Consider the following 57671-nt stretch of genomic DNA (forward strand, 5'->3'; position numbering starts at 1 on the left):
CTAACGCTCCTCGCAATGACGGGATTGGCCGATGTGTCATTGCGAGCGTAGCGAAGCAATCTCATTGCTACAATCGGAAAGATTGCTTCGTCGCTAGCACTTCTGGCAATGACGCTATGGACAATCATCATCATACAGAGCTGCCTTTTGGGACACCCCCTTTTCTTTCAATGCAGTTTGTAACGGGGCATTGCTCGCAGTTACATCCTTGCGGTTTTTTAAATAGAGCTGCAATATACTGTATACCATACAGCAACGCCAGTATAACCAGTATGCTTATAATGATCAATTCTCCCATACTAGTAAGTATATCACACTTTACTCATATATCTACGATTCTAATGCCCGCAATCCATCGGCAATCAGATTCTGGCAATAGGTAACGATAGAATCTTTGGCAATGATTATCTTTTCATCCTGATTTCGCAGTTTGACTTCTATAGAGGAACTATCGCCAAAAAATGCCTTACCTAACGTTATGCGGATGGGAATACCAATCAAATCAGCATCACCAAATTTAAATCCCGGGCTGGCTTTGCGGTCGTCATACAGCACATCTATTTTAGCTTTGAGTAACATCGAATACACCTCATCAGCCATAGCCTCTTCAGTTTCATTCTTTGCTAAACTCACACAATGCACATGAAACGGCGCAACACTCATTGGCCAAATTATACCATGCTCATCGTGATGTTGTTCAATAACTGCGGCCATGGTACGGTTTACACCAATCCCGTAACAGCCCATTATTGGTGTGATTGCCTTCCCATTTTGGTCAAGCACGGTAACATTCATTGACTTTGTATATTTATAGCCCAACTTGAAAATATGCCCCACCTCAATACCTTTCTTTTCTTTGAGTGGATAACCACAATGAGGACATCTATCACATGCTACAACAAGCGTAATATCAGCTTCCTCTTTGATAATAAAATCTCTGCCGGGGTTTACCCCTTTGTAGTGTTTGTCTTTTTCATTGGCTCCTGTAATGCCGTTAACAATATGTTTTACCTGTGTATCACATATAATACGTAACGTTTTTCCTTCACGAAGGATAGGCCCTGCAAAACCAACTGGTGCCCCTGTCACCTCTTCCACCACTGTGTCAGGTGCCAAAGCCACTTCAACTGCACCCAGTGCATTTTTTAATTTTACTTCATTTATATCACGATCACCAGGCACCACTGCCATAACAGGATTTCCATCAGCAACGTAAATCAGGCTCTTTAAAAATTTATGAGCACTGCATCCAAAAAATTGCACAAGCTCATCAATGGTGCGCACATTGGGAGTATCCACAATGCTCAGTGTTTCCGGATTTTCGTTCTGGGGCGATAGTTCATATTGATAGGCGGCTCGCTCCTGATTGGACTTATAGCCGCATGCATCGCATAGCAGCAATACCTCTTCACCAACCTCTGATGCAACCATAAATTCTTCAGAATCACTGCCCCCCATTGATCCAGTATCAGCCTCTACCGGAATTGTCTCCAAACCACACCGTTTAAAGATATTGCGATATGTTTGGCGCATTGTCTGGTATGAACGCTCCAGTCCCGCTTCATCAATGTCAAACGAATATGCATCCTTCATGATGAACTCTTTACTGCGCATAACTCCAAAGCGTGGACGAATTTCATCACGGAATTTTGTATTTATCTGGTATGCATTTATTGGCAAATCCCTGTATGAGGTTACTATCATGCGTATGGCATTGGTGAATGCTTCTTCATGCGTTGGTGCCAGTGCATATTCTAATCCATTGCGGTCTTTAATGCGTATCATCTCAGGGCCCATAGTGTGCCAGCGTCCCGATTCCTTCCACAAATCAGCATTGGTAAGCTCGGGCATTAAAAACTCAAGCGCCCCGGCTTTGTTCATCTCTTCGCGAATAATATTAATTATCTTTTGCAACACTCGCAAACCCAATGGCAAATAAATATACATACCAGCTGATTCTTTGCGGATAAGTCCTGCACGTATCATAAGCTTATGGCTGGTGATGACCGCATCAGCGGGATCTTCTTTAAGTGTTGGGATAAGATAGCGCGACATTCTCATGGTTTGTTTCCTTTTTTCAATAATTGTAATGATAAGTGTTACAATGGTGGTATCGTGTCAAGTGCAAATTTACCTGTCATATCTAACATTTTTGCCTACGAGGCAAAAAAATACTCTAATAATTTTTCCTCCTGGCAAAATTTTTTGACATCATATTAACCCATCTTTTAAAATTTATTCACTTTCTGTATGATAGTGATGGATATAAATACGAATTATGGTATCTAAGAAATGTTAATAAAAAAGAAGTGGACTTTTTGCTTACTGTTAACACGAAACCATGGATAACTGTTGAAACTAAATTATCAGATACATCAGTATCAAATAACCTGCTCTAGTATAAAGAAAGAATAGCTATCCCATACTGTTATCAGGTTGTGAAAAAACCATGTATTGATATCATCACTCACTCTGACATCCGTATTGTCTCTGCTGACAGATTTTTATAATATCTGGTATAATAACGCTGACAAACTCTATTACCACTTTAGAAGTAATGCAATTTTTTCAATACTGGCATATACATAAAAACTAACCAAATTATTATTGACATGCTGCAATTTTGTTTTTACTATACATATAACTATTACATATATTCTTTCCTGCTGGAATGAAGTATAAAACATTGTGCTCTATATGAATCACTCAATACAACCACATATCATAAAGAAACATATAAAAGATTGCAAGCCCACCGACAATTATAATTGGTGGATTACCAAAACCCCAGAAGAACGCATCAGTGCTGTTGAAATACTACGCAGGCAAATGTATGGAAATACATCAAGATTACAGAGAATTATTAGAATTATTAAACGCACATAACGTTAAATATGTTATAGTGGGAGCATATGCTCTGGCATTTCATGGACTTCCCAGATATACAGGTGATTTAGATATATTAATTGGTTGCGATGTGAATAATGCAGAAAAAGTAGTGAAAGTATTACAAGATTTTGGCTTTTCATCACTTACTATAACAAAAGAAGATCTTATGGAACCTGATACGGTAATACAATTAGGATATCCACCGTTAAGAATTGATTTAATCACCTCTCTTACTGGTGTTAGCTGGGATGAAGTCTATAATAATGCAGTTACAGGGAATTATGGTGATGTAAAAGTATTCTTTATAGGAAAACAACAGTTTATTAAAAACAAAAAAGCAACAGGTAGATATCAGGATTTGGCTGATTTAGAGGCAATTGGATATAAAAACGGGGATGCAGATATCACATAACTATCGCACCCCCGTTAGTATCATTACTCATTCATTTGATATGCATCAACCAGTGAATACACATATTTTTCAAGTACTCGGTTATACCTGTCATGGTCAACCACAGGCTTCTGAATCATCTTTAAGCAAAGCTCCTGCTGCTTGGCAGTGCTGCTTGTCTTGGAATAAATCTGTAATGCAAACTTTGAAAAATCCCTGATCATGAAATCAAAAACCTGATCAATCATATCATCTTCAACATTGTAGATCTTCTTATTTTCTAAAATAAGCTGACCATATGCCACCAGTGTAAAGAGCTCACCAATTGACAATAAAAAGTCAATGTCCTCAGCCTGTTTCTGGTCAGGTGTTGCACCCATCATGAAATCCTTGAATGCGTTGATCTGCTTTTTGAAGATCTCAACGTTGGGCAGGTTCACGCTGTTATACGCAATGTTGTAATCGTGGAACTGAATCTTGCCCAATCCTTTTGTTGGACCCTGATTGAAGAGGAAATCGTCGTTGGTAGCATCTAATCTCTGCGGTACTTCAGGGAATTCTTTTGGATTAAAGAAGTAATTGAACATGAACTTGATAATCAGCGCCATGTTAACATGAACTGTTCCCTCTAATTTTGGCAATGCCCTGATATCACGAGCAGCCATATGGAAGTAGGTATCCTTTTCAAAACCTTTTGCAGCTATGATATCCCACAGTAAGTTGATAACCTCTTCACCCTGTGTGGTGACTTTCATCTTAACCATTGGATTATACAGCAAATACCGCTTGTCATTTTCATTGGCGCTTCGCATATAGTCAGTTGCACGCAGAGCAAATAATTTCATTGCAACAAGCCGTGTGTATGCATCAACAAAGAACTGCTTGATGTGCGGAAATTCGGTAACGTACTTGCCGTACAGGTTACGGTGTGCAGCGTGATTCAACGCTTCATAAAAACAATGTGTTGCAATGCCAATTGAACCCCAACCTAAATTGAATTTACAGATATTAATAGTATTAAGCGATGCATCCCATGCATCTCTGCCTTTATCAAGGATATCGGCTTCGGTGATTGGATAATCATGCAGCGCATACTCAGCAACATATGACTGACTGTGAATAACGTTTTTAATACATTCAAATTTTGGATGCTGTGAATCCACCACAAAGAACACATAGTCACCAGTATCAGCAATTTTACCAAATGTTGACACCAGCGCAGCTTTGTTGGCATTGCCAATGTAGTACTTGTCGCCATTTGCGCGGTAGGTGCCATCACCATTGGGGTACAGCATCATATCGCTTGAATAGATGTCAGCGCCATGTTCCTTTTCGGACAGGCCAAATGCAAAGATTGCACCCTCTTTCAAAAGTTTGGCTGCCTTCTGTTTAACTTCCTCATTTTTGCCAATCCATATTGGCCCAAGACCCAATTGCGAAACCTGGAATGTATACCAGTATGCAAGCCCGTAAAATCCTAAAATTTCAGCAAAGTTGACAATGCGCCAGGTATTCCAGTGGCTGTCCTTATCGCCATACCCTTTTGGTGTAAAGAGTTTAGCAAAAATCTGATTTTCCTTCTGAAACTGCAAGAAATCATCGTACCACACACAGTTGTGATCATCATCCAGAACCTTTTTTAATCCTTTGTTTTCAAAAAACTGTATGGTTTTTTTCATAATGTCTTCCGACTCTTTGTCGGGAAATGTGACATTGTACTTTTTTGGATTTAAAAGAATCATATCCCACCCCTATTCAAATTATAGTAACAAATTTGAGTATATCATACACATACTGATTTGTAAAGAAAAAATTACAGTGTTATGTATTTTTTTAATCAACATATTTATTTTTTTGGGCGTGCACCCGCGGTAACTATCGCCTTATAACAACCCCACCCTGTCTTTAATTTTCCCGCTTTCCACCAATTCTGCAAATTCATCGGCCATCGCTTGTCCCACCTCAATTGCTTTTTCCCAGAATGATAGCCTTTCAGCGTCATTGCCTGCAAATGTATAAAAATCATGTCGGTCAGGGATCTTTTTATATGGCAGCAAATCAATGGCTTCTTTTGAAGGTGAAATGATGCACACATCATTAAGGCTGTGTTGCGGCTTTCGGTATGTAAGTGCCTTGTCAAACCACCCGGGCACCACACACTCAGAATAATGTGGATACAGCGCAATACCGCCATTAAGCGCAAGTGGCAGGTCCATCTGATAATCCACAAGCCCACCATCACGGAGTATTGTAACAGTGCCGTTATGGAAATATGGCACCCCTTTCATAACCAGCGGAATGGCACCTGAAGCCATGATGGCCTTTTTTACATTTGACGTATCAAGTGGAATATACTGCGTGCTGAAATTATTCCATTGTATGAATGACGGGAATGCTCTGCTATCATAAAACACATAGCGGTCAAAATGTAATGCTAAAAGCTTTCTATTAATAGCATTGGAAAGCGCAGCTGTTGCAAGCCCTGTCATGAGTGGAAGCTTATGTTCACTTATAAGCAGATGTTTTGATCGCGCCGTTATGATGCACAGGCGTATGGTAGGATGTTGTATGATTTCTATTACTCTGCTATCGGACAGGTAGGTTTCCATAATGGCAATTGTTTCGGCAGTTATCTCTTCCCTATCAGGATTGAGCGAATACTTCTGGGCCATGTAGCGCTCTTTAAATGTATCCAGTGCTTTTAGTCCATCCTTTTGCGCAAGTGCTGCAAAGCGCCATGTTGCAATGGATGAGCCAATTAAATGAACAGGCGTTTTTCTTTTTTGCAAAAAATGTGAATATACAAGTTTATCAAGCCCATATAGAATAAGCCACTTGGGACCACCAGCAGCACCAAGTACACACTGAATTCTTTCTTTTTTCAGGCCTTCGTCTTTAATGATACGGTAGGCCCGTTTCCCTGCTTGAATTGTACACAAACGTTTCATAGTAGCCTCATCGTATTACAGTTACTCAAATAACAGTGTTATGGTATATTGATAATTGCAAGGATTTTTTTATTTGATGGTATTGGCATTTTTGGTTATAGATTTGGAATGGCAGCATTCGTTTTAGAAAAACAAGGTTATCAAAAAGTTAAACAGATGATGTATACGTTTCTCTCTGGCACCTCCTTTTGTTGCCCATACAAAAGAAAGTGCCAGCAAACGGATATAGTTATTTAATAGGAATAAAACCTGCCTCTTTAACTATCGCCTGTCCTTCTAAAGAAAGCATAAAGTCTATAAATTCTTGAGCGGCAGGCTTTATTTTGACTTCATTGACATACATATAGAGTTTGCGTGCTATGGGGTATTTTCCGCTTTTCCCATTTTCTATGGTTGGCTCTACATTATTCACATATAGCGGCTTGACTCTATCATTAAGGTAGCCATATCCCACATATCCAATTGCCTTTGGATTTTGTGAAACCGTCTGCAAAATTGCCCCATTTGAAGCCTGCAGCAATGCATCTTTACGCACGTCAGCATGTTTCATTACTTTGGATTCCCACACCTCAAAGGTTCCAGAGCTTGAATCACGGGATATAACCACAATGGTTTCATCATTGCCACCAACATCCTTCCAGTTTTTTACCGACCCTTCATAAATTGCTTTAAGCTGATGCAAGGTAAGGTTGGACACCGGATTTGAAGGATGCACAATAGGCACTATCATATCAAATGCAATAGCAACTTCTTTGATGATTTCACCCTTACGCTTTGCAAGCGCTAACTCTTCTGCATGCATTTCGCGTGAAGAGTTTGCAATATCACAGCTACCATCAATGAGCGACTTTATGCCATCACCAGAGCCAGTGCCTGAAAGGGTTATCACAATTTTATTCTTTTCATAAAATGCTTCGGCAGCTTTTTGAGTAACGGGTAACACGGTGGTTGAACCTTTAACCACTACTTTTTCCTTAGCTTCTTTTGAACACGATACAATAAATACTGTTACAATAAATAGTATGCATAGCGTTATGTAGCTTTGTATTTTCATCCTTAAAACCTCCTTAAAAATATAATATAATTAATTTTAACTCATCATTATCAATATGTTCAACACTTTTTTGCAAAAATCAAGTTACCTCTGCTGTGTAATAAATATTTGTTGGAATAATAATAGCCAAACCCCCAGCGAGGGTGACATTATTATATGACTTAAAAAATAAAAAATGCCGCCCCATGCTTTCTTTTGAGACGGCCCATTCAATGAGTGTTATCTTCACATCAATCAGTTAGTGGTATAAAACCTGCTGCTTTTACAATCTGTTGTCCTTCTTTTGAAAGGATAAAATCAATAAATGCCTGCGCTTCAGGTTTTATTTTTACCTCATTGACATACATGTACAACTTTCGTGCTATTGGGTACGCACCCGATTTCCCGTTAGGTATAGTTGGTTCTACTCCATTTACAGTAAGTGCTTTTACTTTGTCATCTAAGTATCCGTATCCAACATATCCAATTGCACGTTTATTCTTTGATACAACGGATATAATTGCACCATTGGAAGCCTGCAATAACGCATCCTTGCGCACTTCAGATTTCTTCATAACCTTTGATTCCCACACTTCAAACGTTCCTGAACTTGAATCACGGGATATTACAACTATCCTTTCATTGTTGCCACCCACCTGGCTCCAGTTAGTTATAGCGCCTTCATAGATGGCTTTAAGCTGAGCCATTGACAAATTTTTTACAGGATTTGATTGATGAACAATAGGAACTATCATATCATACGCAATAGCAACTTCTTTAATCTTTTCACCTTTGGATTTTGCCATATCCCATTCTTCCTTCTTCATTTCCCGTGAAGAATTTGCTATATCACAGCTACCATCTATAAGCGACTTTATACCATCACCAGAACCTGTACCTGAAAGACTTATCACAATCTTTGTTTTTTCATAGAAAGCTTCCAGTGCTTTCTGGGCAATGGGTAATACGGTAGTTGAGCCTTTAATGACTACCTTTCCCCCTTTTGTTTGTGAAAAACCAATTGATAATGAGCTTACTATCGCTAGTACCATGAAAATTAAAAAACTCTTGACCTTCATTATGGCCTCCTGTTATAATTTTAGTAACTTTTGGTTAAAACGCTATATGCATTTTTACACCATACTACGTACACCGTTATTATAAAATTTTTATAAAGATTAGATTAATTTTCTATTTGATTTGAACTGAATTATTCTTTTCATCATAAACAGCAATGAGTCCTGTGGGGCAAAAAGCACTGCTATAGTACTAAAACTTTACATTTTCTTTACAATAGCATTATAAATCCTTAACATTTCAGTGGTTTGATAATTACAAGCAATAATGGAAATAACCAAACAGGTAAACAAATAACGGTGATATATGTCCGAAAGCACAGTAAAAGTTAAAGCCCAGAATCTTTCTTTTTTCTATGGGAATAATCAGGCATTATTCGATATCAATTTAACCGTACAGGCAAACACAGTTATGGCATTGATTGGCCCTTCTGGATGTGGTAAATCAACATTTCTTCGCTGCATCAACAGAATGAATGACATTATACCCTATACAAAAATTGAAGGCCAGTTAACCATAGATGGCGAATCCATATACCATACTAAATACGATGTCACACAACTTCGTAGACGCGTTGGTATGGTTTTTCAAAAATCAAACCCATTTCCAAAATCAATTTTTGACAATATAGCGTATGGTTTAAAAATAAATGGTATAAAAGATAGATATACCATTGAGCGTATCGTGGAAGACTCTCTGAAACGCACGGCACTGTGGGATGAAGTTAAAGATAGGCTGCATACTTCGGCCATGAGCCTGTCAGGTGGGCAGCAGCAGCGCCTGTGCATTGCTCGAACTATTGCAGTGCAACCCGAGATTATTTTAATGGATGAGCCAGCTTCAGCCCTTGACCCCATATCAACGCAAAAAATTGAAGAGCTTATTCAGGATTTGAAGAAGCAGTACACCATTATTATTGTAACCCACAACATGCAGCAGGCAGCGCGCGTGAGCGATTATACCGCTTTCTTTTACATGGGAAAACTTATTGAAGTCAATAAAACCGAAATCATGTTTACAAAACCAGAAAAACAGATGACTGAAAATTATATAACGGGAAAATTTGGATAATCACTGAAAGGAGATAACAATGCCAACCCATTTAGAACAGGAACTCAATGACTTACTGCGCAAAATACTTGAGATGGCAGACATTGCTATAGAAGCTGTTGCTGATGCTGTACAGTCACTAAAAACTATAGATGTGAAGTTAGCAGAAAAAGTGATACAAAAAGATTCAGTACTTGACCAATTGGAGATAGTTATTGATGAAGAATGTGGCAGGATTTTAGTAACCAAACAACCAGCAGCAGGTGATCTCAGGCTTATACTGGCAATCTTAAAATCAAACACTGACTTAGAGCGTATTGGTGATTTAGCAACCAACATTGCAAAAGAAACAATACGGCTTGAAGGAAAATCACTTTTAAAACCACTTATCGATATTCCCCGCATGACAGAAATTTGCATCAAGATGATAAAGTTAGCATTTCAGGCAATTACTGAAAAAAACATAGACTATGCAAAACAGTGTATAGCAACTGATAAAGAAGTGGATGAGCTCAATATGCAGATAAACCGTGAGCTATTTAGCTTTATGGTAGAAAATCCAGCAACCATTTCACCTGCATTTGGCCTTATCATGGTAGCAAAAGCATTGGAACGCATTGGCGATCATGCAACGAACATCGCTGAACGAGCCATATACTACATAGAAGGTGAAGACATTCGTCATCAGGAGTAGTACATGCCAAAAATATATGTAGTTGACGACGAAAAGGACATTCGTGAAATACTGAAAGTCAATCTTCAAAAAAATGGCTATGATGTTAGTACATTTGCTTCAGCTGAAGAGGTCCTTAAACAATTAACTATCGCCAAACCTGATCTTTTAATACTTGATATTATGATGAGTGGCATGGATGGATTGGATTTGTGCAAACACATCAGGGCATCCAATACACTAAAAGATATACCCATTTTATTTCTTTCAGCAAAATCAGCAGAACTTGACAAAGTGCTGGGACTTGAGTTAGGGGCTGATGATTACCTAACAAAGCCATTCAGTATTCATGAACTCATTGCCCGTGTTAAAGCAATACTGCGGCGTGTCCAGGGGAAGGAAGAAGTGCCTAAAGAAGTTTTAACCTATAAAGGCATTGTACTGCATCCTGAAAAATTTTCAGTAACTATCGACAAAAACCCCATAGACCTTACAAAGACTGAATTCCTTATCCTTAAACTTTTTATGCAATATCCTGGTAAAATTTTTTCCCGTGACAACATCATCGACAGCATCCGCGGCGACAATGTCTATGTCATTGACAGAACCGTTGATGTGCATATTATGAATCTTAGAAAAAAATTAGGACATTACAAGGATGCAATTAAAACCTATTCTGGCGTTGGGTATGGATTAAAAGGGTAAGTTAATGTTTAAAAGTCTTAAAACAAAATTAATTGTTGTATACTCTGTAGCACTGGTATGCTTTATTTTTTTTCTTCTCATTTACAGTAGTAGCCATATACACAAAGAATTTACTGTATTCTTAAAAACTGAATTGCAGCAAAGTATTGATTACATTAATACTTACTGCCAGTCATTTCACAAACCCATTAACAAACAATTTTTTTCTTATGAGATAGTAACCGCTTTAAAAAATCTATCCTATAAAAGTTCCCTGCGCATAACCATTATTAACAATGATGGCACCGTACTTTTTGACACCGACGCCAACCCTGAATCAATGGAAAACCATCTGTATCGCCCCGAGATACTGGAAGCAAGAAAGAAAGGTACTGGTATGGCAAGTAGATTCAGTAATACAGTTGGTGCCGATATGTTATACGTTGCTTCATATTATAATTACTTCTATATTCGCACTGCAAAATCAATGTCTACTATCAATGCACTTATAGAGTCAATTACCAGAAATATCATCATTGCTGGAATCATCATCCTAATTATCAGCATTACCGTAACAGCAATTTTTGCTACTGCTTTCACACGACCTATAAAAGAATCATTACACTTTATTAATACATTTTTTAACGGCAACCTACATGCGCGCATACTCAATTATAAAGATGATGAAATGGGCTACTTACAAAGAGCAATGAACACGCTTGCCGACAATATTCAGCAGCGTATTATAGAACTTACCAATGAAAAAAATAAACTCTTCATGATTATAGAAAACATCCATGACCCAATTGCGCTTATCGATGAAAATAAAAAAATTGTTATTTATAACAAAGCATTTGCAAACTGTTTTGAATATCCTGAAAGTTTAACAGATAAATACTACTTCACTGTTATCCGACATAGTGAGCTTAATGCCAAAATATATGTAGCATTTTCACAAAAGCAAAAAATATCGTTTGAAGAAACAATAGATGGTAAATATTTTCAAATTTTTATCTACCCCTTTGCTGAACCCGCCACAGGTATCCTGCTACTCATGCACGATGTAACCGAGCAAAAGCGCATTCAGCAACTCAAGTCAGATCTTGTGGGGAATTTATCGCATGAATTAAAAACGCCAATCAGCATCATCCGTGGATACTTAGAAACCATTAAAGACAACATTTGCGATCAAAAAACAGCAGAGCAATTCATTGAAAATGCACTCATAAATGTTGAACGCCAAAATGCAATTATCAACGACATGCTCAAACTCAACCAATTGGAGACTTCATCTTTCATTACCAATGAATCCATTGACCTTAAAAAAATCATTACACAGTGTGTAGAGTTGCTATCACCAAAAATTCAAAAAAAGAATCTGGCGATAGTAATAGATATACAGTCATTGCCACAAAGCATTACTGGCAATGCATTCCTGGCTGAAGAAATTTTTTTCAATCTAATAGATAATGCCATTAACTATAATAATCAAGGTGGATCAATAACTATCACCGCACATAAAGAATCAAAATTACTGTCAATAAGTATTGCCGATACTGGCGTGGGCATCCCACCCGATGAAATACCAAGGATTTTTGAACGTTTTTACCGTGTTGACAAAAGCCGCTCACGCGAGACTGGTGGTACCGGTTTAGGATTATCCATTGTAAAACATGCAGCGCTTATTTTAGGATGGACAGTGGAAGCTACATCATCATCCAGCGGTTCAACATTCACAATTATTATACCATCAGCGTAATCATTAATTACGCTTTTTAACTTCTATCAATCTTCCATTCACATATTTGTGAAGGACACTGGATATCATTGTTTGGTAAGGTATCCCTTCCTCCATAGCAATCTTTTGCAAAGATTCAAGGTCATTCTGTGAAATGCGTATATTAATTCTCCTGTCTTTTTTCATTGAAGCTTTTGCATAGTTTATGTGTTTCTTTTTTTCTTTTTTAATGCCACTGACTTCCTTCCATTCACCTTTTTCATATGATGTAAGGATATCTTGTTCATATTTGTTCAATTTTTTGGTCATCTTCTACCTCCTAAATAAAGCTTTGTTGCCTTTCTGCTTGGGATAATAGTTTTAAGGAAAATTTCCTTTTCAGTTTCAATAAAAGGGACTAAATAAACATAACTATTAAACTCAATAACATATATTTTCTGATCTGGATATTTGTCAGGATTTTTGTGTTCAACGATTGATAATAATTTACCATTTTGTATACAATGTATTATATCCTCAAAACAAATACCACGCTCATTTTTCAAAAGTTTATTCTTTTCCTCATTCCAGTTAAAAGTTTTCATTAATAATGAATTTATGACAATGTGTGCCTTATGTCAACATATATTTATAAAAAAATTAATGTGGATGCTTGCTGATGTCGTTTTCTGTATCATTTTCTTTGTCAGGAGTGCGTTAAGCTACTTTTATTGTTTAAATTTTTTCCTGTATTTATACCGCAAAACCATGCCGGCAAAATTCAATCCCAGTACCAGTGCAATAAGCACAATGGCCGTACCATATTGGATATGGCGCGTTGCCTCAATATGAGTGCCTGCTGTTGCAAGCACATAGATATGATAAGGAAGTGCCATAACCTCGCTAAACAGTGAATCAGGGATATGCGGTGTATAAAATGTGGCACAGGTGAACATTATTGGAGCTGTTTCCCCTGCTGCTCTTCCCAGTGATAGCATAACACCAGTCAATATGCCCGGCAATGCAGTAGGCAGAACTATCTTATAAATGGTTTGCCATTTTGTTGCACCAAGTGAAAGTGATGCTTCACGATACGAAGTAGGGACTGTAAGAAGCGCTTCTTCGGTTGAGCGTATGACCAGCGGGAGATTAAGTATACCTAATGTAAGTGAACCTGCAATGATAGATGAACCAAAATCCAAGAATATAACAAACACACTTAAGCCAAAAAGTCCAAACACTACCGAAGGGACTCCAGCAAGATTATTGATACCCAGACGAATAAATTGCAGCACCTTACTATTTTCCACATACTCGGTTAAATAGATTGCCGTCATTACCCCAATGGGCACTGATATGACCGATGAACCAATCATAAGATACAGTGTGCCAAGAATTGCAGGGAATATCCCCCCTTCACGCATTTCGTTTTTGGGAAATGCAGTTAAAAATTCCAGGCTCAATGCGCGGTAACCCTGTAAAAATATATATCCTAACACAAACAATAAAAATGCAATGATGGTATATGACAATGCAGTGATGATAATAAAAGAGGTTTTTTCAATTGCTTTTGCTTTTACCTGTAATGATGCCATAGTTTCCTTTTAATGATACTTAAATTTATATTTCATTGACAGATAGTTAGCAATAACATTAAAAAGCATGGTCAGTAGGAATAGAATGATGCCTATGGCAAATAGTGCATAATAATGGTCACTGCGGTATGATGCTTCGGCCATCTCGGCTGCAATGTTGGCTGTCAGTGGCCTCACAGGATCAAACAGCGATGTAGGAAATGTTGTTGCACCACCAGCAACCATCAGCACCACCATGGTTTCGCCAAGGACGCGCGCAACCCCTAAAATGATAGCCGTCCATATACCAGAAAGGGCTGCCGGCATGGTAATGTGGACAATCGTCTGCCAGCGGTTTGCTCCCAGTGCATACGATGCTTCTTTCAGCGATACCGGCACCGAAGACAATGCATCTTCGGATATGCTGGCAATGGTTGGTATTGCCATAAAAGCTAACATGATTGATGCATTGAAAAGGTTGAGGCCAGTGTCTATATCAAAGTGGTCTTGTAAAAATGGTGCAACGACTACCATGCCAAAAAATCCAATAATAACCGATGGGATGGATGCAATAAGCTCAATTGCCGGTTTTACAATTTCACGCACAAACGCTGGGGCTAATTCGGACAGATAAATTGCAATTCCCAAACTGAATGGTACAGCAATAATTGTTCCAATAAACGTAACAGATAAAGAGGCTACTATAAGTGGCAGCGTCCCAAATTTAGGCGGCTGTGATGTTGGATACCAACTTGTTCCAAAAAGGAAGTCTTTTACACTGACAACCTTGAAAACCGGTAAGCCTTCTTTAAAAAGAAAAATCATTATTAAAAATAAAAATGAAACTGAAAGAAAGCCAACAACAGCAAAAATATACTTTACCATCCTGTCGCTTACGTTGTGAATATTAAGTGCAGATTGTAATGTTTGTTTTAGCATAAAATACAGTAATACTCTTATTATGGTTTGTCTTTCATGAAAACTATCTACCCTAAACAACTTGTTTTCACATGTACACTACACAAATAACAAATATACCTTATAATACATAGTTCATAATTATAAAGAAATTATAAAGCTACTATAAAGATATTGTAAAATCATTAATAATTCCTTAAAAAATTTCATAATGAATACTAGTGTACACCCCCGCCGCCTTCGGCGGCGGGGGTGTACACTATTTTATAATTTGTTCAAATTTCCACATTTAGGAATAATTAATGTTGTAAAATAAAAAATATAAAGATATGTATCCTGTTATTTACACTATTATCTGATTAATTGCCAGCTTTTATTTTCTAAAACTGTGACAATATCAGTTTCGTTAATAATAAAACTATCTCCATCTATGGTATGCGCTAAGGCTCCTGCTGCCAGTGCAAAATCCACACAGTAATCTAAGGAATTACTTTTCATAAAAGAATATATGAAAGCTGCAGCCATCGCATCTCCTGCACCCACACGGTCAACAACATGCATCACTTTTCTAACTTTTAATTCTGTAGCAGTGTGTCGTGATGATGCTAAAGCTCCTATATCAGTTTCAGATGCGTTTGTGGTAAATCTATGGGTAATCAGTATAAGTTTTAGGTTTGGATACTGTGTAAAAAGATAGTCGATGATATCATTATAGCTTGTGATATTTTCCTTCAATAAAAGTTTTTTGATATGGTCTTCATTTCCAATCAATACATCTACTTTTTTGACAAACTCATGCATTACTGCTTGAGCATGGTTTATATCTTTCCATAACGTTGAACGATAGTTAACATCACATGATACAATGCCATTATTTTGTTTTACCGCATAACAGGCTTTTACCGTTTCTTCATAGAGAATGTGCGATAGTGAAAGTGTTATTCCCGTAGTATGGAACCATCCGCAACTATGTAACACATGATCCCAGTTAATAGAGTCTTTTTGCAATGATGCAAAAGCACTGTGAGCTCTATCATAGATTAATCGTGGTGGTCGCAAACCAACACCTTTTTCAAAAAAGTACAGACCCAATCGTGAATCGTTTTTAAACATCACATAATCCATATTAATGCCAAAACCCCTGAAATACCGCAATGCAGCTTTTCCTAATTCATTATCAGGCAATACCGTCATCAATTGTGTCTTTATACCCAGTTGCGATAGTAACACTGCGCAGTTAGCTTCAGCACCACCAAAATATGAATGAAATATATTTGTATGCATTAATTGCTGAGTATCAGGTGGTGATAAACGCAAAAGTACCTCACCCCAACCGGTAAAATATTTTGAATTATCGAATAAAATGGTATTATCCATAGTTTACATTGAAAAATTAACTTTCATTATCACAGCAAAGATAAATAGTCCAATAAAAAATGTGAAAAAAAGTGCTGAGATAATAGCAGTTATGGTTAATGTTTTACCAGGCCTGTATATATTTGGTAGATGTCTATGGCAAATATATATTCCTAAACCAATAACAAGTGGAAGAAAAACTGTATCAATGATTGCAGAAATCTGCAATAAGATTACCGGTGCAGGAAAAACAACCGCAAACAGTGCGGTAAATATAACATAAATAAAAACAAATAATCGATAATAGCGTAATTTCACATCACCATCTTTCTTGCGCTGGTACCACACTGAATTGGAAGCAACCCGGCATAATCCATCAATATTTGCAAGCAATGTGCTAAACAGTGTCCCAAATATTCCAACAAGGAAAACTATCTCACCTGCTTTGCCAAAGCTCTCCCCTGCAATGTGTGATATCTGCAAACCCAATTGCTCTCCTTTAGGAACTATTCCTTTGGGATACAATATGACCGCTCCTGCAACCAGAAATAGTACTGTTAAAAGCGCAGTAATAATAGTATTTACGGTCAAATCTATTTGATTAATTTTTATCCATTTTTTAATCCTGTTTTTATCCTCATCGGTATCTATTGATCTATCAGCCTTTCCTCTTTTACTACCTTCTATCCATAGCGAATACCACACAACGCCAATTGCTCCTGCACCTGTCCACCCCAAAAGTGGAACAAGTTCACGTAATGTATGGAATGGAGCCCGTGGTATAAGGCCATATGCCATTGCAGCTGGATCCGGTGCTGTCTCTATCAACGCATACACCAGAAACACTATCATAATAAAAACCAGCACTCTGGATATCTTTTCCAGTGTATGATAGCTTCCTAAATAGAGTATGATTCCAACAGTTACTATCGAACATACCGTTGCTATTTCCATAGAAATTGCTGGCATCAGCCCATACATACAGCTTCCAACTGATAATGCTATTCCTGCCATCCCCGAAACACTGGCAATAAATACTATCCAGAAAAGAGTAATAACCCAACCTGTTTTTAATTTAAAAAGTTTGCAATCTATCTCAACCTGCGCAAAAGCAATTAAGACATTTTCACCGGTTGCAATAGTGTAACGCCCTACCAGTTCAAAGATGGCATATTTCATAATAAGCGAAACAATTGGCGCCCACAAAAGCAAATACCCAAACAGCGCGCCAGAGCGGGTAGCAAACACAAGCTCTGACACCCCAATGGCACTTGCCGACCACACAAGCCCGGGACCAAGGACCTTTATAAGATTAAAACCGGAAGGCGGCTTTTCTATCATACTTTCCTCCAATTCAAGATAAATGAAATCATTTGACCCACATCGTTACAAATGCAAAACATATTCAGTGCCGTGGGGCAAAATGATCTTTTTGGCTTTTATATTCCAGTTTTGCAACTGTTCTAAAGAAAGATATTTCCCCTTTATATGATAATGTATGGGTATTACTATTTCAGGTTTCACTTTTTCAACAAAGTGTGATGCCGCCTCTAAATCCATACCATCCTTGCCTACCAGTGGATAGGTGGAGCAAGCTACCTGTATCATGGCGATAGAGACTTTGTAAGGGGTCAGAGCCTTATGTAAAAGCTCATTATACCGTGTATCGCCCGAGAAATACAGCGTAATATCCCCTTTTTGCAATATAAACCCTATTGCATCCTTTGCAAATGGATGAAATGCAGGCACTGCAATTACCCTGACACCACGGCAATCACTATGCTCTCCCGGGGTCAGAGCATGAATTTTTTTCACACCTTTCTTTTGTGCCCGTTTGACTGCATTGATTGATCCAATAACCTCACAATCTCTTTCCTTTGCTAATCTTATTGCTCTGTCACACCAGTGATCAATATGATTATGTGAAACCAGCATATAATGAATGGGTTCAATTTTTTCTGGATCCACAGGTAAGGGAACGGCTCGCAAGAATTCAAATGATCCCCACCAGGGATCGGTCATAAATACTATTCCATCTATATGTATACCAACCGTTGCCTGTCCAATTAATGTGAATTTAATTTCCATAGACACACCTCATTGTGGCACAATTTTAAGGTACGATAAATCCTTTCATATAATCGCTTGGGCTTTAAAGCAGTTTCAGCTTCATCTATAGAAAATCTATGAGTTACTATTTTGTGCAATGGTATTGCCTGTTTCATAGCCAATTCCATTATTTTTAAAGCAACGTCAAATGATTGTGGCGGACATGACCATTGTTTTTACAAACCACTCATACGTATCAATGGCGCTTTCAATATCGTTTTTAGTGGGATACCATCCCAATACTTGCTTTGCCCTGGTATTATCAAATACATAATCGCGCAGTGCTATCTCAAGGTGCTGAGGTTCAAGTGGTGATACACCAAAAAACGAAAGAATGCGTACAATACTACGTGCAACTGGCGCAGGCACTGAAAGGATCTTCTCCTTTTTTCCTGCATGGGCAAACAATGCCTTTACCATCTGGCGAATGGTTGGGACATTATCGCTTGCAATATTTGCAACAAGCAGCCCTTTTGTTATTTTCTGTAGCGAAAGCACAATGGCTTTAGCAACATCCCGCACATCTACCATCTGCAATCGTGTTTTTCCTCCACCGGGGAGTATAACCGGTTTACCTTCTTTTACTGCCTTCATCTGCTCAACCAGGAAAGGTTCATTTTGTCCAGGACCATTAATTGTTGGTGGCCGTAAAATAGCAACACCATGCCCTTTCTCAGCCAATTGAATACACATTCGCTCACCTTCAACTTTATGTTCACCATACGGGCACACGGGACGCAGCGGCACGTCCTCAGGACAGGGAACCGGTACAGCAATGCCATAAACTTCAACCGATGAGATAAATACTAATTGCCGTATTGTATGCCTTTTACATGCTTCAATGATATTTTTAGTGCCTGTTACGTTTATTGCATACATTCTATCTTCATCTTTTACAAACTGTGCAAGTGCAGCCGCACAGTGAACTATTGCATCTGCTTTGCTACATGCCTTCATGACACATTCAGCATCAACAATATCGCCTTTTATAAACCTAAAGTTACGTTCCCCCGCTTTTGGTGCTTCTTTTATATCAATGCCAATGATAGCATAGTTTTCACGCAACAACGCATCTACAACATGCTGTCCCAAATATCCTGAACATCCTGTAACAACGACTGTTTTCATAGCAATAACCCTTTTTCTACAGCTTCCCATACTTACGGTATACATCTAACAAAGATTTCCCCTGTCGTATTTCCTGGCGTGAACGACGTTCGGCCTGAACAACCTCCTCAGCTTTTTCAACTACCTCTTTCAAATCTACATCCTTAATGGGAATAACCACCACACCATCGCAGTCGGCAAAGATGATATCACCCGGATTTACGCGCACACCCCCACACCATATAGGTGCACCCATACCAACCAAATCTACCCTGCCTATTGAATCAGTAGGGATGTTGCCGCGTGCCCATACAGGAAATTCAATTTCAAGTATCCGATTAATATCACGAATGGGGCCATCCACCACAGCACCCTTCACACCACCAAAGTATTTACAGGTTGTTGACATAAGCTCACCCCATGCCCCTGCACCATAAAATTCATTAGCATTAACCGCCACAACCTGTCCCTTTTGCATGGTGCCAAATAGGTCCTCCAGTACTTTTGCAACAAATTCTGGATCATACTCCTTTAACCGTGTGCTTTTGCGCGTTTTTGCTTCTTCCATGGTAAACGCAGGCCCTGCAACAGCAGCTTTTGGCATAATTGGTGTAAAGCCTGCACACAGTGCCTGATGCATAAATCCCATTTCATCAAGCGTGTCGCATACTGCCGGTGTGTAGGTTTTTTCCAAACGCTCACACAGCATTATTATTTCATCATAAGAATATACTGGTGTCATATATTACCTCCATTTACAATAATTCTAATGTTATAAACAATAGCTCATAGGGATTCATAGTTGTTTCTATGGCATTATTTTTCATTGCCACAGGTTTGATTTTTTTGCCCGAAACATCTGAACAATACGCTCTTTGTATTTTTCTTTTTGTAGTAATGGTGCATATAGCTTTTTGTTTTTTTCCCAATATCTCATACATGCCAATGACTATCTTGTTTTGCGAAATGGGCTGATTGTAGAGTATAGCTATATGTGCATTGTTTGTTTGTATAAATGGTGGTTGAACAAAATCTGATTCATCAAAACTAAACCTGTATGCAGTTGCTATCGCTTCATTGTGTGTCTGTGCAGTAAAACTTGTAAAAGTGCTTTTAAAGGCGATAGTACCTGGCAAATCTCTCCCCAGTCCCAATTTACCCCACAATGTCCATCCAATGCAGCAGTGATAAAATCCTGCCATATCATCTTTGACAGGAACTATCGCTTTACTATCCTGTGACACAAAAACTGCATACTGCAAACCTTCTTTATGTAAAACAAACGAGTCAAAATATACCGATGATGGCAATCCATGCATCCACTGAAACGGATACAGCGTATCGTTTATGCTTCTAAACGGGGCTATGTTTTTTGCAGCAAGGATAAGATTGCCGCCAGTATCCACCCCTCCCCAACGCAACACGGTACAAGCAGAATCATACAACATTTCCCGTGAGTTTACAGGATAGGCAAAGTAATGCTCGGCAATCTGCGGTGCGCTACCTGCAAAACGCTGGATGAAATCAATACGCTTTTCACTTCCAGGGATGATAATTTCCTGAGTAACCGATAGCGATGGAGTAAAAAGCTGATAGAAAAAATATGCTATTTTTAACAGCACCGGTGGTAACTTTACCTCAAAGGCGTTGTGTAAAAACTCTGATAGTAGCTCCATTCCCTTATAGTATGAATGCTCTGACCCTTCTATAACTATGCGATAATCATTCCCATTGGTAAACAGGCTGGTAGTTACCTTTTTAAAGCCTGCAATTGTTTCAAAGTAATTGCGCCTGGCAGCATTTTCCCCACGAACGCCAATAACATACTGATTGAATCCGTACGTATGATTTTTATTAACCCACTCCTTCTGTAATTGTTTATCATGTATACTGGTGATACATCCTTTGCCCGTATCAAAAGCTATTCTGTAAAATTGATTTTCTATAATGATTGGTTTTTCTGCATCATAGGATATCTTTGTCCACTGTTTGTCTTCTTTATTTGCCTGCAAAAGTTTAAAATCTTTGATTATATTCATTGGGGTATATACCCACTGATTGCGTGTATTCATCCAGTCGTTAACATCCTGTTTTGTGTAATGGGTTTTCCCAAATGGAACAGGGCGTGGATTATGATCATTGTTGAGTATAATTGCCATATACCCTTCAAGATTTTTAGCTATGTATGTTTCTATATTATCCGTGTGATTATTTAAAACTGCATCACTATACGTTTTCCCTAAAGAGAAGATTGCAGTATCATACCGTGAATTAATCGATAAACGCTGTGGATCTACCTGTATAAAATCCAGGTAAATCTGCTCGCCCCAAAATGGTGGCATTTCCCCTTTTAGTACTGGGATATTGTTTGCATACCTTTGCTCAATGTAATCAAAGAACTCTTGCGGGGTTGCAATGATAATCTCCGGATTAACAAATCTGGTGTTCCATGTTTTAGCTATTTCTGAAGGGACTTTGTTTTGCGGCTGATTATCACCACCTTCTGCAGGATAATACGGCAACAAGTACGCATCATAGGGATACTCCCAGTGTTTATGGTTATAATCATAGTAGCGCTGTATTTCTTCTGTAGGATAGCCCTTTTCAAGTTGGGCTAAATGATATGCAATACTATTCTCCATGCTGATAAATTCTTCATCTTTGAAAGGTAAGGACAGACGCATATTCAAATCAAAATTTTCGCCATACCCATTTAAACAGGCAGTATGCCACACCATCACCTTTGCACTACCATCAGGTGACACAAGATAAAATAGTGGCGGAACCCTATATCGTGAATCGTTAGGTCCAACCAAACAATAGGGGATATTATTTGCCTGTAACACCTTTGTAATCTTTGAAAAATCCATAACATCATGAATACATGCGGTTTTTACATTTATTGAATATTGCTGTGCAATGCGCAGGGTATGATGCAATGATGCAAAAAGCGCATACGGACTCATGAATCTATTCTGGTGAGATATAACAAATGCCCCCAATTCAAAATCCTTTTTTTGTAAGGCAGCTACAAGTTTTGACTTTTCCTGTTTAGATATTGCTGAACTATTCAGAAATTCTATAACAGGCCAGCTAACCTCAGTAAAAAGCTTGAAACGCGCACGTGCTGGATAGTGTTTGGTTTGTTCAAGCAGCAAAAGCTCTTTCTGTAAATTTGAAATATTTTGTGCACGCACATTTTTTTGCGATTGCGTAAATCCTATATCAACATGGGTAAATGGAACACAATAGATTTTCCACATCTTTACTGGTGGAATAGTCAGCGTTTTTTTGATTATAATTGTGTTTTTGTTTTTTATGGTAACATCTAAACGGGAAGGTTGTGTAATAGTTTTTCTGTAACAATCGATAGTTGATTCTTTAACTTTGTTTGTAACATTCTTTTTTGTAACAACGCCATCAATTGATGCTATGATCTGGCCTTCAAATTCCTGATCAGCCTGTATCATTATTCTCTGGCAATATAACCCTTTATGCGTATATACTAACGGGGTTGGATATATGGTGACAGTAAGCGTGGTTGCTATCGCATAGCTAAAAGAAAGTAACACAAACATTGCAGTGCATACTATGTTCCCATACACGGCAAACCTCCCTACAACTATCATATAACATCTAATTTTTTATACCACTGTAAAACAACCTGTATATGTTGTTCCATAGTTTTATACGCTTTCGATTCATCCCCCTGTTTTATTGCCTTAAAGATTTTTTCATGCGATTCATACTCCCATTGCAAAAAGTCTTTGTTATGTTCAGCATTTTCGCGCCTTCCCACCAAAAATGAAAGAATAGCTTCAAGAAAGCGAACGCACACAATGTTCTGTGAGGCCTTTGCAATCTGTAAATGGAATTGACCTGCACAGTGATCCACATCTTCATTTCTTTCTATACTCTGCTTTGTCTTTAACAGCGTTTCTTCAATTGACGCAATATCCTGGGCATTTCTTCTTTTTGCTGCCAATTCTGCAATATGCGGCTCAATCAAAAGGCGCGCTTCAAAAAAATTGGCCATGCTTTCAGCATCAATGAGTGGAACAAAAATATGAGGCCCAATGATATCTTCTTTGGCGATAGTTCTTACAAATGTTCCTTCACCTGGTTTTACCTCTAAAATCCCCATTAGGGCTAACGATTGTATGGCCTCGCGTAAGGTTGACCGCCCCACGCCTAATTTCTGCATCAATTCACGTTCAGGTGGCAATTTGCTTCCTGGCGGTATAGTGGCATTTTTAATATTAGCCAGAAGTACATCGACTATTGAGCGAGTAAGTTTATTGCGTTTAATAGGTTGTATAGTATCCATATGCAAATCACCGTGTATTTTTTTCACTTTTTTCAACTGCTTCAAGTAACCCTTTCATATATCCTAATGCAAAAAGCCTGCCTATTGATGAATAGGCCGGATTATCATTACTATCGCCCTCCATTGTAGGTACATGATCAGGACGCATGGCTCCATCAAATCCAACTTCATAGTACGCCTTCATGCATTCATACATATCAATCATGCCATCATCATGGAAAGTTTCAGTAAACTTATAGGGTGTTCCCCGTACATTTCTAAAGTGCACAAAAAATATTTTTCGCTGTTTCCCAAATCTTCTGATTATTGCTGGAAGATCATCCGTCATTAGAGCAAAATTTCCCTGACATAGCGCAATCCCATTAACCGGGCTTGGATAAATATCCAATAGCTTCTGGAAATTTTCACAAGAGCGCATAATGCGTGACACACCGCGTATGGGTGATAGAGGGGGATCGTCAGGGTGCAGGGCTAATTTTACTCCAGCTTTTTCAGCCTCAGGCACTACTGCTTTCAAAAAATACTCCAAATTTTTCCATAATGTTTCTTCGGTAACTATTCCATACTCAGTTGGTGGAGCTTTTTCCATAAATGAGTGATCATATGAGGTTGCCAGTGCTCCACCACGCACCGGTGTGGTTGTTGATGTTCTGGTCCATCCAAATACAGGCATCCACTCATAACACCAAACAGTAATACCAAGTTTGCCCATATTCTGTATAAGCATAATTACATTTTCAATTTCTTCATCCCTTCCCGGTAATCCCAATTTTATTTTTTCCATTGGTGGACGGGATTCAATGACTTCCAGTTTAAATCCAGCATCTTCATACGTAGTTTTGATATGCACTAAAGAATTATAACTCCATGGCCAAAAATCTTTAGGCATGCTTTCCCATCCTGCATACAATTGCATACCACCTACAACATACGTAACACCACACTGTTGTACCATCTTCCATAGCGAAGAAGGACGAGGTGGTAGAAGTTCAGCAATTTTAATCATATACTAATAACACCTATACCATTTATATCATCATACTAACTAATAAATCTGATAATATGATGGTCTGATGTTATGATATTAGGCTTAATTTGTCAACAATTTTTTTAAAAAGATCAATTATGCATTTCTTATTTTTTTATATGCATGATTATTTCATAATATATAATTGGTGTGATAGGTGAAGCGTGAACGGAACATCATTTTCTTGTATCTTTCTAACTATCTCACCACCTTGAAAAAATATGTCAGTGAAAAAATGATATAAAAATTAACCGCCTTTGTTCTTTTAAGTGATTTAACAAGTAGCGATTTTTGCCTTTTTTATAGAAAAAAGTGATTTTAACTCGTACTGCATATTAATCCTGATATTAATCCTGGAATGAATACCTTCTGGACATACGTGATAGTGAAGTAGTGAACGCACTTCCTCATGGTTTTCGGCATATAGAAGATTTTCAAAAAGTTAGCGCATATACTGGTAGGGTTCATGAACGTAAACTTTTGACGTCTCCATAATGCGTACAACACACTACTGGTATGTGCACCATCGTGTTAATTAATCTTTCCTTTCAGAAGGGCTAATCTTTTGGAGATAGTACACTGTGAGATGGCATATTCGACATAGGATTGCTTTGCTCGTAATGACTTTTTGGCTAATCCCGTCATTGCGAGGAACGCAGGCGACGAAGAAATCTGGCTTTTCGTAGCACCGGGATTGCTTCACTTCGACAAGTGGTTGCTGAGCTCGTCGAAGCACTCAGGACAGGCACTTCGTTCGCAATGACATTATGGCAACAATGGACCGCCACGGGGCTTACGCCCCTCGCGGTGACGACGTCATACGTCATTGCGAGGCACGCAGTGCCGTGGCAATCTCATCACCCTTCACCCATCACTCATCACCTATCACCCTTCCCGCTTCCACTCAAATCCAACCAAATCCTTCTGCTCTTTGCTAAACTCTATCCCAATAAGATATATATCTTCAAATTTTCCCCTGTATTTTTCTGCATACTTCTTCTCTTCAAGCTGTGCCAATGCTTTACCTTCTGGCTCCAGTTCCACTACCTTAAATTCCAAAATATAACATCTTCCCTCATACAGTATCGTTAAATCTATCCTCCCCTTGCTGGTGTAATCTTCGGCCACCATCTCAAAACCTGCACCTGACAAAAAACTATACACCACACTTGCATAATACCCTTCATACCCTGCTATCTCATTGCTTCTGTACCACTCATACGGTATGCTTGCAAAAAGCGACTTCAAAACTACTTTAAAAGTTTCAACGTTATCTTCTTTTAAACCTTTAATAAGACTTGCTACAAACCTTGTTGCCTCAAACCCCTTCTGCGTTAGATAACTTATACTATAATTATTTAAAGCTATCTTCACTTCCTTATTGGGATATGTTAAATAATACAGATATCCGTTAGGAATAGGCTCATATCCTTTAATAGTAAGATACCCCGTCTGGAAAAGCAGATTCTCTGGCTCTATGGCATCAACATCAAAGCTACCAATAAGATTTTCTGATGCCACCAGTTCTGCTAAGTTTGGCATGTAAAATCTTTTCTGTACCAAAAGCTTAATTAAAAAATTTGGTGTACCTGTCTCAAACCAATAGGGATGAAATTTTCTTTTTTGTAAATATAACAATATATCAAACGGATTGTAAACACTCTCACCAAGCCATGCATAGCCATTATACCAGCACTTAATTGCTTCCAAATCTTCGCCCTTTAATTCTTCTACAAATACATTTTCTAACTCCTCTTGTGTGTATCCACATAGGGTTGAGTACCTTTCATCAATCGTTATATCATTGAGCTGATTTAACCCTGAAAACAATGAAACCTTTGAAAATTTAGATACTCCCGTTAAAAATACAAATTTCAAATACACATCCAGGGGTTTTAGCACGCTATAAAAGTTCTTTAAAACTTCTCGTATACTTGTAGCTTCTTCTTTGTCTTCAATCCTATCTAATATTGGTTTATCATACTCGTCTATAAGAACTACTACTTTTTCTTTGTATTTCTCATAGCTTTTCCTTATCATCTCTTCAAAACAAAAATCATATTGGGTCTTTTTGCTACACACCACATCAAGTTCAGATTGAGCTTGTTCAAGCTTTTCTATTATGTGTTTCTTTAAATGATCTGCGTTCTCAATACTTCTTCCACCAAAATCTATATATATAACCGGATATTTAACATCCCAGTCCCAATTCTTCTCTAAGTATAGCCCTTTGAATAAATCCCTTTTTCCTAAAAACGCCTGCCGTAATGTATCCAGAAACAAGGATTTCCCAAAACGCCTGGGGCGTGATAAAAAGTAATATGTTCCTTCACTGGCAAGCTGTGCCACAAAAGGAGTTTTATCTACATAATAATATTCACCGGTTCTTATCTTTTCAAAACTTTGTATTCCTATGGGTAATTTTTTCACAGGTACTCCTTTTATTTATTAAATCACTGTAACGAATAATATATTTTTAAGTCATAGATTTTACAATTAATTTTTTCATTCATTGATTTATAGTAATGCAACCCCGTCATTGCGAGGAGCGCCAGCGACGAAGCAATCTCGCCTTTCATCATACTGAGATTGCTTCGCTTCGCTCGCAATGACACTACAGCTACACCGTCATTGCGAAGCACGCAATGCCGAAGCAATCTCTCCTTTCGTGGCACCGGGATTGCTCCACTTCGACAAGTGGTTGCTGAGCTCGTCGAAGCATTCAGTGCAAGCACTTCGTTCGCAATGACATAACGCACTAGCGTCATAGCGAGGAACGAAGTGCCGAAGCAATCTGGCCGTTTATTACCTAAAGATTGCGTTGCTCCACTCGTAAAGACACTATGGGAACAAGAGACCGCCACGGGGCTTTCGCCCCTCGCGGTGACAGCAAATCCGTCATTGCGAGGAGCGATAGCGACGAAGCAATCTCTCCTTTCGTGGCACCGGGATTGCTTCGCTTCGACAAGTGGTTGCTGAGCTCGTCGAAGCACTCAGTACAAGCGCTATGCTCGCAATCACATTATAGCATTCACAAAATTGCTTTGTACCACTCAATTATCCTCTCTCCTTAAAAAGAAATGTCAACGAAAAATATGGTAAAAATTGAGTACCTGGCTGATTCAAGAATACAGTACAGCACAAAATAAAAAAAATATTTTTCTTTGACACTTTCTTTTGTTGCAGCTTAGACTAAAGAACGCTTTAGATACAATAATTAATTTAATTGACGCTTATATGTATCATACTTAGAATAATACATTGAAAATTACCAAAAGACAATGATTGCTAACAACTATGCAAACCGTAAAACACCATCATTTTGTTACATTACCCGGAGCACCACTGCCGTTAGGAGTACACTTAGACAGGCATGGGGCACGGTTTGCACTTTTCAGCCGCCATGCTACTGCTGTTTCCATACTCCTTTTTGCTTCATCCGAAACTGAGGAATATATTGAAATTGAACTTGATCCAAAGCTCAATAAAACCGGCGATATATGGCACATCTGGATTGCAGGAATACGGGAAGGACAGCTATATGGATATAAGGTTGATGGGCCTTACAATCCACTGGAAGGCCACCGCTTTAACAAAAACAAGCTCATATTAGACCCTTACGCAAAAGCTATAAGTGGTAACCATATATGGGATTTCAGTAAAGCATGTGGATATAGTAAGGGACACCCTGATGAAGACCTTTCTTTTTCCACAGACAAGAACTATAAGGAGTCGCCAAAATGCATTGTGGTTGATACAGAATTTGACTGGTATGATCGCCCCATTCAGACTCCCATGGAAGATACTATTATTTATGAGCTGCATGTGAAAGGGTTCACCTTCCATCCTTCGTCCCGGGTTACCCATAGAGGAACATATAAAGGGCTTTCTGAAAAAATCCCCTACCTAAAGCAATTAGGTATAACTGCTGTAGAGCTTATGCCCATTCAGGAATTTGATGAATTTGAAAATATTAATATTAACCCATTGACCGGTGAGCGGCTAAAAAACTACTGGGGTTACAGCACTATAGCCTTTTTTGCACCCAAATCAACTTATTCTGCAAGTGGCACCATGGGGCAGCAGATTAATGAATTTAAAGAAATGATCCGTGATTTTCACGAAGCGGGTATTGAAGTGTTTCTTGATGTTGTTTTTAATCATACTGCCGAAGGTGACCATTTGGGACCAACAATAAATTTTAAAGGCCTGGACAACTCCATTTATTATATGCTGAAAGAAAATAAGCGTTTTTACCAGAACTTTTCAGGATGCGGTAATACGGTTAACTGTAACCATCCGCTGGTGCGTGACTTCATACTTGATTGCCTGCGCTACTGGGTTGTGGACATGCATGTTGATGGATTCAGGTTTGACCTGGCATCAATATTAGGGCGCGATCAGGATGGCAATATCTTGCAAAACCCACCGTTGATAGAAAAAATATCTGAAGATCCCATACTGCGTAATACAAAGATAATTGCAGAAGCCTGGGATGCAGGCGGAGCATACTTGATTGGCCATTTTCCGGGAAGATGGGCCGAATGGAATGGAAAATTCCGTGATGATGTGCGCCGCTTTTGGCGGGGTGATAATGATACTGTTTTCAACTTTATGCAGCGCATTATTGGCAGTCCCGATATCTACCAGCGCACAAACAGAAGCCCATTGCATAGTATCAACTTTATCACCTGCCATGACGGATTCACCATGCTTGATTTAGTTTCGTTTAACGAAAAACATAACATAGCCAATGGTGAAAACAATCAGGATGGCGAAAATAATAACTTAAGTTGCAATTATGGTGTTGAAGGGTTAGATGCCCCACCGGACATTATAAAAATTCGCAGGCAACAGATAAAGAATTTCTTTACCACGCTGCTGCTATCACAGGGTGTGCCCATGATACTTGCTGGCGATGAGATGGGCCGAACACAACAGGGCAACAACAACGCATACTGCCAGGACAATGAGATTTCCTGGGTTAATTGGGACAGATTACAGCAATTTGATGATATCAGACGGTTTGTAGAGCATTTGATTCAATTTCGTAAAATGCATCCGGTACTCAGGCAAAAGCGCTTTTTATCAGGTACTATCGAACAAGGGTTTACACATCCTGATTGCGTGTGGCACGGCGTTAACTGCCATAATCCTGACGTAAGTTACTACAGTCATTCCATTGCCTTGCATCTTAATGGGGCGTATGCAAATCTTTCATCAGGTCTACCTGACAATGACATATATATCATATACAATGCATCTGAATATGATCTTTTGTTTTCATTGCCAAAACCATTTAACGGCAGCCACTGGGTACGCGTGGTTGACACCTCATTGCAATCACCGGATGACATTACGGTACAGGGTGCACCTCTTCCATCTCAGGAAACAATTTTTAGCAAAAAAAGGTCGGCTATTGTTTTGATTTCGGCCATGTCATGACGATAGTATAGTAAAGAGTGTTTACCGGTAACTATCGCATATACTATTTTTTAAATATTATTGCATTGCAGGCATTTATTGTGTATTTTAATATAAAGGGGCGATAGTAACCGGAAATATGACTTTTGGTAGAGAAGACAGGATAAAAATAGTGCCATATGCAGGATAACAGTGTATAACGCATGATACCATTACTCATTACATCGCTGATTATTGTCATCGTCATATTGCTGTGGGCAATAACAGGCAATGACACAAAGCCTGACACAACACAGCCGGCTCCACCTGAAAAAATGTACCGCCGTCGTGCAAGCGATTTAGAAATAGAAGAACAATACCCCGATGCAAGCAAGCCAAAACGAAGAGCAACAGATATCCCTCTGGAAAAAACCTTCATTGATGAAGATTTCAAATTGCCGTATTCAGCTGAAGAGATAATTCCGCCTTACTCACGCTTTAGAATATACATGCGGATATTAATGAATGCTGAAGTGTATGCCAAAAAGGGCGATTTTACCACTGCTATTTCGTTATACGAAGGAGTAAACGAACGAATCCTTGATGCAGAAACTAACACAAAAATAGAAGCTAATATTGATTACCTCAAAAAATACAAACAAAAACAGGAGATACAACAACGGCAAAAAGAAGCTGAAACCAGAAGCAAGCCAAATGAAATAAAAATTTCACTGGATAGCCCAATAAAGTTGCCCGATAAAATTCAGATTGGATTTACCCCTCAAAACTTTGATGTTGATAAAATTGTAGACGAAATAACCCGAAAAATTCAGGAAAAACAGAAGTTAGAAAATCTTGAAGATGAACGCATCAATACATACAGGGATGAAATCAGCAAATTAACTTCTCACCTTGAGGAGCTTAAGAAAGAAGTAGCCAGTTCATTGAAAGGCATCTCTGATAAAGAAGAATCATCTGAAATTCAGAAGTTGCAAAGTCAATTGAATGACCTCACCGACAGGATGTTCAAGCTATACGAAGAAAAAGAGAAAACACGGGCTGAACTGGAAAATTTAAAAGCAGTTCATTCCAAACTTTTAGAAGGGGGCAAAGAGCCTTCGGTTTCTACTGTTAAATATGAAGGAAAATTACCCATTCAACTTGATCCTGAACCTATATTAAAAATATTAGAAAAACTACCTGAAATTACAGCGCCAAAACCCAAACCGGTTGACAAGGACAAGATTACGGGTGATCTTGCAAAAGATATCCTTAAAAAATTATATGGCAACAGGGACAAACCGGATGAAACAAAGCAGACATCTGAAATAGTTGAAAAAACAGAAAGGCAAAAAGAGGAAGAGGACTGGGAACTTATCAGTGATATTGTAAAAGATGAGAAAAAAAGTGAATTGGATGAAGTCAGTGATGAGGATATATTCCAGAAGATACTGGAAGAAGATAAACGTAAAAAACAGGACGAAATTGAAATATTAGGCGATTACAAAAAATCCGAAGAAGTTGAATATGATACTGATGACCCGGAAACACGACGTAAACTGGAAGAAGACCGTAAATTCTACGAAAAATTTTTACAGCACGACAGGCGCAAGAAAAAAGAACTGCCCATATTAAAAGTAACCTATGACTTTAAGAAGCTTCCTGATGAATTTAGCCTATCCAGGGAAAAGAATATCCTGGAATATGCATTTTACAAATACCGCCCACTTTTACAGAAAGCCGATGACCTTATAAAGAAGCGAAAAGTACGCGATGCCCTCAATTACTACAGGGTAGTCATGCAACAGAATATACCTCCTGAATTCAAGACCATGATACGAAAAAATATCAATGACCTGAATGAGTATTTAGAGAAATATCTTACCTCAGATTAAATGATTAATGGCGTAAATGGACGTATAAAATCTTCGTATGGCCATCCATTATCATTCGTATCGTAATGTGCCTGAGTGCAAATTCATTTTTTGGGTATTATAAACTTTTCTTTTTTTTATTGACTTTCTACATGTATTATATGTATTTTTATTATGTAAAGGTTATTGCAATGATTCAACCAGTTAAACATAACCCATCAATACCTGTTATTATGCAACATAGGGGAAGGGTTGGTACTCTGGAAAATCAAAATGATGTCCTTGCTCCTATGAAGCGCTTTAAAAAAGAGCTTCCTGTACCTCCTATTGGAGAGCAGCCTGACCTGTCACTAAGAAAAGTGAGAATACGGCAGAAGGAATTTTATTCACACCGTGGTCAGGTGTATGAAAAATTGCAGAATACCAGCGCAGCTATAGCTTCATATCAAAAAGCATCCTATTATGAGCCATCGGATTCAAATCTTTACGGCCAGATCAAGCGGTTAAAGATACAGAGCCTGACCAACCTTAAAGCATAGCATTCTCCACCTTAAAAATTCTTGATATTATAATCCATAATACCGATTTTTAATATATAGCAATTGCTGAAAACTTATGGGCACCTTTCAAAACTGCTTTCTTCTGATTATTCATATATTTAGAAAGCAGTTTTATCCTATAGACTGTGCCCACAAGGGAACATCCTAAAAAACAGTTTTTTGAAGTTCCCTTATTTTTTTGTTTACTTTTATTATGAATATACTATTCTTGAAGCACAGATAGTAATTTGATAGGGTAACGGCAACCTATGGTGCAGGAACAGTTTAAAGTTGTAAATTATCTGGCTAATTCTTTCATAGTCGTTGAAGGCAAGCGCAACGCCGATAATTTTTATATTATCCGGCAGGGTAAAGTTAAGCTTGTCAAGGAAAACCCTATTGCCCAGGAAACCAATCCTCTATTAGGACCAGGGGATTTCTTTGGTGTTATCCCCTGCATGAGCGGGCATGCCCATATTGAAAGTGCCGTTGCTTTGACCGATGTATCGCTCATTTCAGTACAGCGCGACCAGTTTGGCATACTCATCCAGAAAAACCCTGCGGTTGCCATGAAGATTATCCGCTTTTTTTCCCGTAAACTCAGGGAATTTGACCAGGCTATTACACGACTGACGTTTGCCAATGCTGTTGAAGAGGACCCCGAACACCTATTTAAGATTGGCGAGTATTACCTTAAAAAGAAAAACCTGCCCCATGCTGCATACGCATTACAGCGCTATATTCAGCATTGTCCAACCGGCACAAACCGGGATAAGGCAATAGCTCATCTGAAATCAATCAATGCCCCGCTCAAGGTTCCTGAAAATCCTCAGAAAAACAGTCTCACCCGATTATATAAAGATAACCAGATGATATTCTGTGAAAACGAACCGGGAGATGAACTCTACATTATTCAGGGCGGCAAGGTAAAGATTACCAAAATTGTTGATGAAGAGGTGTTGCTTGCAGTGCTAAAGCCTGGCGATATCTTTGGTGAAATGGCATTGCTGGAAAACAGGCCACGAAGCGCTTCAGCTATTACTTTTGGCGATACCACACTTATGGCTATCAACCGGCAAAATTTTGAAACAATGGTTCAAACACAACCGCAGCTTGCAACCAGGCTTATACAGCTTTTAAGTGAACGTATCTGGACAGCCTACCGGCAGCTTGAAAATTTGATGATTCGTGATCCGTTGGGAAGAATGTATGATACATTGCTAATACAGGTAGAAAAACAGAAAGTACGTATAGCCCCCAAAGAAAGCTTTACTTTTGATTTTGGAGTTAAAGAGCTTCTCAATATGGTGGGAATCCCACAGGATAAGGGCGACCACTTAGTAGTGGAATTGCTTGAAGACAAAAATATTACACTTGACGAAGGCAAGCTCATCTGCACTAACTTAGAAGAGCTTGAAAAGACTGTAAACTTTTATAAGAAAAAATCAGCTTTAGAACGCAAACGTGAAGCCAGCAAGAGTAGTTAAATATAGTGTTATAGTACTTTTCATTGTACTTTTGCTGATTGCTGCTTTTGCAGCAGCATTTGTCTATTTTTTCCCTAAAGAAACATTGAAGTCAATTATTGTACAAACACTGGGGAATTCCTTAAATAGGCCAGTTACTATAGGAACTATCGACTATAGTATCAGAGGTATCCAGATAACTGACCTGTACATATACGACACTGATAAAGAGAAGCCGTATATTGCACACTCAAAGGATGCAGCCATCAGGTTTCAGCTTATCCCCTTATTAAACAAACAATTCATCATTAACTATATTTCACTTGATAATGCCATAATTCATATACTGTACTACACAGAAAATAAACTAACAACGTCAAATCTTGAAAAATTGCTCAAAGAATTATTATCCAAAGAAAAATCATCCATAACTACTCAAATCAAATCACTATCACTTAATAACACAACCGTTATTCTTGAAAACCCACCTCAAAAGCTTAAACCCTTAGAAGGGAAATACAATATTGATACACATGTGGAACTGAAAGATGATATCCTGGCATTGAAAAACCTTTCAATAATACTTCCACAAAACAGAGGGAAAATTTCCGGTGATTGTTCCATAACTATTACCAGTAATTATGCAATTCATGGTGATTTTAACCTGCGTGATTGCGATCTACTATGGGTTTACAACTGGGGAAAAGATCTGGCCAATATACTGCCTTACCGGGTGTTTTCAGGTACTATCGACAACCTGATGATAACAAAGAATGCTGTTTTAGGGACTGTAACCGGCAGTTGCAAACTCAGCAATAACGCACTGCTTTTTTTAGGCAATGCATTTGCCAATGTTAATCTCAATAAAGGCACTGTAACAGTAACCAATGCAAAAGGAAAAATTGAAAATTCAACGTTTGTACTGAACCAGTTACTGTTTACGTTCCACGGAGAAATTAAGAATATTAAAGTAAGTGATGCATCAATTAATATAAAAGAGATAGCTCCATTATTAGGTAAAATTGATATACGTGACGTTGCCGGTGAACTGAAGGGAAATTTTGAATATAAAGACAATAGTATTGATGCTGATGTAACGCTATCAAACCTTACTATTGGACAAAAAGGTACTATCCTGTCATTACAGGAAACAAGTCTTCTGATAAAAAATAATCAATTTAAAAAAGATGGCATACAGGCAATCGTATACTCAGTACCCTGCGTTTTATCGGTTGCAACTGTAGACTCATCATTTGAAAAATTTATTGTAAACATTGAAGCTGATGCTGTTGACCTCAACAAAATCATTACCCAACAGCCTGAAAAACCTGAACAGCCACAAAAGCTAGAAAGAGAAATACATATACCGTATGAACTATCAGGAAAATGTATTATTCAAAAAATGTACAAAGATAATCTGGTTATTGAAAAAATAAACTGCACCTATACCATGTCAAAAAATATAATTGCACTGCCCACATTTTCAGCTAAGGTATTTGGAGGAGATGTTACTGGCAGAAGCGTCATCACCCTTTCACAGGAAAACCCTCAAATCACCCTGGTGGCAAAATTTACCAATGCACGACTGCAGAATATAAGCTCATACCTTCAGGAATATGAAAACAGGCTCTTTGGTAATATATCAGGACAATTACAGGTAACTATCGTGCCTAAAGATCCTGTTATTGATAGAATAACCGGCAAAGTTGAAGTGTCAGTAGAAAATGGCAAACTGGCCAACACTGGATTACAGAATGGACTGAGTATATGGCTTAGCGATTTAAAATACAAACTGGCCAATTTAGAGTTTCAGAAAATATACGGGAATTTTAATCTCAATGGCCCTATTATTACCATCAATTCTTTTATCTTTAATGCACCTGAGATACGGTTAAAATTAAATGGTCAGTACAACCGCCATGAAGAAAGTGATGTAGCTATTTCACTGGAATTCAGTTCAAACTTTATCCAGGACCTGCCCAACCCTGCCCTGCTGCAACTTGCAAAATACAAAAAGGGCCGGTGGTATATTATTCCATTCAGGGCACAGGGCAAAGATATCTTTGAAGGCAAAAATATAAAGCAGGTACAATAACTTATTTTGTCAATTCGGCCTTAACCTTGGCCATCAGGCCACCTTTTGCAATGATATCCTGCATAAATGGTGGAAAAGGTTTTGCCCTGTATTCCTTATTTTTTGTAATGTTTTTAATAATACCTGAATCAAAATCAATCTCTATCTCATCTCCCTGTGCAATATCACGCGCTGCTTCCTCTGACTCAATGATGGGAAGGCCAATGTTTATGCTGTTTCGGTAAAATATGCGGGCAAAAGACTGCGCAATAACACATGAAATTTTTGCTGCTTTTATGGCTATGGGAGCATGTTCCCGTGATGAGCCGCATCCAAAATTTTTACCGGCAACAATGATATCACCGGCCTTTGCCTTTTTCATAAAATCAGGGTCAGCATCTTCCATGCAGTGCGCTGCCAACTCATCAGGATCTGATGTGTTAAGATAGCGTGCCGGTATAATTTCATCGGTATTTATATCATTACCAAATTTCCAAACTTTTCCATGTGCTTTCATGCTGTACCTCGTGAATAATTTCAATTAGCGATAGTTCATGTTATCGCAATTCATCCGGATGAGCAATCCTTCCCAGAATAGCAGATGCTGCTGCCACCGCAGGGCTTGCTAAATACACTTCACTTTTTGGATGACCCATACGGCCAACAAAGTTTCGGTTTGTAGTGGCAACACAGCGCTCACCTTCGGCCAGTATCCCCATGTGACCACCTAAACATGGCCCGCATGTTGGAGCAGATACTGCCGCTTCAGCTTCAATGAATATATCTATAAGCCCCTCTTCCAGCGCTTTTCTATATACTTCCTGTGTTGCAGGTATTATGAGCAATCTGACATCTTTATGCACTTTGCGGCCCTTTAATATCTTTGCTGCTACCCGCAGATCCTCAATTCTACCGTTGGTGCAGGAGCCAATAACGACCTGATCAATGGGGATGCCGGCTTCACGGGCAGGTTTAGCATTTTCAGGCAGGTGTGGAAAAGCTACCGTTGGTTCAATTTTTGAAGCATCATATTCTTTAACCGCAGCATAGCGTGCATCATCATCGCTGTAGTACAGTGTATAGGGAAGACCTGTGCGGCTTTTAATATACTCAACGGTCTTGCCATCGGGGGCAAAGATACCATTTTTTGCACCAGCCTCAATGGCCATATTGGCCATGGTCATTCTCCCTTCCATGGATAATTCAGCAATAGTTTCGCCGGTAAATTCCATTGATTGATATAATGCACCGTCAACACCAATGCTTCCTATAATATGTAAAATGATATCCTTGGCCGATACATACGGTTGCAGTTTGCCATACACTACAAATTTAATTGATTCCGGCACCTTAAACCATGTTTTGCCAGTGGCCATTGCTGCCGCCATATCAGTGGAACCAACACCGGTAGAAAATGCACCAAATGCCCCATATGTACAGGTGTGTGAATCAGCACCAATGATACACATACCCGGGCGCACCAAACCCAATTCCGGAAGCAGAGCATGTTCAACACCAACCCTGCCCACATCATAAAAGTGAACAATAGTATATTTCCGAGCAAACTCTCTTAATATCTTAACCTGCTGGGCAGATTTTATATCCTTGTTGGGAGTAAAATGATCCGGTATAAGCGCTATTTTTTCATTATCAAAAACTTTTGATACACCTAAATCTTCAAATTCTTTAATAGCAATAGGGGCGGTAATATCATTACCCAGTACTAAATCCACTTTAGCTTCAATTAATTCACCTGGTTCTACACGTTCCTTCCCGGCATGTGCAGCTAAAATCTTTTCAGTAATTGTCATGCCCATACTATTATTCCTCTACATAGATATTTACATTAACATGCGGTTACAATAGTAAAAATGTATCATTCTTTTATATATTTTCATTTTTTTTATGGAAGTTTTGGCGATAGTTACTGAATATACAACGGGTACGCCTTAAAACAAACCGTGGGCTCGCAGTGACGTGAGTGCAATGTCATTGCGAGCATAGTGCTTGCACTGAGTGCTTCGACGAGCTCAGCAACCACTTGTCGAAGTGAAGCAATCTTTATGATTGAAGGCGAGATTGCCACGGCACTGCGTGCCTCGCAATGACGGATTTGCTGTCACCGCGAGGGGCGTAAGCCCCGTGGCGGTCTCTTGTTCCCATAGTGTCTTTACGAGTGGATCAACGCAATCTTTAGGTAATAAACGGCGAGATTGCTTCAGCACTTCGTTCCTCGCAATGACACGGTTGCAAAGTAATTGCAATGAGGTGTCTTTTGGGATACCCTCAGAAAGTTATATATTTTCAATAAGAACTGCACCGCCCATTCCACCACCAACACATAGTGTGGCAATTCCCCATTTTACATTGCGCTTTTTCATCTCATAGATGAGCGATACAATGATGCGGGCGCCGGTGCATCCCACAGGATGACCCAACGCAATCCCTGAACCATTGACATTGACCTTACTGCGGTCAAGCATTAGGCCCTTTTCACACGCTAAATATTGTGCAGCAAAGGCTTCATTGAGTTCTATAAGGTCTATATCATCTAATTTTTTCCCTGTTTTTTTAAGCAATTTCTGAACTGCCGGCACAGGCCCATATCCCATAAGATGAGGCTCAACACCGGCAAATGCATTCCCGGCAATCCTTGCCAATGGCTTTAAGCCAAGTTCATTTGCACGCTTTGCTGTAGTCAGTACTAATGCTGCTGCACCATCATTAATCCCTGATGCATTACCAGCAGTAACCGTTCCATTCTTTTTAAATGCAGGCTTAAGCGTTGCCAGATTTTCCAGTGTAATATCACGGCGGACATGTTCATCTTTCTCAAACATTTTTAGTTCGCCTTTCTTCTGCGGTATGGGAACAGGAACTATCTCATCATTAAACCTGCCAGAATCAATGGCTGCAGCCGCCTTTTTATGGCTTTCATAAGCCACCTGATCCTGTTCTTCCCGTGAAATAGAATATTTTTCTGCTAAATTTTCTGCAGTTTGCCCCATAATAAATGGCTCACCCAAAAGGCCACTACCAGAATGCAGCAATTCCCACATGGCATCAGTAAGCTCAGAGTGAGTAAGCCGCAAACCCCATCGCGCTTTCCACAATACATATGGTGCATTTGACATTGACTCAACACCACCAGCAAGCACAAAGTCCGAGTCACCTGCAATGAGCTGCTGGCTTCCAAATACCACCGCCGTCATTCCTGAGGCACACTGCCGCTGTACCGATGTTGCAGGCACTTCCACCGGGATACCTGCTTTGAGTGCTGCAGTGCGAGCAACATTTGCCTCATCGGATCCCATTAAACAGTTTCCAAAAATTACATCCGACAGAGCGCTTCCTTCAACATGTGCACGCCGCAAAGCTTCTTTCATTACCAGTGCAGCTAATTCATACGCTTTAACATCTTTTAATGATTGTCCAAAACTGCCAATAGGCGTTCTACACGCGGAAACTATGACAACATCATTATCAGCCATTCTTCATCCTCCATTGTATAGTATAGTATAGTATAGTAAAATAAGACCATGCACAACAACCACTACAGGCTTGAAGCGGTTATATAATAAGTAGTAAAAACGTATACCTTTCCTGCTTCCCAATGAGGTGGGATTGCATACAGTATTGCTACTGTATTACAAATATATTTCTAAAATGGTAGGGTTATTTTGCAAGTCTTTAATTATCTATCTATCATTTTTTGGATACCAGTATCACGTTACCGGCAAAAATTTATTTTCAAACTCTTCTTTTGTATTAATAGAAAAAAACTTATCCAGGCGTGAGGTCTTGAATATAGTTATAACCGATGGAGCAACATTAAAAAGTGCTAAGGTAATCTTTCTATTTGTTGCACTGTTCATAAATTTTACCAGTGTCCCCAATGCTGATGAATCAATAAACTTTAGTTCCTTGCAATTGAAGCCTATGACTCTTGGTTTTTTTGCTAAGGCTTCATTCCAGGCATTTTCAACATTTCGTATGACATCAATATCAAATTCGCCTTCAAGGTCAATGACTACAACATCTCCTAACTGGTTAATAGAAACATTAAGCATGGCCAATCACCTCATCTAAGCTGTATATGCTTTTTAGCACCATGTGAATTGTACATTATGAAAATTTCAATCGCAAGCATATTTTTTAACTGTGGACAAAAAAATAATTTACAAAACAACAAAGCGTATTATACATTTGCAGTTACGTTTGTCATTTTTATATATACAAGGATTATACTATGAGGTTCGCACTACTGTTAAAAGCATTGGCATTAATGTTACACATTGCATCTAAGCGCAATGAAGACTTCAAACGTTATATTGGCACAGTCAGTGTCAAAATAGCCATTAAAACAAAAAATAATAAAGGACGGACCTTTATCTTTAACAATGGCTCTGTCTCTTCAACACATTCGCTCAAACACTATGACGCAGCCCTTGTCTTTTCTGATGCTAAAGTTGGTTTTAACGTATTGAAAGAAGGCACACAGGAAGCATCGTTTTATGCAGCAGCAACAGGCAACCTGTATGTTGAGGGGATGGCTTTTTTCATTCAGTGGTTCAATGACGCAGTAACTATCGCCATGAATAAAAACAAAAAATAAACAGGAGGAATTATGTCAATAAACGGTGGGCACTTAATTGGCAAATATTTAGCCAAGCGAGGTATACAGTTTGCGTTTGGCATTTCAGGTGGGCATATTGAAGCGCTTCTTGATGGTTTGCAGCACTATGGTATACGATCAATTGATGTGCGGCATGAACAAGCTGCGGTGATGATGGCGCATGCTGTAGCAGTGTATACCGGCACACCCGGCGTGTGCTTTTTAACCGCAGGTCCAGGCTTTACCAACGGCATCACCGGTATTGCCAATGCATGTTTGGACAATGCACCGGTTGTGGTGTTATGCGGTCGCCATTCTCTTCGTGATGACCACAAAGGTGCATTACAGGAAATGAATCAGGTTGATGTGGTAAAGCCTTTGGTGAAATGGTGTGCCACCTGCTATGATACAAAACGCATCCCTGAATATCTGGATATGGCATTCAGGCATGCCACGTGTGGAAGGCCAGGACCGGTGTTTTTAGAGCTACCCCCGGATGTGCTTGGGAAATCCGTTGATGACTTTGATTTTACACCCAGCGTTGATGCATTCAAAGCTGTACCCGATTCATCTACCGTATATAAAGCTGCTGAAATTATCAACAGTGCCAAAAAGCCACTTTTTATAGGTGGTTCAGGTATTGGTTACAGCAACTGTACCCTGGAACTGCAGGCTTTTATTGAAAAAACAGGAATACCGTTTATACTCCTGAATAATGGTCGCGGCGTTTTGCCTGATAACCATCCGCTGTCAATCTGGAATATTGGCAATGTTGGCCTTATGATGACAATGTCACAGGCTGATGTCATTGTTGCAGCAGGTATCAGGTTTAACTGGCTCTTTCAGTCAGGCGCTGTTATTCCGCCAACCACAAAAGTGGTGCGCATTGATATTGAACCCACTGAAATCAATCGCAACCGTGTTGCAGATGCTGGCCTTCTTGGTGATTCTGGAGCAGCACTCAAAGCGTTATTGCCATTGGTTGAAAAGAAAGATCATTCAGAGTGGATTGATATGGCAACAAAAGCTGGATATGCATTTATTGATAGCGAAATTAAACTACGCCAAAATCCCTCTGACCCCATCCACCCCATACGACTGGTTGCCAGGGCTCAGGAAGTCTTTGGCACCGATGCACTGTACGTTGTTGATGGCGGTGATACTACATACTTTGGTTTGGTTGGCTTTCAGTCCCGGCACAAAGCTGGTGTGCTATCGCAATCGGCAGGACTACTGGGATGTCTTGGTGCCGGCATCCCGTTTGCTATTGCCGCAAAACTTGTGCACCCTGATAAACAGGTAGTGGTACTCAATGGCGATGGCTCATTTGGATTTAACGGTTTTGAATTTGACACTGCGGTGCGCCACAATATCCCAATTGTGTGCATAGTGAACAATGATTGCGCCTGGGGAATGATCAAACACAGCCAGGAACTTTCAATTGGGAAAGAACGAGTAACCTGTGCTGAACTTGGCATCCGACGTTATGAAAAGGTTGTTGAAGGCATGGGTGGACATGGTGAATTTGTTGAAAAGGATGAGGCGATAGTACCTGCACTTATTCGTGCAATGGAAAGCGGCAAGCCTGCGTGTGTTAATGTTCTTACTGATCCAACAGTAACAAGCCCGGCAACACCGCTATTTTATCAGTCATTAAAATTTGATTAATAATTCTGTATGATAATCAGGGATATTTCATATAAACTTAATGTTATTTTTAAACACAATAATGTTGTGTTTGCATATCTATTTGGTTCAATAGCCAAAAATGAAATATCGCCATCAAGTGATATTGATATTGCTGTGTATTTAAAAAATAGTAATTCTGAGAAGCTATTTAATACACTGCTTTCAATCCATCTTGATACCTGCAGAGCTTTGAAAACAAATAACGTTGACATTGTCATCCTTAATACAAATTACAACCTAATGCTAATAGATGAAATAATACGAAATGGGATACTACTTTATGATGCCGATCCCCAATTTCGTGAAGAATTTGAATGTAAAATGATTCATTCAGCAATTGATTTCAAAACCCAACGTTATTTCACAATTAAAGTATAATGGAAAGAATAGTATACAAAATTGGCAAAATTAGGGAATATCTATCAATTGTATATTCTATAAAAGACGATTGTCATAATCGTTTTACTATCGATCCTATTTACAGGGGAGCAATGCTCCATTACCTCTATCTTTTATCAGACTCTTGTATAACTTTAGCAGAGCTTGTGATTAAATATAAAAAATTACGAATTCCTCAAACATATTATGAAGCTATAGACATACTTGGGGAAAACAATATCATAAATCCTGTATTTGCGTATTCTTTTGCCAAAATTGCAGGTTTTAGAAATTATTTAGCCCATGATTATGAACAGATAAGTCCAATTATAATCTGCAATGAAATTTTAAACAAACTTCAAGATATTGAAAACTATCTGTCACAAATTGAAAAATCGTTAGGCATTGATTTCTATAACTAAGCAAAAAAATGTTTATAGTATAAGGAAAAAATATGAAAGCACTGCAATTTAACGTGACCGTACCACAATGGATAGCACTGAAAGCGTTAGGAGCCTTTTCAAAATCCGTGTTTTACAAAAGCCCAATTGGCACACTGAAATTAGTCGACATCCCAAAGCCAGAGCCTATCGATAAAAACTGGGCAATAGTAAAAACAACATATTGTGGATTTTGTGGAAGCGACTATAACCTGATACAGCTTCACGATTCGCCCATGGCTTCCCCGTTTACATCGTTTCCCTGTGTTATTGGACATGAGGTATGCGGCACCATTGAAGAGCCAGGCAACACCGGCTTTAAAAAGGGACAGCGTGTTGTTATAAACCCTATGCTTTCATGTGCTGTGCGACAATTACCGCTATGCCCTTCATGTAAAAATGGGCGACCTGCTAACTGTGAAAATTTTGCCAATGGTAGCTTTGCACCGGGTATGTTTACTGGTATTTGCAAGGATGTCAATGGCGGCTTTGCTCAGTACCTGCCAGCACACAGCTCACAGCTTTTTGCAATTCCCGGTACCATAAGCACCAAGGCAGCAGTACTAACTGAGCCATTAAGTGTGGCATTACAGGCAATCTACGATAACATGCCACAAAATTATGATAAAGTGTGCATTATTGGCTGCGGTGTCATTGGGCTTATGCTTGTTCGCGCTCTACGTGCATTAAACTGCAGGGCAACAATAGCAGTCATTGAACCATCCCAATTTCACCGGCAAAAAGCTCTAAGCTGGGGTGCTGATGCTGTTTTACAGGGTGATTTATTAGAGGCAGCTACATTTACCAATGGAAAAGTATATACTCCTATGTTTGGGCCAAAGATACTGCAGGGTGGATTTGATAGGGTATTTGACACAGTTGGTTCATCAAAAACATTTTCACTTGCAATGAATATTGCACGAGCTGGTGGTCACATTAGCCTGGTTGGCATAACCAGCAAGCTTTCATATGATCCAACTCCACTATGGCTTAAGCTATTAACCGTTAAAGGTGTGTATGGCTATGGTTTTATACGGGAAGGCAGAAAGCAAAAGCATATTTTTGAAAAAGCGTTAGAAATTATGAAGAAGATGCCCGATATTGAGTCAATGGTGACGCACACTTTCTCTATTGAGCAGTATAAAGAAATGATTGAGGTTAATGCCAATAAAGGAATACACAGGGCAATAAAAACTGTGGTGGAGTTTAAGAAGTGAACGTTTTTTTACTATTAGGCATAATAATCGTCCTTTTCCCAGTTTATGGGATTATTGATGATGTATTTGGATATTCTATAGAATGATTCATCATCGCGGATGATATGTTCATAATAATTGCGTTGCCATACAGGAATTCCGGGTGTGTTACGAATTATATTTATTTGTTTTGCGGTATTCATTTTTAAACGTCCAATTATTTTTGGTAACAACATTTTACGGCGTTGTAATTGTAGGGGCGATTCATGAATCGCCCCTACAGGGGTATTATCCGTCGTAACAATTGATATTATCCCATGAAAATGATTTGGCATTACCACAAATTCGTGTAATTCAATGTTATTATAATGATTGGGCAAATCATACCAACATTGTTCAACAATTTTCCCGTAATCATTTAATATCATTTTACCATCTGAAATATTTCCAAATAAAAATTCACGGTTATGCGTGCATATTGTCACAAAATATGCACCGATCTGTGAATAATCATAACCCTTTAACCGAATAGAACGACGATTGTGGATTTTTCGATTATCTTTCATATTTTATCCTCATTCACCCCCAATCCCCTACATCATTACACAGTAGCAATCAACCATCACCTCATAGGCAGCAAATGAATGCTTAACAATCCATTCATTCTTTGCCATTACAAGCAATGTATCTATTGTATCAAGAACATCAAGAGCATAAAATGGCTCTTCATCTGGCAAAGAACGAAGTACGTGCATAATGTCATCCATACGTTCGCTGTCGTATAGTATCTTCCCCTTGCTATCAAACAATACCGGATAATACCGGTTTTTGCATTTAAACAGCACATACAGCGCCATTGTATCTTTAAGGCCTGATTGCTTTATGCTGCGTATTCCACAGGGCAGGGAAATTATTTTTTTTCTTTCTGATTCATCACAATGCGTACTATCGGCAATATAGAGCTTGGCGTGCTGATAAAGAAATCACGGTGAAAGCGTGGTACCATTCCCCATTATTAATACAAATAAAAAAATGCTTTACTTTTTACTACTACACGTATACAATTATAACGAAATCGATTAAATTGTGGTTTTTTAAAGCGGGCAAAACCCATTTACTAAAGCTTTAGTTGGTGTTACGGTAAGGACAATTTATTTTACGGAGGAAGCCAGTATGAAAAAGTTTTTGATAGCACTTGTCATAATCATTGTTGCACTGATTGCTATTGATGCTTATCAATCGCACATTACGTATACATATACACCTAAAAAGCTTCCTGCAACATTTGACGAATATTACCAGTTGAAGCTTAAAGAAAGCAAAGAAAAAGGTACTCGCCCTCACAATGAAGAAAAGCTTCTACAATTTGCACCTAAAACAAAAATAGCAATGCTCTATATTCACGGCTATGGCGCTTCGCGTGGTGAGGGTGAATTTGTCATAGATACTATCGCCAAAAAATTAAAATACAATACATATTACCTTAGATTGCCTGGCCATGGAACAAACATGGATGATCATAAAAATACGGAATATTATCAGCTTTTAGACACTGCAATTGAAGCTGCACAGATGACTAAACTTTTGGGTGACAAATTAGTGATCATTGGAACAAGCATGGGTGGAACTATAGCAACCTATATTGCAGCAGAGCATCCTGATATACCTGATGCGGTTATACTGGTTTCACCGTTTTACCGTTTTGCCAATCCCATGGGGAATGCCTTATTCTTCAGGCCTTTTTTCAAAACCGTGTTACTGTTTACCACATACCGTGAGCGTCATGACCCTTATGATGATCCCAATGACAACTGGACCATGTACTGGTATGCAAAAAACTACTGGGCATCCCTGCATTCATTGCTGGATCTGGGTGAATTTATTGCCAATGATTCTTTTTACAAAAAAGTTTCATGCCCGGTACTGTTGCTTTATTATTATAAAGATGAAAAGCACAAAGATGGATCTGCAGAAGTTAGTGCCATGCTGAAAGCTTATGATACATTCAATAACGGTAAGCCCAATCCTTTAAGCCGCAAAGTGGTCATTGAAAATGGCGATCATGTTCTTCTTTCAAAGTATGTGAAATCAGATTGGGGTAAAGCAGAAAAAGCTATTACTGCATTTTTAAACAATGTAGCTCAATAAATACGTTTGGCAATAATTGATCTAAAAATTTTTTAAAATATAATCTCTAACTTTATGCCATGATAGTAAACCAAACATATATACTATCATGGCTTTTTTATAAAGTCATGAATTACTTCTATTTTTATGAATGTATGAATTGCAACTGTTTACAGTACCTCCACACTTTTGCATCATCTTTCAATCTTTATTACATAAAAGTTACAAGTATATTTCTACTATGTTAAATATCCTTATACAGGTCTTAATCAAAACATGCAATCATTGACATAATTCTATTTTAATAAAATAAAAAAAACGCACATAAAAGTGCGTTGTAAAAAATTTAATAATTTTAAAAGGAGTTCATTATGAGTACAATTAAAAGAATGTTCCTGCTCTTTATGTTTGGTGTAACAAGTATCTTTTTTGTTACCGATAAAAGTTACTCTGAGGAAAAAAACTTTTATATTCCTGTTGGTCTTACCTATGATAGTATCTACTGGTGGAGGGGCATTGAATTAAATGGCAAGGGGGCTGGAGTGCTGTGGCCAAAGATTGGGATTGAAGTTAGTGGCATCACAGCCTACGTTACTGCCGGTATTAATCAGGATTATATAATGGCAACAGAAAAAGGCGATAGGCAGCTTGCAAAATCGTACCATGAATTTGACTATGGTATAGAATATGCCTATAACAAAGATTCCCTGAGCAGTACCGTTGGTATAAAATACACACATTACCCCTTTTATGACAGCTCAGGTGCAACCGTTGACCCTTCATTTATTGAAGGCTATATCATAGCAAGTTACACTGCATTTATTGTGCCTACTATTGAAGTTTACTATGATTACTATGTTGAAGAAACAGCCGATAAAACACCCGTCAACCAGGACATTTATGCAAAACTTACCCTTTTTAAGGATTTAGTAAATGCAGATAATTTTGTATGCAAAACCGGTGTATGGGCGGCGTATTATAATAATGCATACCTTGACAGAAAAGGCTTCAGTGATGCAGGGATAACTGTATCTACATCATATGTATATGAAAATGTGACATTCTTTTCTGCATTGAATTATGCACGAACACTTTCAAAAGACTTTTATATTTTGTACGATAGTGATGGCAATGGAAAAAGCAGTGAATTAAAAAATCACCTGTGGGCTGATTTTGGGGTAAGTAGCAGGTTGTAAAAAAATTTCTTGACGGTGAATCAAATTTGAATAGTGTGCCTTTTATCAATACAGTTAGGGTGTTTTATGGATAACTATCTCAAAGTATCAACATTTAAACGCTTACTGTTTAATGTAAAAACTCGCTTATACTGGGAACTATCGTATAAGAAAAAGTTTGCCTCCATTGCAGGTAATCCCATTGTATGGGGTTTATGGAATATTGATGTGTATGGGCCAAATATTCATTTGGGCAAAAACGTGGTGTTTTTAGCTGCAAACGGCAGTAAAACTGCATTAACAACAGTGCGACTTGCGGGTCATGAAGGGCGTATTGATATAGGCAATAATGTGCTTGTTATGAATGGGGTGCGCATTAGCAGCGCATCCCATATCATCATTGGCGATGACTGTATGTTAGCTAACTTTTGCTACCTTACTGATGCTGATTGGCATGATATCCATGATCGCACTAACCCTGTTGGCAAGACTGCACCTATTATCCTTGAAAAAGGTGTATGGATTGGCGATTCAGCTATTATCTGCAAGGGCGTGCATATTGGTGAAAATTCAGTTGTGGGAGCTGGTGCCGTGGTAACCAAAGATGTACCTCCCAATGTGGTTGTTGCAGGCAATCCTGCACGAATTGTAAAGGAAATTGATCCTGATAGGGTTGTAACTCATAGCAGCCTTTATCATAAGGTGGGAGCGCCTCGTCTATGAGGATATGCCTTTTGTGTTACCGTGCCAACCCTTTTTGCGGTGGTCAGGGTATATATCTTAAATATGTTGCCGAAGCCTTAGCACGGCAGGGCCATGAGGTACACGCCATCGTTGGCCCTCCTTATCCCCACCATATGAAAAATGTCACCCTTCATTATATTGAAAACAATCAATATTATATTAAAAAAGGCTTTGAATTCATTACGCATGACAGGCCGTTTGATATTTTTCATCCCGTTAATGCGTATGAATATATTCACTCACGGTTGGGTGCTTTTCCTGAAATAAGCGGTTTCAGTTATCGCGCATTTTTTATGATGCGAAAGCTCCATGAAAAGCTCCATTTTGATATCATCCATGATAATCAGTGTATTGGCTATGGGTTGCTTTTCATGAAAGCCTTAGGTATTCCCGTTATGGCCACTATCCACCATCCATTAACTATTGATTTAGAAAATGTGCTGGAACGTGCTTCATCATTTAAAAACAGAATCAAAGGAGTAATGTTTTACCCCATCCTCATGCAGCAAATTGTATCAAAACGATTGGACCATATAATCACTGTCTCAGAAGATTCTAAACATAGAATAACAAAAGATTTTGGTGTTCCACCACACAAACAGTCAGTAGTATATAATGGCCTTGACACTTCCATTTTCAGGAAGCTGCCATATATAAAGAAAAAAAACAATAAGCTCTTATTTGTGGGTAACGTTGAAGATGGCAAGAAAGGTTTTGTGTATCTTTTAAAGGCTCTGACCCTCATCAAATCTAACGCTACTCTTACTGTTATTGATGGCGGCGCTCCACATCGCCACATCACCCATAAGCTTGTTGATACATTGGGCGTGCGTAACAAAGTAGAATTTGTTGGCGCCGCATCAACTGATGAATTGGTACATCATTATAATGAAGCCGCTATTGCCATTGTTCCTTCAGTATATGAAGGATTTGGCTTCCCCGCAGCTGAAGCCATGGCATGCGGCACGCCGGTAATTGCCAGCGATGGTGGTGCACTGCGTGAGGTGGTTGGTGATGCAGGCATTGTTGTCCCTTCACGGGATGAGGTTGCATTAGCTGATGCTATCGATAATTTGTTACAGAGCAAAAAGCTATTACAGGAACTATCGCATAAAGGGATTGAACGTGTACAAACTCACTTTAACTGGGACAATGCTGCTTTACAGATGGCAGCTATTTATAAAAAGGTTATTGCCAGTTACTATCGGTAATCTGTTATTTTTGTATTTTTTGGAAGCTTCAGCTCAGCTACAGTATCAGGCACAGCTTCGTTTATCAAATACTGCTGCATGGTTACCTCAAACGTTGTTTTGCCATTAACATCAACAAACCGTAATGCCTTACAGGTAAAAATGTTATTGTCTATCTTTGGTTTAAAAAAATATATCTCGTAGCGGGCATTGTTCCCTTTTTGTACAAATAAAATTTTACCTGGCACATTGTCTTTCATGGATATGGTCTGATGCATTGTATCATTTTCCAGTAATATAAATTGCTCGTTACCATCCTCAATAGCCTTTACACTATAATAATTTTTCAAAAGCGGTATCTTGCCAATCAACAAATTGTCTATTAGTTCAACATCAATATTCAATGGAAGAAAAGAATATACAGGGAATTTATTATAGTCAAATACTAATAGATTGTTTGCAATGGGCTGATAAATATACAGTGTATCGTTGTCACGCACCACCACACTGAGCTGCGATCCAAACACCGAATCCACAATTGACATCCGTGCCTTCCTTGCATCCACATTATACTGTAACTTTACCGAGGATTTAAAACCTTCTTTTGCAATATTCTCTATTCGCATCGATGCAGTTACTGTATGAGGCAATGTTGCATTTAATTTTATTATTTCTTCCAGGAGCGGTGTTGGGCTTGTTTCCTTTTTTTCGGTTTCTTTTACTGGTGCAGAAGTACAGCTATAAAAAAAAGCCAGCGTTAGTATTACAGCAATGCGCAGCATGTTTTTACTTATTCCAATCATAATACAATTACTTCCCCTTTTGAGTATTAATCTTTTTTTGCACTTCAGGTTTTGGGTCAAGTTTGTAAGCTTTGTTCCAGTACTCCAGAGCTTTATCCGGTAATTGCAGGGCATTATAAGCATCACCAATGTGTTCATACACAACAGCATCAGGATACCCTTCAAGTTCTAATTCTTGTGCTGCTTCTAATAGCAAAGGCAATGCATCATGATATTTTCCCATTTTATAATATACCCACCCTAATGAATCTAAATATGCTCCATTTGTGGGTTCACTTTCTAGTGCCATGTTTATAAGAGTCAACGATTCATCTAAATGAATGTTGTTATCAGCATATAAATATCCTAAATAATTACATATTCTGGCGCTCTTTTGTTCATTGTTACAGGCTTCCTGTAATATAGCGATAGTATCCTGCACCCGTTTCTGCTTATCAAGAGTGGATGCCAGGTAAAAATAATAGGTTTCCAACTTTTTTTTATCAATTGCTTTTCGGAGCATATCTTCTGCATCAGCATAATTATTTTTTTGCAGATATACCAAACCTTTAAAAAAATACGTATCGGGATTTTCTTTATCCTGATATTGTGCAGCATTCATGTATTCAAAAGCCTTTGTATAATCTTTCAAAAGGGCGTATAGATAGCCAATTCTTAGCAAAACCTCATTGTCTTTTTTCATAGAATAGGCAATAGTATAGTAATAGATGGCTCTGCTCAGTTGATTGGTATCTTCATATAGTTGTCCCAAATACAGATATGCTTCATGTATGGATGGGTCATTAGCCAAAGCCATAGTGAACATTATTGTTGCAGCATCATAATCTTTTTTTTGATACAGCATAACACCTGCGGTGTAAAAGTTTGCTGCAGCAGTAGCAGCATCATTTTTTCTCATTGCAATCCTGGCCAGTGCAATATATGGCATATCAAGGGACGCGTTCATCCTATTCATCTTTAGTGCCAACTCCCGGGCTGCATCATCATTGTGCAACAGTTCATTATACATCATCCGTGCAAGCTGCCCTTCCGAGCTTCTGTGATTAATAGCTTTTCGTAATACAGGCAAGGCTTTCATATCTTCATAGATATAGTATATTCTGCCTGCATGCAATATTGCTTTCAAGTCGTTAGGATATCGTTCAAGATATTGCATGATATAGCTTATTGCCTGTTTTATATCACCTTTTTCCAGATTCAAAAGTCCCAATATATATAACATGGAATAATTTTCCGGATTTTCGTTGTACGCTTTTAAAAAATAGTGATACGCTTTTTTAAATTCGCCAAAACTATAATATATGTGCCCTAAATAATAATACGATTGTTCTTTATAGTAGGATTCAATTGATTCAAATTCACTCTGTTCTATAACTTTTAAAAAATGATGCCGCGCTTTACCATTCTGTTTTAACTGCGAATAATAGACAGTTGCTACATTAAAACGCACCCGGTATAATTCAGGTCTTTTTTGCAACAACTTTTCCAGTACCAGAACACCCTCGTCAACCTGGTTCAGGTTCATATATACAGAATATTGCAACACATACGGCTTATCCCAGTTTTCATTTACTGCAATTGATTTATTGGCATAATCTATCGCTTTAGCATAATCATACTGATAATAATAACATTCTGCAATCTGATAGTAAATGGCATCTAACTGGTTACCTTCTTTGCTTGCCTCTTCAAGGAGTTTAATTGCCTCAGGATAATTCTTTTTATTTTTTAATAGTAATGCCTTGCTGTACAATTCAAACGATGTTTCTTTATATGCAGGCCTGGCATTAGTTTCAGTCTTTGTATCTGGTAAAGAACTGCATGACAGTGTAATAATCATCAAAAGCAGCAAGAATTTTTTCATGGCGATAGTTCCTTTAAATCATCTGTGGTATTGTTTTAACAAAACTTTCCCGGTACAAAATGGATGGCATATACCTTCCAAATAAGACTACTATACGTATAGTACAATAGTGAGAGTGTCCCAAAAGACACCTCATTGCAACTACTATGCACCCTCGTCATTGCGAGTGCCGCAGGCACGTGGCAATCTCATCTTCTGCAGCATGGTGATTGCTTCACTTCGACAAGCTCAGTGCAAGCACTTCGTTTGCAATGACACATCAGCCTATCCCGTCATTGCGAATGCCGCAGGCACGTGGCAATCTCATCTTCTGCAGCATGGTGATTGCTTCACTTCGACAAGCTCAGTGCAAGCACTTCGTTTGCAATGACATTGCACTCACGTCATTGCAAGCCCCACGGTTTGTTTTAAGACGGCCCCGATGTATTACAATATATACTTTTTACAGTAACTGTCAAATATAAAACATTGCAACTATAAGAGAACTTCTAAAAATTGTCTTTTTTTGAATGTTCCTTTGTGGACATAATTTATAGGATTAAACTGATTTCTATTATATAAATATAATTTCGGATGAAACCAGTTTTTTAAAGGTGCCCATAAGAATGCAACAATTTTGTAACAAAACGAAAAGGATTGATACAAAAATACTTTGCAAATGCACATAAATTTTGTATATTATACACTGCATGTGTGTACTTAATAGTACTGGTTCATGAAAGTAAGGAATATACAGGTACATTAAAAATTTTTCAGGAGGTAACAAATGCTTTTTGGGATTGACCCTTTATACTGGATGATGATGGCTCCCGTTCTTTTAATTTCACTATGGGCTTCGTTCAGAGTGAAAAGTGCTTTTAACAAATATTCCCAAATTCCATCACGATCCGGGCATACCGGAGCTGATGTGGCACGTATAATCTTGCAGCAAAATGGTTTATCACATATCCCGGTTGAAGAAACCACCGGTTTTTTATCCGACCATTATGACCCCATTAAGAAAGTAGTCAGGCTTTCACCTGAAGTATATAATAGCAATTCACTTGCTGCAATTGGTGTGGCAGCCCACGAAACAGGCCACGCTATACAGCATGCTAAACTGTACAAACCGCTTGTGTTGCGCAATGCTATAGCACCAACCGCATCCATTGGTTCAAATCTTTCATGGATAATCATCTTTGCTGGTTTTGTCATTGGCTCATTAGGGCTTGTTAAATTGGGAATTTTACTTTTCAGCCTGGTAGTATTCTTTCAGCTGATTACACTCCCTGTAGAATTTAACGCTTCATCACGTGCCAAGGAAATACTGCAAGGGTATGGCATCGTAAGTTCAGGTGAGCTTGTAGGTGTAAGCAAAGTACTATCAGCTGCCGCAATGACGTATGTGGCTGCTGCAGCATCAGCTATAATGACACTGTTGTATTTTCTCATCAGGGCAGGGCTTTTGGGTGGTAGAGATGAATAGAAGAGTCAGGATGGGGGGTGTCCAAAAGGCACCCCCTTTTGCAATGACTTTTGCCCTCCTGTCATTGCCAGGAACGAAGTGACGAAGCAATCTTGTCTTCTGCTGTATTGAGATTGCTTCACCCCGACTTCGTCAGGGTTCGCAATGACCTTCATACTTCATCATTGCGAGGAACGAAGTGATGAAGTAATCCCTCTTTTCATCGTTATAGGATTGCCCCCCTCGACAAGCTCAGAACAAGCCTTACGTTCCCCACGACTTTTGCCCTCCTGTCATTGCCAGGAACGAAGTGACGAAGCAATCTTGTCTTCTGCTGTATTGAGATTGCTTCACCCCGACTTCGTCAGGGTTCGCAATGACCTTCATACTTCGTCATTGCGAGGAGCAAAGCAACGAAGCAATCTCTCCTTCCGTGTCACTGAGATTGCCTTCCTTCGACAAGCGGTTACTAAGCTTGTCGAAGCACTCAGGACAAGGGCTGCACTTGCAATGATAAATACTGTATGTCATTCTGATTAAAGCGTATGTCCTGAATTTATCCAACAGAAAAATCTATTTAAAACAAAAGTTACACCATCATTTAATTTGTTGACATATTTATATAGTTCTGATATATAAAATTAAAATCATAACGATTTATTTAAGGAATACAATGAAGGTTTCCAGCTTTGTACAGGTGCTATCAATTATCATTTTATGCTGGTGGACTCCTGGTTGCGACACCGGTGATCCTGTTATAGATTTGCACTCTGACTGGAAATTATATTTGGGAGACAATTTCTCCATTGCTGAACCTGAATTTGATGATTCCGGGATGCAACCAATAAACCTTCCCGGGAAACTATCGCCAAAAAAATCAAAACAGTATTTATGGCTAAGAAAATCAATTGTTATACCGGATTCATTTAAAAAGTATGATAGTGCATTTGTTTTGGGGAAAGTGTGGGATGTTGAACAAACATATTTTAATGGGTATAAAATTGGGTCAGCAGGGAGTGAATATCCTAACTTTCACTCAGAATGGAACAGCTTCAGGTATTATTTAATTCCTTCACATACTATTAAATATAACCAGACGAATATCATTGCCATACGAGTATTCAGCAATCAGAATGCTGAATATAATGGTGTGCCTCTAATTACTACACTTACTAACGCCAAAGTAATAAATTTTTATCGTTCGTTACTGGCAGAATATATACCTCTTGCAACCAGCTTTCTTACATTAATTCTAGGCATTATTGCTCTATATTTTTATGTTAAAAATAAAGACATCCTCACACTTTATTTTGCCATTGTTTCTCTCTTGTGGTGTATTAGTGCAATGCATTTTTATTTGCCACATTACTGGATTATGGACTTCAATACACAGGATAAAATATATTATGCTCTAACTGCAATTATTGCGATAGTTGTATATTTCTTTTTTGAAAATGTAACCAACAGCTTTAACAGGACACTCAGAATTGTTATTACAATTGCAGCCGTATGTATGATATTCTTAAGCCTTTCAGCTACTGAACATGATCCAGTAACAGGCTGGCGATTTCAGGTTATTGGATCATTTGGGCTTATTGTTCAGATACTGTGGGGAGCACTTATTATAAAGGGTATACGAAATAATAAAAAAGAAGCAAAAACACTTTTAATCCCTTATCTTTTTATGATGCTATGTGTAGCACATGATTCCCTTGCGGTATCGGGTATTTTATACACAAATTTCTTCTGGATTAATTTAGGGTATCCCGCATTAATTTTAGGCATAGGTGCAATTCTGTCACAACGCTCTGCCATACTGGCACAGGAACTTCTCCACTCAAAACAATATATTGAAAAGAAGAATGCAGATCTGCTACAGATAGTACAAAAAATCAATCAGTCAATTGGGGAATTACAGCATGTTGCAAAGGAAGTTGAAAGTTCTGCCAGCATTTTGCACAATAGCATGCATGATCAGACCACCAGCATTGAGCAAACATCAGCAGCATTAGAAGAATTTTCATCCACAGTAGATATCATTGCATCTAATTCACAGCATCAGGATACAATTCTTAATAAAAATAAAGACCTGTTAATGGAATTAATTAAAGGTATTGACCATATTACCGATGCAGCCAAAACAGCAGTTAAGCTGAGCTATAAAAGTCAGGGACAAACAGCGGTAACAAAAGAACACCTTTCTGAAGCACTGAGAGGAATAGAAAAAATAAAAGATTATTCGGACACCATATTAACAATAACAGAAACAATTAATGATATAGCTGAAAAAACCAATCTGTTATCACTCAACGCTTCAATTGAAGCTGCACGGGCAGGTGAATATGGACGCGGTTTTGCTGTTGTAGCTGATGAAATTGGGAAATTAGCAGATAGATCCTTAGAACAATCAAAAAATATTCAGTCAATTTTATCTGAGATAGTAAGTGATATTGAAAATCAGACAATCCTTATGGGCACCGTTGTGTACTCAAATGAAGATGTTGAACGATCTGTTTATATGGTTAATCATGCCATAGACACAATCCTTGATTTTTGCATATCACAGGAGCAATTAACAAAAAGCATCGAAGAAAATATGGCACTTGTACTGCAAGGCTCTTCTCAAATTACTATCGCTACGCAGGAAGAAAAAGTAACTATTGGTGAGATTAGTTCAACAATACAGCAACTTGTTACTATAACAAATGCTGTATACGAAAATACTGAAATGTTAACAAAGACTCTGGCAAAAATTCTGTCACAAATAGATATGCTGCAATCCATTGTTCAAACAAAAAACACTTTTTAAGAAAGGATTATATTACTATGAACTATCGCTCTCATAAAATAACAATATTATTATTCTTTATACTGTTGGTTGCAATTTTTCTTTCACTTAGTATTTTTTTTAAAGCGTTTTATCCTTTTCATGTATCCTGCATACCATCAAAATCTACTGAGCATGAATTTTTACAATACTTTGACCAGCGCATAAAAGTTTTAATGACAAAATATAACATTCCAGGTGTAAATATTGCTCTCATCAGACAAGGAAAACTATTGTGGGTAAATGCATATGGCTTTGCCAACAAAGAAAAAGCAATACCCATGAAACTGGAAACAACCTGCCGCGTTGAGTCAATTTCAAAATCAGTAACAGCGTGGGGTATTTTAAAACTGATTGAGCGGGGAGCTATTTCTCTTGATGATCGGGTTATAAAACATTTGAAAACATGGAAATTCCCACCATCTGCATTTAATCCTGAAACCATAACAATACGGCAGTTATTAAGCCACAGTGCAGGATTGCCCCTGGGTACAATCGGAGTCAGCTATGCTCCTGATGTCGTAATACCAACCTTACGAGAAAGTCTTTACAAGGATGCCGTCATGATGACATCTCCTGGCTCAACATTTTCTTACTCAAATACAGGATTTAATCTGCTTGAATTGCTGATTGAAGAGGTAACAAACCAACCTTTTGCCGTATATATGCAGCAAGAAATTTTGCAGCCCTTAGGCATGAAGCACTCAAGCTATCAATGGAGGGATAGTTTTCAACCATTTCCTAACGGATATACCCTTGATGGTAAACCCGTCCCTGCTTATGCATATCCTGAAAAAGGTGCAGGTGGCTTATTTTCAACAATTGAAGATATTACGCGGTTTGTTACTGCAGGTATGACTAAATTCAATGACACCAGCACAAAAGTACTTTCTCACCAATCTATACAGACATTATACAACCCCACGGTAAAGATACCTGGCCT

The 57671-nt window shown here is 38.5% G+C and carries 50 protein-coding genes (1 of these 50 running past the window's edge); 22 read left to right on the forward strand and 28 right to left on the reverse strand.

What is annotated here, in order from left to right; translation table 11 throughout:
• Nucleotides 1-114: 114 nt before the first annotated feature.
• Both AB1444_05400 and AB1444_05405 read right to left on the reverse strand, forming a co-directional pair.
• Nucleotides 115-249: a hypothetical protein gene (locus tag AB1444_05400; GenBank protein ID MEW6526088.1), complete on the reverse strand. Its 135-nt coding sequence runs from the start codon at nucleotides 247-249 to the stop codon at nucleotides 115-117.
• A gap of 81 nt (nucleotides 250-330) precedes the next feature.
• Nucleotides 331-2061: a proline--tRNA ligase gene (locus AB1444_05405; protein ID MEW6526089.1), complete on the reverse strand. Its 1731-nt coding sequence runs from the start codon at nucleotides 2059-2061 to the stop codon at nucleotides 331-333.
• 772 nt (nucleotides 2062-2833) lie between these two features.
• On the opposite strand from AB1444_05405, the gene AB1444_05410 reads away from it, so the two are divergent.
• Nucleotides 2834-3301 carry a hypothetical protein gene (locus AB1444_05410; protein ID MEW6526090.1) on the forward strand — a complete coding sequence of 156 codons (468 nt, stop codon included), beginning with the start codon at nucleotides 2834-2836 and terminating at the stop codon, nucleotides 3299-3301.
• 23 nt (nucleotides 3302-3324) lie between these two features.
• Here AB1444_05410 and AB1444_05415 read toward each other — a convergent pair whose 3' ends face one another.
• The 4 genes from AB1444_05415 to AB1444_05430 all read right to left on the reverse strand — a co-directional run bounded on the left by AB1444_05415 (nucleotide 3325) and on the right by AB1444_05430 (nucleotide 8340).
• Nucleotides 3325-5022 (reverse strand): acyl-CoA dehydrogenase, encoded by a 1698-nt coding sequence (locus AB1444_05415; protein ID MEW6526091.1) that lies wholly within the window; start codon nucleotides 5020-5022, stop codon nucleotides 3325-3327.
• Nucleotides 5023-5163: 141 nt separating this feature from the next.
• Nucleotides 5164-6228: a hypothetical protein gene (locus AB1444_05420; GenBank protein ID MEW6526092.1), complete on the reverse strand. Its 1065-nt coding sequence runs from the start codon at nucleotides 6226-6228 to the stop codon at nucleotides 5164-5166.
• 229 nt (nucleotides 6229-6457) lie between these two features.
• Nucleotides 6458-7282, reverse strand: coding sequence for a phosphate ABC transporter substrate-binding protein (locus AB1444_05425; GenBank protein MEW6526093.1), 825 nt, complete (start codon nucleotides 7280-7282; stop codon nucleotides 6458-6460).
• A gap of 230 nt (nucleotides 7283-7512) precedes the next feature.
• Entirely contained in the window at nucleotides 7513-8340 is an 828-nt protein-coding gene (locus tag AB1444_05430; GenBank protein ID MEW6526094.1) for a phosphate ABC transporter substrate-binding protein, read from the reverse strand.
• 304 nt (nucleotides 8341-8644) lie between these two features.
• On the opposite strand from AB1444_05430, the gene pstB reads away from it, so the two are divergent.
• The 4 genes from pstB to AB1444_05450 are packed head-to-tail and all read left to right on the forward strand — an operon-like array spanning nucleotide 8645 to nucleotide 12504.
• The gene (pstB, locus tag AB1444_05435; protein MEW6526095.1) at nucleotides 8645-9409 is read left to right on the forward strand and encodes a phosphate ABC transporter ATP-binding protein PstB; all 765 of its coding nucleotides are present in this window, start codon (nucleotides 8645-8647) and stop codon (nucleotides 9407-9409) included.
• Between the two features lie 19 nt (nucleotides 9410-9428).
• Nucleotides 9429-10082 (forward strand): phosphate signaling complex protein PhoU, encoded by a 654-nt coding sequence (gene phoU / locus AB1444_05440; GenBank protein MEW6526096.1) that lies wholly within the window; start codon nucleotides 9429-9431, stop codon nucleotides 10080-10082.
• A 3-nt stretch (nucleotides 10083-10085) separates the two neighbouring features.
• Complete coding sequence (locus tag AB1444_05445; GenBank protein MEW6526097.1) at nucleotides 10086-10766, forward strand: response regulator transcription factor; 681 nt, start codon at nucleotides 10086-10088, stop codon at nucleotides 10764-10766.
• Between the two features lie 4 nt (nucleotides 10767-10770).
• On the forward strand, nucleotides 10771-12504 hold the full coding sequence (locus AB1444_05450; protein ID MEW6526098.1) for an ATP-binding protein: 1734 nt from the start codon (nucleotides 10771-10773) through the stop codon (nucleotides 12502-12504).
• 3 nt (nucleotides 12505-12507) lie between these two features.
• Here AB1444_05450 and AB1444_05455 read toward each other — a convergent pair whose 3' ends face one another.
• From AB1444_05455 to AB1444_05520, 14 genes are all read right to left on the reverse strand, one after another.
• On the reverse strand, nucleotides 12508-12792 hold the full coding sequence (locus AB1444_05455; GenBank protein MEW6526099.1) for a hypothetical protein: 285 nt from the start codon (nucleotides 12790-12792) through the stop codon (nucleotides 12508-12510).
• Nucleotides 12789-13067 carry a toxin gene (locus tag AB1444_05460; protein ID MEW6526100.1) on the reverse strand — a complete coding sequence of 93 codons (279 nt, stop codon included), beginning with the start codon at nucleotides 13065-13067 and terminating at the stop codon, nucleotides 12789-12791. Before AB1444_05460 ends, AB1444_05455 begins: the two co-directional genes overlap by 4 nt.
• A gap of 123 nt (nucleotides 13068-13190) precedes the next feature.
• Nucleotides 13191-14057 carry a phosphate ABC transporter permease PstA gene (gene pstA, locus AB1444_05465; protein MEW6526101.1) on the reverse strand — a complete coding sequence of 289 codons (867 nt, stop codon included), beginning with the start codon at nucleotides 14055-14057 and terminating at the stop codon, nucleotides 13191-13193.
• A 9-nt stretch (nucleotides 14058-14066) separates the two neighbouring features.
• Entirely contained in the window at nucleotides 14067-14975 is a 909-nt protein-coding gene (gene pstC / locus AB1444_05470; protein MEW6526102.1) for a phosphate ABC transporter permease subunit PstC, read from the reverse strand.
• Nucleotides 14976-15305: 330 nt separating this feature from the next.
• Nucleotides 15306-16331 carry a sugar kinase gene (locus tag AB1444_05475; GenBank protein MEW6526103.1) on the reverse strand — a complete coding sequence of 342 codons (1026 nt, stop codon included), beginning with the start codon at nucleotides 16329-16331 and terminating at the stop codon, nucleotides 15306-15308.
• Between the two features lie 3 nt (nucleotides 16332-16334).
• Nucleotides 16335-17651 carry an Nramp family divalent metal transporter gene (locus AB1444_05480; GenBank protein ID MEW6526104.1) on the reverse strand — a complete coding sequence of 439 codons (1317 nt, stop codon included), beginning with the start codon at nucleotides 17649-17651 and terminating at the stop codon, nucleotides 16335-16337.
• Between the two features lie 45 nt (nucleotides 17652-17696).
• Nucleotides 17697-18398, reverse strand: a complete 702-nt coding sequence (locus AB1444_05485) for an MBL fold metallo-hydrolase (GenBank protein MEW6526105.1) — start codon at nucleotides 18396-18398, stop codon at nucleotides 17697-17699.
• Between the two features lie 165 nt (nucleotides 18399-18563).
• Nucleotides 18564-19547, reverse strand: coding sequence for an NAD(P)-dependent oxidoreductase (locus tag AB1444_05490; GenBank protein ID MEW6526106.1), 984 nt, complete (start codon nucleotides 19545-19547; stop codon nucleotides 18564-18566).
• Between the two features lie 16 nt (nucleotides 19548-19563).
• Nucleotides 19564-20268, reverse strand: coding sequence for an RraA family protein (locus AB1444_05495; protein MEW6526107.1), 705 nt, complete (start codon nucleotides 20266-20268; stop codon nucleotides 19564-19566).
• Nucleotides 20269-20281: 13 nt separating this feature from the next.
• Nucleotides 20282-23131, reverse strand: a complete 2850-nt coding sequence (locus tag AB1444_05500) for a hypothetical protein (GenBank protein ID MEW6526108.1) — start codon at nucleotides 23129-23131, stop codon at nucleotides 20282-20284.
• A gap of 20 nt (nucleotides 23132-23151) precedes the next feature.
• The gene (locus tag AB1444_05505) at nucleotides 23152-23880 is read right to left on the reverse strand and encodes a FadR/GntR family transcriptional regulator (GenBank protein ID MEW6526109.1); all 729 of its coding nucleotides are present in this window, start codon (nucleotides 23878-23880) and stop codon (nucleotides 23152-23154) included.
• Entirely contained in the window at nucleotides 23861-24859 is a 999-nt protein-coding gene (locus AB1444_05510; protein ID MEW6526110.1) for a mannonate dehydratase, read from the reverse strand. The genes AB1444_05505 and AB1444_05510 overlap by 20 nt, the downstream gene beginning before the upstream one ends.
• 906 nt (nucleotides 24860-25765) lie before the next feature.
• A complete protein-coding gene (locus AB1444_05515; protein ID MEW6526111.1) occupies nucleotides 25766-27310 on the reverse strand; it encodes an AAA family ATPase in 1545 nt (514 codons plus the stop codon).
• Nucleotides 27311-27333: 23 nt separating this feature from the next.
• Entirely contained in the window at nucleotides 27334-27555 is a 222-nt protein-coding gene (locus tag AB1444_05520; protein MEW6526112.1) for a hypothetical protein, read from the reverse strand.
• A gap of 622 nt (nucleotides 27556-28177) precedes the next feature.
• Here AB1444_05520 and glgX point away from each other — a divergent pair.
• From glgX to AB1444_05545, 5 genes are all read left to right on the forward strand, one after another.
• Nucleotides 28178-30325: a glycogen debranching protein GlgX gene (glgX, locus tag AB1444_05525; protein ID MEW6526113.1), complete on the forward strand. Its 2148-nt coding sequence runs from the start codon at nucleotides 28178-28180 to the stop codon at nucleotides 30323-30325.
• Between the two features lie 182 nt (nucleotides 30326-30507).
• Nucleotides 30508-32178, forward strand: a complete 1671-nt coding sequence (locus AB1444_05530; GenBank protein MEW6526114.1) for a hypothetical protein — start codon at nucleotides 30508-30510, stop codon at nucleotides 32176-32178.
• Nucleotides 32179-32318: 140 nt separating this feature from the next.
• Nucleotides 32319-32696 carry a hypothetical protein gene (locus AB1444_05535; GenBank protein ID MEW6526115.1) on the forward strand — a complete coding sequence of 126 codons (378 nt, stop codon included), beginning with the start codon at nucleotides 32319-32321 and terminating at the stop codon, nucleotides 32694-32696.
• A gap of 269 nt (nucleotides 32697-32965) precedes the next feature.
• Nucleotides 32966-34183, forward strand: coding sequence for a cyclic nucleotide-binding domain-containing protein (locus AB1444_05540; protein MEW6526116.1), 1218 nt, complete (start codon nucleotides 32966-32968; stop codon nucleotides 34181-34183).
• Complete coding sequence (locus AB1444_05545) at nucleotides 34161-36257, forward strand: AsmA-like C-terminal region-containing protein (GenBank protein MEW6526117.1); 2097 nt, start codon at nucleotides 34161-34163, stop codon at nucleotides 36255-36257. Before AB1444_05540 ends, AB1444_05545 begins: the two co-directional genes overlap by 23 nt.
• Nucleotide 36258: 1 nt before the next feature.
• Here AB1444_05545 and leuD read toward each other — a convergent pair whose 3' ends face one another.
• The 4 genes from leuD to AB1444_05565 form a co-directional block, all read right to left on the reverse strand.
• On the reverse strand, nucleotides 36259-36753 hold the full coding sequence (gene leuD, locus AB1444_05550) for a 3-isopropylmalate dehydratase small subunit (GenBank protein MEW6526118.1): 495 nt from the start codon (nucleotides 36751-36753) through the stop codon (nucleotides 36259-36261).
• Between the two features lie 40 nt (nucleotides 36754-36793).
• Nucleotides 36794-38053, reverse strand: coding sequence for a 3-isopropylmalate dehydratase large subunit (gene leuC, locus AB1444_05555; protein ID MEW6526119.1), 1260 nt, complete (start codon nucleotides 38051-38053; stop codon nucleotides 36794-36796).
• A 477-nt stretch (nucleotides 38054-38530) separates the two neighbouring features.
• Nucleotides 38531-39727, reverse strand: coding sequence for an acetyl-CoA C-acetyltransferase (locus AB1444_05560; GenBank protein ID MEW6526120.1), 1197 nt, complete (start codon nucleotides 39725-39727; stop codon nucleotides 38531-38533).
• Between the two features lie 234 nt (nucleotides 39728-39961).
• Entirely contained in the window at nucleotides 39962-40306 is a 345-nt protein-coding gene (locus tag AB1444_05565; GenBank protein ID MEW6526121.1) for an STAS domain-containing protein, read from the reverse strand.
• A gap of 179 nt (nucleotides 40307-40485) precedes the next feature.
• Between AB1444_05565 and AB1444_05570 the strand changes: the two genes are divergently transcribed.
• From AB1444_05570 to AB1444_05590, 5 genes are read left to right on the forward strand one after another with little or no spacing between them, the layout of a single operon-like run.
• Nucleotides 40486-40851 carry a hypothetical protein gene (locus AB1444_05570; protein ID MEW6526122.1) on the forward strand — a complete coding sequence of 122 codons (366 nt, stop codon included), beginning with the start codon at nucleotides 40486-40488 and terminating at the stop codon, nucleotides 40849-40851.
• Nucleotides 40852-40863: 12 nt separating this feature from the next.
• Nucleotides 40864-42519, forward strand: coding sequence for a thiamine pyrophosphate-binding protein (locus AB1444_05575; protein MEW6526123.1), 1656 nt, complete (start codon nucleotides 40864-40866; stop codon nucleotides 42517-42519).
• A 9-nt stretch (nucleotides 42520-42528) separates the two neighbouring features.
• Entirely contained in the window at nucleotides 42529-42918 is a 390-nt protein-coding gene (locus AB1444_05580; GenBank protein ID MEW6526124.1) for a nucleotidyltransferase domain-containing protein, read from the forward strand.
• A complete protein-coding gene (locus AB1444_05585; GenBank protein MEW6526125.1) occupies nucleotides 42918-43340 on the forward strand; it encodes a HepT-like ribonuclease domain-containing protein in 423 nt (140 codons plus the stop codon). Before AB1444_05580 ends, AB1444_05585 begins: the two co-directional genes overlap by 1 nt.
• A 32-nt stretch (nucleotides 43341-43372) precedes the next feature.
• Complete coding sequence (locus AB1444_05590) at nucleotides 43373-44575, forward strand: alcohol dehydrogenase catalytic domain-containing protein (GenBank protein MEW6526126.1); 1203 nt, start codon at nucleotides 43373-43375, stop codon at nucleotides 44573-44575.
• A 14-nt stretch (nucleotides 44576-44589) separates the two neighbouring features.
• On the opposite strand, the gene AB1444_05595 is transcribed toward AB1444_05590, so the two are convergent.
• Together AB1444_05595 and AB1444_05600 are read right to left on the reverse strand one after the other, a co-directional pair.
• Complete coding sequence (locus AB1444_05595) at nucleotides 44590-45120, reverse strand: transposase (GenBank protein MEW6526127.1); 531 nt, start codon at nucleotides 45118-45120, stop codon at nucleotides 44590-44592.
• A gap of 27 nt (nucleotides 45121-45147) precedes the next feature.
• Entirely contained in the window at nucleotides 45148-45411 is a 264-nt protein-coding gene (locus AB1444_05600) for a hypothetical protein (protein ID MEW6526128.1), read from the reverse strand.
• Between the two features lie 316 nt (nucleotides 45412-45727).
• On the opposite strand from AB1444_05600, the gene AB1444_05605 reads away from it, so the two are divergent.
• The 4 genes from AB1444_05605 (at nucleotide 45728) to AB1444_05620 (ending at nucleotide 49811) form a co-directional block, all read left to right on the forward strand.
• Entirely contained in the window at nucleotides 45728-46702 is a 975-nt protein-coding gene (locus tag AB1444_05605) for an alpha/beta hydrolase (GenBank protein MEW6526129.1), read from the forward strand.
• A 350-nt stretch (nucleotides 46703-47052) separates the two neighbouring features.
• On the forward strand, nucleotides 47053-47877 hold the full coding sequence (locus tag AB1444_05610; protein MEW6526130.1) for a hypothetical protein: 825 nt from the start codon (nucleotides 47053-47055) through the stop codon (nucleotides 47875-47877).
• 66 nt (nucleotides 47878-47943) lie between these two features.
• The gene (locus AB1444_05615) at nucleotides 47944-48579 is read left to right on the forward strand and encodes an acyltransferase (GenBank protein ID MEW6526131.1); all 636 of its coding nucleotides are present in this window, start codon (nucleotides 47944-47946) and stop codon (nucleotides 48577-48579) included.
• Nucleotides 48576-49811: a glycosyltransferase family 4 protein gene (locus AB1444_05620; GenBank protein MEW6526132.1), complete on the forward strand. Its 1236-nt coding sequence runs from the start codon at nucleotides 48576-48578 to the stop codon at nucleotides 49809-49811. Before AB1444_05615 ends, AB1444_05620 begins: the two co-directional genes overlap by 4 nt.
• Here AB1444_05620 and AB1444_05625 read toward each other — a convergent pair.
• Entirely contained in the window at nucleotides 49802-50593 is a 792-nt protein-coding gene (locus AB1444_05625) for a hypothetical protein (GenBank protein ID MEW6526133.1), read from the reverse strand. The genes AB1444_05620 and AB1444_05625 overlap by 10 nt on opposite strands.
• Before the next feature lie 7 nt (nucleotides 50594-50600).
• Complete coding sequence (locus AB1444_05630; GenBank protein MEW6526134.1) at nucleotides 50601-52457, reverse strand: tetratricopeptide repeat protein; 1857 nt, start codon at nucleotides 52455-52457, stop codon at nucleotides 50601-50603.
• A gap of 766 nt (nucleotides 52458-53223) precedes the next feature.
• On the opposite strand from AB1444_05630, the gene AB1444_05635 reads away from it, so the two are divergent.
• The 3 genes from AB1444_05635 to AB1444_05645 all read left to right on the forward strand — a co-directional run.
• Nucleotides 53224-53922, forward strand: a complete 699-nt coding sequence (locus AB1444_05635; protein MEW6526135.1) for a zinc metallopeptidase — start codon at nucleotides 53224-53226, stop codon at nucleotides 53920-53922.
• Nucleotides 53923-54574: 652 nt separating this feature from the next.
• A complete protein-coding gene (locus AB1444_05640) occupies nucleotides 54575-56710 on the forward strand; it encodes a methyl-accepting chemotaxis protein (GenBank protein MEW6526136.1) in 2136 nt (711 codons plus the stop codon).
• A 17-nt stretch (nucleotides 56711-56727) separates the two neighbouring features.
• Nucleotides 56728-57671 carry the 5' portion of a serine hydrolase domain-containing protein gene (locus tag AB1444_05645; protein MEW6526137.1) on the forward strand. It continues 568 nt past the right edge of the window, so only the first 944 of its 1512 coding nucleotides appear in the window; it begins with the start codon at nucleotides 56728-56730; its stop codon lies beyond the right edge, outside the window.

It is taken from the genome of Spirochaetota bacterium, from assembly GCA_040756435.1.
In the GTDB taxonomy this organism is placed as follows: domain Bacteria; phylum Spirochaetota; class UBA4802; order UBA4802; family UB4802; genus UBA4802.

Bases quoted from the DNA above. Each gene is read 5' to 3' on its own strand.
- AB1444_05400 (MEW6526088.1), bottom strand. From the start codon at position 249: ATGGTATACAGTATATTGCAGCTCTATTTAAAAAACCGCAAGGATGTA.
- AB1444_05405 (MEW6526089.1), bottom strand. From the start codon at position 2,061: ATGAGAATGTCGCGCTATCTTATCCCAACACTTAAAGAAGATCCCGCT.
- AB1444_05410 (MEW6526090.1), top strand. From the start codon at position 2,834: ATGGAAATACATCAAGATTACAGAGAATTATTAGAATTATTAAACGCA.
- AB1444_05415 (MEW6526091.1), bottom strand. From the start codon at position 5,022: ATGATTCTTTTAAATCCAAAAAAGTACAATGTCACATTTCCCGACAAA.
- AB1444_05420 (MEW6526092.1), bottom strand. From the start codon at position 6,228: ATGAAACGTTTGTGTACAATTCAAGCAGGGAAACGGGCCTACCGTATC.
- AB1444_05425 (MEW6526093.1), bottom strand. From the start codon at position 7,282: ATGAAAATACAAAGCTACATAACGCTATGCATACTATTTATTGTAACA.
- AB1444_05430 (MEW6526094.1), bottom strand. From the start codon at position 8,340: ATGAAGGTCAAGAGTTTTTTAATTTTCATGGTACTAGCGATAGTAAGC.
- pstB (MEW6526095.1), top strand. From the start codon at position 8,645: ATGTCCGAAAGCACAGTAAAAGTTAAAGCCCAGAATCTTTCTTTTTTC.
- phoU (MEW6526096.1), top strand. From the start codon at position 9,429: ATGCCAACCCATTTAGAACAGGAACTCAATGACTTACTGCGCAAAATA.
- AB1444_05445 (MEW6526097.1), top strand. From the start codon at position 10,086: ATGCCAAAAATATATGTAGTTGACGACGAAAAGGACATTCGTGAAATA.
- AB1444_05450 (MEW6526098.1), top strand. From the start codon at position 10,771: ATGTTTAAAAGTCTTAAAACAAAATTAATTGTTGTATACTCTGTAGCA.
- AB1444_05455 (MEW6526099.1), bottom strand. From the start codon at position 12,792: ATGACCAAAAAATTGAACAAATATGAACAAGATATCCTTACATCATAT.
- AB1444_05460 (MEW6526100.1), bottom strand. From the start codon at position 13,067: ATGAAAACTTTTAACTGGAATGAGGAAAAGAATAAACTTTTGAAAAAT.
- pstA (MEW6526101.1), bottom strand. From the start codon at position 14,057: ATGGCATCATTACAGGTAAAAGCAAAAGCAATTGAAAAAACCTCTTTT.
- pstC (MEW6526102.1), bottom strand. From the start codon at position 14,975: ATGCTAAAACAAACATTACAATCTGCACTTAATATTCACAACGTAAGC.
- AB1444_05475 (MEW6526103.1), bottom strand. From the start codon at position 16,331: ATGGATAATACCATTTTATTCGATAATTCAAAATATTTTACCGGTTGG.
- AB1444_05480 (MEW6526104.1), bottom strand. From the start codon at position 17,651: ATGATAGAAAAGCCGCCTTCCGGTTTTAATCTTATAAAGGTCCTTGGT.
- AB1444_05485 (MEW6526105.1), bottom strand. From the start codon at position 18,398: ATGGAAATTAAATTCACATTAATTGGACAGGCAACGGTTGGTATACAT.
- AB1444_05490 (MEW6526106.1), bottom strand. From the start codon at position 19,547: ATGAAAACAGTCGTTGTTACAGGATGTTCAGGATATTTGGGACAGCAT.
- AB1444_05495 (MEW6526107.1), bottom strand. From the start codon at position 20,268: ATGACACCAGTATATTCTTATGATGAAATAATAATGCTGTGTGAGCGT.
- AB1444_05510 (MEW6526110.1), bottom strand. From the start codon at position 24,859: ATGATTAAAATTGCTGAACTTCTACCACCTCGTCCTTCTTCGCTATGG.
- glgX (MEW6526113.1), top strand. From the start codon at position 28,178: ATGCAAACCGTAAAACACCATCATTTTGTTACATTACCCGGAGCACCA.
- AB1444_05530 (MEW6526114.1), top strand. From the start codon at position 30,508: ATGATACCATTACTCATTACATCGCTGATTATTGTCATCGTCATATTG.
- AB1444_05535 (MEW6526115.1), top strand. From the start codon at position 32,319: ATGTATTTTTATTATGTAAAGGTTATTGCAATGATTCAACCAGTTAAA.
- AB1444_05540 (MEW6526116.1), top strand. From the start codon at position 32,966: ATGGTGCAGGAACAGTTTAAAGTTGTAAATTATCTGGCTAATTCTTTC.
- leuD (MEW6526118.1), bottom strand. From the start codon at position 36,753: ATGAAAGCACATGGAAAAGTTTGGAAATTTGGTAATGATATAAATACC.
- leuC (MEW6526119.1), bottom strand. From the start codon at position 38,053: ATGGGCATGACAATTACTGAAAAGATTTTAGCTGCACATGCCGGGAAG.
- AB1444_05560 (MEW6526120.1), bottom strand. From the start codon at position 39,727: ATGGCTGATAATGATGTTGTCATAGTTTCCGCGTGTAGAACGCCTATT.
- AB1444_05565 (MEW6526121.1), bottom strand. From the start codon at position 40,306: ATGCTTAATGTTTCTATTAACCAGTTAGGAGATGTTGTAGTCATTGAC.
- AB1444_05570 (MEW6526122.1), top strand. From the start codon at position 40,486: ATGAGGTTCGCACTACTGTTAAAAGCATTGGCATTAATGTTACACATT.
- AB1444_05575 (MEW6526123.1), top strand. From the start codon at position 40,864: ATGTCAATAAACGGTGGGCACTTAATTGGCAAATATTTAGCCAAGCGA.
- AB1444_05580 (MEW6526124.1), top strand. From the start codon at position 42,529: ATGATAATCAGGGATATTTCATATAAACTTAATGTTATTTTTAAACAC.
- AB1444_05585 (MEW6526125.1), top strand. From the start codon at position 42,918: ATGGAAAGAATAGTATACAAAATTGGCAAAATTAGGGAATATCTATCA.
- AB1444_05590 (MEW6526126.1), top strand. From the start codon at position 43,373: ATGAAAGCACTGCAATTTAACGTGACCGTACCACAATGGATAGCACTG.
- AB1444_05595 (MEW6526127.1), bottom strand. From the start codon at position 45,120: ATGAAAGATAATCGAAAAATCCACAATCGTCGTTCTATTCGGTTAAAG.
- AB1444_05600 (MEW6526128.1), bottom strand. From the start codon at position 45,411: ATGGCGCTGTATGTGCTGTTTAAATGCAAAAACCGGTATTATCCGGTA.
- AB1444_05605 (MEW6526129.1), top strand. From the start codon at position 45,728: ATGAAAAAGTTTTTGATAGCACTTGTCATAATCATTGTTGCACTGATT.
- AB1444_05610 (MEW6526130.1), top strand. From the start codon at position 47,053: ATGAGTACAATTAAAAGAATGTTCCTGCTCTTTATGTTTGGTGTAACA.
- AB1444_05615 (MEW6526131.1), top strand. From the start codon at position 47,944: ATGGATAACTATCTCAAAGTATCAACATTTAAACGCTTACTGTTTAAT.
- AB1444_05620 (MEW6526132.1), top strand. From the start codon at position 48,576: ATGAGGATATGCCTTTTGTGTTACCGTGCCAACCCTTTTTGCGGTGGT.
- AB1444_05625 (MEW6526133.1), bottom strand. From the start codon at position 50,593: ATGATTGGAATAAGTAAAAACATGCTGCGCATTGCTGTAATACTAACG.
- AB1444_05630 (MEW6526134.1), bottom strand. From the start codon at position 52,457: ATGAAAAAATTCTTGCTGCTTTTGATGATTATTACACTGTCATGCAGT.
- AB1444_05635 (MEW6526135.1), top strand. From the start codon at position 53,224: ATGCTTTTTGGGATTGACCCTTTATACTGGATGATGATGGCTCCCGTT.
- AB1444_05640 (MEW6526136.1), top strand. From the start codon at position 54,575: ATGAAGGTTTCCAGCTTTGTACAGGTGCTATCAATTATCATTTTATGC.